General features: G+C 37.9%; 60 protein-coding genes and 1 pseudogene (2 of these 61 only partly in view). 9 read left to right on the top strand and 52 right to left on the bottom strand.

Features of this window, described 5'->3' with window-relative positions; translation table 11 throughout:
* The 5 genes from AC2TFD_RS02670 to AC2TFD_RS02650 form a co-directional block, all read right to left on the bottom strand.
* A protein-coding gene (locus AC2TFD_RS02670) for a phosphocarrier protein HPr (RefSeq protein WP_335512323.1) crosses the window boundary here: on the bottom strand, nt 1-105 show its start. The gene continues 162 nt to the left of window position 1, outside the view; the window shows 105 of its 267 coding nt (coding positions 1-105); its start codon is at nt 103-105; its stop codon lies off the left edge, out of view.
* A gap of 354 nt (nt 106-459) precedes the next feature.
* Entirely contained in the window at nt 460-2,523 is a 2,064-nt protein-coding gene (locus AC2TFD_RS02665) for a BglG family transcription antiterminator (protein WP_484674918.1), read from the bottom strand.
* 229 nt (nt 2,524-2,752) lie between these two features.
* Nucleotides 2,753-4,546 carry an ABC transporter substrate-binding protein gene (locus AC2TFD_RS02660; RefSeq protein WP_335512325.1) on the bottom strand — a complete coding sequence of 598 codons (1,794 nt, stop codon included), beginning with the start codon at nt 4,544-4,546 and terminating at the stop codon, nt 2,753-2,755.
* A gap of 55 nt (nt 4,547-4,601) precedes the next feature.
* Nucleotides 4,602-6,095 carry an ABC transporter permease gene (locus AC2TFD_RS02655; protein ID WP_484674917.1) on the bottom strand — a complete coding sequence of 498 codons (1,494 nt, stop codon included), beginning with the start codon at nt 6,093-6,095 and terminating at the stop codon, nt 4,602-4,604.
* 12 nt (nt 6,096-6,107) lie between these two features.
* Nucleotides 6,108-7,538 carry an ABC transporter permease gene (locus AC2TFD_RS02650; RefSeq protein WP_484674916.1) on the bottom strand — a complete coding sequence of 477 codons (1,431 nt, stop codon included), beginning with the start codon at nt 7,536-7,538 and terminating at the stop codon, nt 6,108-6,110.
* 155 nt (nt 7,539-7,693) lie between these two features.
* Here AC2TFD_RS02650 and AC2TFD_RS02645 point away from each other — a divergent pair, with 155 nt between their 5' ends.
* Nucleotides 7,694-9,415 carry an ABC transporter ATP-binding protein gene (locus AC2TFD_RS02645; protein ID WP_484674915.1) on the top strand — a complete coding sequence of 574 codons (1,722 nt, stop codon included), beginning with the start codon at nt 7,694-7,696 and terminating at the stop codon, nt 9,413-9,415.
* 418 nt (nt 9,416-9,833) lie between these two features.
* On the opposite strand, the gene AC2TFD_RS02640 is transcribed toward AC2TFD_RS02645, so the two are convergent.
* From AC2TFD_RS02640 to AC2TFD_RS02630, 3 genes are all read right to left on the bottom strand, one after another.
* A complete protein-coding gene (locus AC2TFD_RS02640) occupies nt 9,834-10,802 on the bottom strand; it encodes a tRNA dihydrouridine synthase (RefSeq protein WP_484674914.1) in 969 nt (322 codons plus the stop codon).
* A gap of 169 nt (nt 10,803-10,971) precedes the next feature.
* Entirely contained in the window at nt 10,972-11,958 is a 987-nt protein-coding gene (locus AC2TFD_RS02635) for a diaminopimelate dehydrogenase (RefSeq protein WP_484674913.1), read from the bottom strand.
* A gap of 299 nt (nt 11,959-12,257) precedes the next feature.
* Nucleotides 12,258-12,887 (bottom strand): acetate uptake transporter, encoded by a 630-nt coding sequence (locus tag AC2TFD_RS02630; RefSeq protein ID WP_484674912.1) that lies wholly within the window; start codon nt 12,885-12,887, stop codon nt 12,258-12,260.
* 432 nt (nt 12,888-13,319) lie between these two features.
* Here AC2TFD_RS02630 and AC2TFD_RS02625 point away from each other — a divergent pair, with 432 nt between their 5' ends.
* Nucleotides 13,320-14,873, top strand: a complete 1,554-nt coding sequence (locus AC2TFD_RS02625) for an ABC-F family ATP-binding cassette domain-containing protein (protein WP_484674911.1) — start codon at nt 13,320-13,322, stop codon at nt 14,871-14,873.
* Between the two features lie 462 nt (nt 14,874-15,335).
* Here the strand turns inward: AC2TFD_RS02625 and AC2TFD_RS02620 are convergent, their stop codons facing one another.
* Nucleotides 15,336-15,629 (bottom strand): ROK family protein, encoded by a 294-nt coding sequence (locus AC2TFD_RS02620; protein WP_484676261.1) that lies wholly within the window; start codon nt 15,627-15,629, stop codon nt 15,336-15,338.
* Between the two features lie 237 nt (nt 15,630-15,866).
* Between AC2TFD_RS02620 and AC2TFD_RS02615 the strand changes: the two genes are divergently transcribed.
* Entirely contained in the window at nt 15,867-16,025 is a 159-nt protein-coding gene (locus AC2TFD_RS02615) for a hypothetical protein (protein WP_484674910.1), read from the top strand.
* A gap of 233 nt (nt 16,026-16,258) precedes the next feature.
* Here the strand turns inward: AC2TFD_RS02615 and AC2TFD_RS02610 are convergent, their stop codons facing one another.
* Nucleotides 16,259-16,978 (bottom strand): MurR/RpiR family transcriptional regulator, encoded by a 720-nt coding sequence (locus tag AC2TFD_RS02610; RefSeq protein WP_335513812.1) that lies wholly within the window; start codon nt 16,976-16,978, stop codon nt 16,259-16,261.
* Nucleotides 16,979-17,168: 190 nt separating this feature from the next.
* Here AC2TFD_RS02610 and AC2TFD_RS02605 point away from each other — a divergent pair, with 190 nt between their 5' ends.
* Nucleotides 17,169-18,497, top strand: a complete 1,329-nt coding sequence (locus AC2TFD_RS02605; RefSeq protein ID WP_484674909.1) for a 6-phospho-beta-glucosidase — start codon at nt 17,169-17,171, stop codon at nt 18,495-18,497.
* Nucleotides 18,498-18,675: 178 nt separating this feature from the next.
* On the opposite strand, the gene AC2TFD_RS02600 is transcribed toward AC2TFD_RS02605, so the two are convergent.
* From AC2TFD_RS02600 to AC2TFD_RS02570, 7 genes are all read right to left on the bottom strand, one after another.
* A complete protein-coding gene (locus tag AC2TFD_RS02600) occupies nt 18,676-19,530 on the bottom strand; it encodes a malate synthase (protein WP_335513816.1) in 855 nt (284 codons plus the stop codon).
* 486 nt (nt 19,531-20,016) lie between these two features.
* Nucleotides 20,017-20,496, bottom strand: a complete 480-nt coding sequence (locus AC2TFD_RS02595) for a CBS domain-containing protein (RefSeq protein ID WP_484674908.1) — start codon at nt 20,494-20,496, stop codon at nt 20,017-20,019.
* Between the two features lie 189 nt (nt 20,497-20,685).
* The gene (locus tag AC2TFD_RS02590) at nt 20,686-21,762 is read right to left on the bottom strand and encodes an ABC transporter substrate-binding protein (RefSeq protein ID WP_335513820.1); all 1,077 of its coding nucleotides are present in this window, start codon (nt 21,760-21,762) and stop codon (nt 20,686-20,688) included.
* Complete coding sequence (locus AC2TFD_RS02585; RefSeq protein ID WP_335513822.1) at nt 21,759-22,559, bottom strand: ABC transporter permease; 801 nt, start codon at nt 22,557-22,559, stop codon at nt 21,759-21,761. Before AC2TFD_RS02585 ends, AC2TFD_RS02590 begins: the two co-directional genes overlap by 4 nt.
* Complete coding sequence (locus AC2TFD_RS02580; RefSeq protein WP_484674907.1) at nt 22,560-23,363, bottom strand: ABC transporter permease; 804 nt, start codon at nt 23,361-23,363, stop codon at nt 22,560-22,562.
* Complete coding sequence (locus AC2TFD_RS02575; protein WP_335513826.1) at nt 23,353-24,450, bottom strand: ABC transporter ATP-binding protein; 1,098 nt, start codon at nt 24,448-24,450, stop codon at nt 23,353-23,355. The genes AC2TFD_RS02580 and AC2TFD_RS02575 overlap by 11 nt, the downstream gene beginning before the upstream one ends.
* 387 nt (nt 24,451-24,837) lie before the next feature.
* The gene (locus AC2TFD_RS02570; RefSeq protein WP_484674906.1) at nt 24,838-26,109 is read right to left on the bottom strand and encodes a mechanosensitive ion channel family protein; all 1,272 of its coding nucleotides are present in this window, start codon (nt 26,107-26,109) and stop codon (nt 24,838-24,840) included.
* A gap of 286 nt (nt 26,110-26,395) precedes the next feature.
* Between AC2TFD_RS02570 and AC2TFD_RS02565 the strand changes: the two genes are divergently transcribed.
* Entirely contained in the window at nt 26,396-27,163 is a 768-nt protein-coding gene (locus AC2TFD_RS02565) for a SurA N-terminal domain-containing protein (protein WP_484674905.1), read from the top strand.
* 363 nt (nt 27,164-27,526) lie between these two features.
* Here AC2TFD_RS02565 and AC2TFD_RS02560 read toward each other — a convergent pair whose 3' ends face one another.
* From AC2TFD_RS02560 to AC2TFD_RS02445, 24 genes and pseudogenes are all read right to left on the bottom strand, one after another.
* Nucleotides 27,527-28,270 (bottom strand): amino acid ABC transporter ATP-binding protein, encoded by a 744-nt coding sequence (locus tag AC2TFD_RS02560; RefSeq protein WP_484674904.1) that lies wholly within the window; start codon nt 28,268-28,270, stop codon nt 27,527-27,529.
* A gap of 12 nt (nt 28,271-28,282) precedes the next feature.
* Nucleotides 28,283-28,948 carry an amino acid ABC transporter permease gene (locus tag AC2TFD_RS02555; RefSeq protein WP_484674903.1) on the bottom strand — a complete coding sequence of 222 codons (666 nt, stop codon included), beginning with the start codon at nt 28,946-28,948 and terminating at the stop codon, nt 28,283-28,285.
* A 35-nt stretch (nt 28,949-28,983) separates the two neighbouring features.
* Nucleotides 28,984-29,766, bottom strand: a complete 783-nt coding sequence (locus tag AC2TFD_RS02550; RefSeq protein ID WP_484674902.1) for a transporter substrate-binding domain-containing protein — start codon at nt 29,764-29,766, stop codon at nt 28,984-28,986.
* Between the two features lie 103 nt (nt 29,767-29,869).
* Nucleotides 29,870-30,028 carry a DUF1540 domain-containing protein gene (locus tag AC2TFD_RS02545; protein ID WP_484674901.1) on the bottom strand — a complete coding sequence of 53 codons (159 nt, stop codon included), beginning with the start codon at nt 30,026-30,028 and terminating at the stop codon, nt 29,870-29,872.
* Between the two features lie 530 nt (nt 30,029-30,558).
* Nucleotides 30,559-30,888, bottom strand: coding sequence for a hypothetical protein (locus AC2TFD_RS02540; RefSeq protein WP_484674900.1), 330 nt, complete (start codon nt 30,886-30,888; stop codon nt 30,559-30,561).
* A 796-nt stretch (nt 30,889-31,684) separates the two neighbouring features.
* The gene (gene gvpU / locus AC2TFD_RS02535; protein WP_335513841.1) at nt 31,685-32,083 is read right to left on the bottom strand and encodes a gas vesicle accessory protein GvpU; all 399 of its coding nucleotides are present in this window, start codon (nt 32,081-32,083) and stop codon (nt 31,685-31,687) included.
* Between the two features lie 2 nt (nt 32,084-32,085).
* A complete protein-coding gene (gvpT, locus tag AC2TFD_RS02530; RefSeq protein ID WP_484674899.1) occupies nt 32,086-33,390 on the bottom strand; it encodes a GvpT/GvpP family gas vesicle accessory protein in 1,305 nt (434 codons plus the stop codon).
* Between the two features lie 163 nt (nt 33,391-33,553).
* Entirely contained in the window at nt 33,554-33,871 is a 318-nt protein-coding gene (locus tag AC2TFD_RS02525) for a gas vesicle protein (RefSeq protein ID WP_335513845.1), read from the bottom strand.
* Nucleotides 33,872-33,894: 23 nt separating this feature from the next.
* Entirely contained in the window at nt 33,895-34,179 is a 285-nt protein-coding gene (locus AC2TFD_RS02520; protein WP_484674898.1) for a gas vesicle protein K, read from the bottom strand.
* Complete coding sequence (locus AC2TFD_RS02515) at nt 34,145-34,420, bottom strand: gas vesicle protein (protein WP_484674897.1); 276 nt, start codon at nt 34,418-34,420, stop codon at nt 34,145-34,147. Before AC2TFD_RS02515 ends, AC2TFD_RS02520 begins: the two co-directional genes overlap by 35 nt.
* A 14-nt stretch (nt 34,421-34,434) precedes the next feature.
* Complete coding sequence (locus AC2TFD_RS02510) at nt 34,435-35,241, bottom strand: GvpL/GvpF family gas vesicle protein (protein WP_484674896.1); 807 nt, start codon at nt 35,239-35,241, stop codon at nt 34,435-34,437.
* A gap of 1 nt (nt 35,242) precedes the next feature.
* Entirely contained in the window at nt 35,243-35,509 is a 267-nt protein-coding gene (locus tag AC2TFD_RS02505) for a gas vesicle protein GvpG (protein WP_484674895.1), read from the bottom strand.
* Nucleotides 35,509-36,273 carry a GvpL/GvpF family gas vesicle protein gene (locus AC2TFD_RS02500; protein WP_484674894.1) on the bottom strand — a complete coding sequence of 255 codons (765 nt, stop codon included), beginning with the start codon at nt 36,271-36,273 and terminating at the stop codon, nt 35,509-35,511. Before AC2TFD_RS02500 ends, AC2TFD_RS02505 begins: the two co-directional genes overlap by 1 nt.
* Before the next feature lie 18 nt (nt 36,274-36,291).
* Nucleotides 36,292-37,209, bottom strand: a complete 918-nt coding sequence (gene gvpN / locus AC2TFD_RS02495; protein ID WP_484674893.1) for a gas vesicle protein GvpN — start codon at nt 37,207-37,209, stop codon at nt 36,292-36,294.
* A 33-nt stretch (nt 37,210-37,242) separates the two neighbouring features.
* The gene (gvpO, locus tag AC2TFD_RS02490) at nt 37,243-37,500 is read right to left on the bottom strand and encodes a gas vesicle protein GvpO (RefSeq protein WP_484674892.1); all 258 of its coding nucleotides are present in this window, start codon (nt 37,498-37,500) and stop codon (nt 37,243-37,245) included.
* Nucleotides 37,501-37,568: 68 nt separating this feature from the next.
* Nucleotides 37,569-37,829, bottom strand: coding sequence for a gas vesicle protein GvpJ (gene gvpJ / locus AC2TFD_RS02485; RefSeq protein ID WP_335513859.1), 261 nt, complete (start codon nt 37,827-37,829; stop codon nt 37,569-37,571).
* 77 nt (nt 37,830-37,906) lie between these two features.
* A complete protein-coding gene (gvpQ, locus tag AC2TFD_RS02480; protein WP_484674891.1) occupies nt 37,907-38,353 on the bottom strand; it encodes a gas vesicle protein GvpQ in 447 nt (148 codons plus the stop codon).
* Nucleotides 38,354-38,389: 36 nt separating this feature from the next.
* On the bottom strand, nt 38,390-38,863 hold the full coding sequence (locus AC2TFD_RS02475) for a GvpT/GvpP family gas vesicle accessory protein (RefSeq protein ID WP_484674890.1): 474 nt from the start codon (nt 38,861-38,863) through the stop codon (nt 38,390-38,392).
* 341 nt (nt 38,864-39,204) lie between these two features.
* Nucleotides 39,205-39,399 (bottom strand): annotated as a pseudogene (locus tag AC2TFD_RS02470) (transposase); the annotation flags it as partial.
* A gap of 381 nt (nt 39,400-39,780) precedes the next feature.
* Nucleotides 39,781-41,460: a M4 family metallopeptidase gene (locus AC2TFD_RS02465; protein ID WP_484674889.1), complete on the bottom strand. Its 1,680-nt coding sequence runs from the start codon at nt 41,458-41,460 to the stop codon at nt 39,781-39,783.
* A gap of 525 nt (nt 41,461-41,985) precedes the next feature.
* The gene (locus AC2TFD_RS02460) at nt 41,986-42,105 is read right to left on the bottom strand and encodes a GNAT family N-acetyltransferase (protein ID WP_484674888.1); all 120 of its coding nucleotides are present in this window, start codon (nt 42,103-42,105) and stop codon (nt 41,986-41,988) included.
* A gap of 585 nt (nt 42,106-42,690) precedes the next feature.
* Nucleotides 42,691-43,482 carry a hypothetical protein gene (locus AC2TFD_RS02455; protein ID WP_484674887.1) on the bottom strand — a complete coding sequence of 264 codons (792 nt, stop codon included), beginning with the start codon at nt 43,480-43,482 and terminating at the stop codon, nt 42,691-42,693.
* Nucleotides 43,483-43,618: 136 nt separating this feature from the next.
* Complete coding sequence (locus AC2TFD_RS02450; RefSeq protein ID WP_484674886.1) at nt 43,619-43,882, bottom strand: hypothetical protein; 264 nt, start codon at nt 43,880-43,882, stop codon at nt 43,619-43,621.
* A gap of 25 nt (nt 43,883-43,907) precedes the next feature.
* A complete protein-coding gene (locus AC2TFD_RS02445) occupies nt 43,908-44,990 on the bottom strand; it encodes an endonuclease NucS domain-containing protein (RefSeq protein ID WP_484674885.1) in 1,083 nt (360 codons plus the stop codon).
* A 106-nt stretch (nt 44,991-45,096) separates the two neighbouring features.
* On the opposite strand from AC2TFD_RS02445, the gene AC2TFD_RS02440 reads away from it, so the two are divergent.
* Nucleotides 45,097-45,777, top strand: a complete 681-nt coding sequence (locus tag AC2TFD_RS02440; RefSeq protein ID WP_484674884.1) for an EcsC family protein — start codon at nt 45,097-45,099, stop codon at nt 45,775-45,777.
* An 80-nt stretch (nt 45,778-45,857) separates the two neighbouring features.
* Nucleotides 45,858-46,223 carry a hypothetical protein gene (locus AC2TFD_RS02435; protein WP_484674883.1) on the top strand — a complete coding sequence of 122 codons (366 nt, stop codon included), beginning with the start codon at nt 45,858-45,860 and terminating at the stop codon, nt 46,221-46,223.
* 101 nt (nt 46,224-46,324) lie between these two features.
* On the opposite strand, the gene rlmD is transcribed toward AC2TFD_RS02435, so the two are convergent.
* From rlmD to AC2TFD_RS02385, 10 genes are all read right to left on the bottom strand, one after another.
* A complete protein-coding gene (rlmD, locus tag AC2TFD_RS02430; protein WP_484674882.1) occupies nt 46,325-47,704 on the bottom strand; it encodes a 23S rRNA (uracil(1939)-C(5))-methyltransferase RlmD in 1,380 nt (459 codons plus the stop codon).
* A 263-nt stretch (nt 47,705-47,967) separates the two neighbouring features.
* Entirely contained in the window at nt 47,968-48,093 is a 126-nt protein-coding gene (locus AC2TFD_RS02425; protein WP_484674881.1) for a hypothetical protein, read from the bottom strand.
* 541 nt (nt 48,094-48,634) lie between these two features.
* Nucleotides 48,635-50,101 carry a nicotinate phosphoribosyltransferase gene (locus AC2TFD_RS02420; RefSeq protein ID WP_484674880.1) on the bottom strand — a complete coding sequence of 489 codons (1,467 nt, stop codon included), beginning with the start codon at nt 50,099-50,101 and terminating at the stop codon, nt 48,635-48,637.
* A 58-nt stretch (nt 50,102-50,159) separates the two neighbouring features.
* Nucleotides 50,160-50,711: a cysteine hydrolase family protein gene (locus AC2TFD_RS02415; RefSeq protein WP_335509436.1), complete on the bottom strand. Its 552-nt coding sequence runs from the start codon at nt 50,709-50,711 to the stop codon at nt 50,160-50,162.
* Nucleotides 50,712-51,098: 387 nt separating this feature from the next.
* Nucleotides 51,099-52,040: a diacylglycerol kinase gene (locus tag AC2TFD_RS02410; protein ID WP_335509438.1), complete on the bottom strand. Its 942-nt coding sequence runs from the start codon at nt 52,038-52,040 to the stop codon at nt 51,099-51,101.
* A gap of 179 nt (nt 52,041-52,219) precedes the next feature.
* Nucleotides 52,220-53,131: a LiaI-LiaF-like domain-containing protein gene (locus AC2TFD_RS02405; protein ID WP_484674879.1), complete on the bottom strand. Its 912-nt coding sequence runs from the start codon at nt 53,129-53,131 to the stop codon at nt 52,220-52,222.
* Nucleotides 53,128-53,220: an LPXTG cell wall anchor domain-containing protein gene (locus tag AC2TFD_RS02400; RefSeq protein WP_335509442.1), complete on the bottom strand. Its 93-nt coding sequence runs from the start codon at nt 53,218-53,220 to the stop codon at nt 53,128-53,130. Before AC2TFD_RS02400 ends, AC2TFD_RS02405 begins: the two co-directional genes overlap by 4 nt.
* Nucleotides 53,217-54,293, bottom strand: coding sequence for a hypothetical protein (locus AC2TFD_RS02395; protein ID WP_335567321.1), 1,077 nt, complete (start codon nt 54,291-54,293; stop codon nt 53,217-53,219). Before AC2TFD_RS02395 ends, AC2TFD_RS02400 begins: the two co-directional genes overlap by 4 nt.
* Nucleotides 54,290-54,772, bottom strand: a complete 483-nt coding sequence (locus tag AC2TFD_RS02390; protein WP_335567320.1) for an anti-sigma factor family protein — start codon at nt 54,770-54,772, stop codon at nt 54,290-54,292. The genes AC2TFD_RS02395 and AC2TFD_RS02390 overlap by 4 nt, the downstream gene beginning before the upstream one ends.
* Nucleotides 54,769-55,284 carry a sigma-70 family RNA polymerase sigma factor gene (locus AC2TFD_RS02385; RefSeq protein ID WP_335509447.1) on the bottom strand — a complete coding sequence of 172 codons (516 nt, stop codon included), beginning with the start codon at nt 55,282-55,284 and terminating at the stop codon, nt 54,769-54,771. Before AC2TFD_RS02385 ends, AC2TFD_RS02390 begins: the two co-directional genes overlap by 4 nt.
* Before the next feature lie 373 nt (nt 55,285-55,657).
* Between AC2TFD_RS02385 and plsY the strand changes: the two genes are divergently transcribed.
* Nucleotides 55,658-56,284: a glycerol-3-phosphate 1-O-acyltransferase PlsY gene (plsY, locus tag AC2TFD_RS02380; RefSeq protein WP_335509449.1), complete on the top strand. Its 627-nt coding sequence runs from the start codon at nt 55,658-55,660 to the stop codon at nt 56,282-56,284.
* Nucleotides 56,285-56,320: 36 nt separating this feature from the next.
* On the opposite strand, the gene AC2TFD_RS02375 is transcribed toward plsY, so the two are convergent.
* A complete protein-coding gene (locus AC2TFD_RS02375) occupies nt 56,321-56,872 on the bottom strand; it encodes a thioredoxin family protein (protein WP_335509451.1) in 552 nt (183 codons plus the stop codon).
* Nucleotides 56,873-57,093: 221 nt separating this feature from the next.
* On the opposite strand from AC2TFD_RS02375, the gene putP reads away from it, so the two are divergent.
* Nucleotides 57,094-57,671, top strand: the 5' portion of a protein-coding gene (gene putP, locus AC2TFD_RS02370) for a sodium/proline symporter PutP (RefSeq protein ID WP_335509453.1). The gene runs 901 nt beyond the window's last position; only the first 578 of its 1,479 coding nucleotides appear in the window; its start codon is at nt 57,094-57,096; its stop codon lies off the right edge, out of view.

Genomic DNA, 57,671 nt, shown 5'->3' with positions numbered 1-57,671 from the left:
TAACAGAATCTCAGCCTCAAATTTGCTTGCTGCTGATACTAGAAGTGTTGCTGGACGTGCATGAATACCTGTTTCATCTATAATTGTGAATGTTTTAGTTACCATAATTATTCTATCTCCTTTAGTTTTAAGTTATAAGCTCTGTTTTAACAGAATGTTGATTTCACAGGTTTGAAAAATAGGCGGATAAATTCCGGCTATTTTGGGAAATACCCATATTTCCTTAAAAATAAGGGGAGTTTTTCCGCTTATATGATTCAAATCTTTGGATTTTGTCTTATTTAAAGCAGTTAAGCGGAATATCTCCGCTTATAACTGCTTCTTAAGCTTCATCTATACACATTAGCCGGAAATTCTCCGCCTATCACTTCTCATACCTGCACGAAAATAAACATTTAGTAATAACAGAGCCAAATTATGAAATATTTTTACTTTAGCCTGCTTCCCAGGAATGACACTTCAGTCAATTGTGGGGGTTTGGCTAAAGAATGTATTAATTTCTTCAATCGACTCTAATTCTTTTAAAATTCCAAGGCTGTTTTCTTCATTGAGCAGTTCTGTCAAATGCGAAAGCGCCTTTAGATGGGTTGTATTATCCGTCGCTGCAATACAAAACAGCAATCGAACCGGAAAATCCTTGTTGTTTAAGAAGTAAACCGGTTGTTTAAGCTTTAAAAAGCTTATTCCTATCCGATTAACACCCTTTTCCGGACGGGCATGCGGGATTGCGACTTCCGGACCAATGACGACATATGGACCTAATGTCTCAATATTTTCAATCATCGCCTCTATATATGATGCTTCTATACTTCCGTTTATCAAAAGGGGATTTGCTGCTTGTTTTACAGCTTCTTTCCAATCAGAAGCTTCCTCCATTACCTGAATGGTTTCTGCTTGTAATAAATCTTCTAATAACGGTTGTTTTTCCTTATAAGCATTTTCTTTTTTATAAAATGTTAACTTGCCTATTTCCTTTTTTAATCCCTCTTCATCGTAAATAGCAGCAAACTTTCCAATGATTTGAATCAGTTCTTTCACAGAAACATCGTGATAGTGAGTACCAAACAGCAGTTGATATACTTCGTTGACTAAATTATGCTTTTCGTTTGGAGTCATAATTGGCTTTACGTAAAAACAAGGAAGTTTTGTCTCCAGCCTTACGGTCGAAAATATTAAATCATAATCGTCAAATGTACCCTCTTTAAATTCTCGTAATGATAATGTTTTTTCAACCAAAATCTCTGAGAAAAGTGATTCCAGCTGGTGTTTCACCATTAAGGAAGAACTTATGCCGCTTGGACAAACGACGATTGCTTTCTTCTTTTCCGGCATCTCCTGCTTTGGTCTTTCTAACAATGCCCCAAAGTGGATCGTAACAAAACCTATTTCCTCCTCCGGAATGGTGATATTCAACAATGTTCCAATCGGCTGCAGGATTTCCTTCACAATCATGTATAGATCTTTATGTTCACTCTTAATTTGATCTAAAAGTGGATTTTCGACAGGAATCCGATACTTCATACGAAAATACGCCGGTTTAAAATGCTGGTACAATGTATGAACAGCTTCATCTCTTTTTTCAAAAACAATGCAGGCCTTTGTCTCAAAATCAAAGACTAGCTGCTGGCAAAGTTTAAATAATAAATCCTGTTTACTGTTTGCAGCAGAACTTTTTTCAAAAGATAAACCAAGAAATTGTATCGTTAAGTAACATAACTCCGATTCCTCATTCTCTAGTTGGAGAAGCTGACTTAACATAATTGCTGCCTTATGCATCGGATCTTTTTTAAATAGAGCCATTTCATCTGAGTGAAATTGGACGAACTTTTTTTTCTGCTGCCTGTAATAATAAAAAACTAAAAAATTGGCTAATTGATTTAAACGTTCTTCAACAAAATTAAGGGAAAACTGCTTTTCAATTTGTTTAAGAATGGTTAAGGTTCCTCGATAATCAATTTTTCCAGCTTCTTCTTTTAAAAGATACTCCAACAGTTTTTCAAAGTAAGGGACCTGAATCAGACGGGATATGTAATGCATAATAAGAGCTCTTTTATCGAACTCGGTTCCAGTCAGATGGTAGCCATACTTTCGTGAATACTTAATTTCCACCAAGAAAGGGCGATTCATCTTATTTGCCTTTTTTATATCAGAAATAACGGTGTTTTTACTTACTTGTAAAAGCTGGGTTAGATGAAAGGACGAAATGGTATCATTCCGCATAAACAAGTATAGGCAGATGACTGCAAAGCGTTCTTCTTCGGAAAAAACAAAATCGCGTTCATGGCGATTGAACTCCTCATTGCCGAAATACTCCACAACAGCATCAGGTATTACTATAGAATGGCTCCCTTTAAATTGGATGGCGGGGAGTTCTCTCTCCTTTAACCATTGATTTACTTTATCCATGTCATAGGATATTTGACGTTTGGTTAAATGAGTGACCTCCATAATCTGATTCATGCTGGTACTCTTCACTTTTAAAAGATACTCCAATAAAAGCGAGGGACGTTTATCAATCATCATTGGTTTGTCCTCCTGTTACTATCATAATATCAACCGCTTTCATTTTGTTCACCAATTGGGAACAAATGATGTACGGATAAACTTACAAAATTGCGCTGAACTTTAAATAAGACAAGTCCTTATAATATAGTTAATTATAAAATTATATCAACTGTGTCTTAAAACAGAAATAAGGTGCCTGCCTCCCAGCCAAAGTAATCCAGGAGATAGGCACCTTATCTATTTCAAATTATTTATTGCTCAAATATTCATTTAAGAATTCTTTCGCTTTTTCACTGTCTGCAACTACTTCTAAACCAGTGTTAACTAAAGGACTTACAGTTGAAACAGCCTTCATTTTGTTTCCTTGGTAGAAGCTAATAAATTCTTCTTGGTTAACAGAGTACAGAATGGATTTACGTAATGCCGCGCTGTCAGAAACTTCGCGTCCATTCATGTTGAATGAAAGGTATGAAACCCCATTACTCTTGTTTTGTTGAAGCTTTAACTTTTCATCCCCGTTTACAAGATCATATTTGGTTTCAGGCACACCATTAAAGATATGAATTTCGCCGTTACGTAATGCAGATAAAGCACTGTCTGCATCTTGGATAAATTTCACAACAACTTCAGAAACTTTTGCTTCATTTTCAGTACCCGGCATGTAAGCAGGATTTTTCACAAAATGAGCTTCATAATCATTTTTGTAAGTTAAGATATATGGACCGCTTGCATAAAGGTGGTTGTTGTAGCTTGCACCTTCTGTAATGGTTCTTTGGTCACCATATGGAATATCTTTGTTAACATCAAAGCTTGCTACATCATAGGTATTGATGCTTTCCACTTGTTTTTGTGAAACAATACCAGCAGATTGGTGAGCTAGATAGTTCAATACTTGCGGGAATGGGTTCACAGTTGTTATTTTTACAACCTGGTACGCACCAGAATCATTATTTGCTTTTGTTTTATCTGTAACTAATTGATTAATTTCTCCATCGATACCTTTTTCTAATGCTTCACGGATGGTTTTACCATCTGCTGTTTTTCCATCAAGCTCACTTAAATCATTAACGATGGAGATGGATTCCATGTTTTCATGAAGACTGTAAGTACGATGATCCGGAACAGATTTTTGATCCTTCGCACGGTTTAGAGAAAAGACAACATCTTCTGCACCAACACGTTCACCAGTATCAACTGCTTTTTTGTCGCTAACAGCGGCAAAATGAATATCATCGCGTAGTAAGAAGTAGTAGTCTTTGCTTCCTTCAGCGATAACGTGATTTAAAGAAAGTGATCCATCAGATACTACCTTGTCATCGTCAGTTAGGTTTACTAAACGAACATACATGTTTGTGTTTAACGTGTTGATCGAACCATCATTCCCTTTTATCGGGTCTAAAGATGTTAAAGAACTAATGGACTGATGAACAATCAACGGCTGGGCAGCACGTTTGGATTGATCCACGAAATCGAATTTTTCCCAAACTTGCGCTCTTGATTTTGGAAGACGGACAGTGGATTCGTCCACTACTTGGTTGTTAACCGCTTGCGCTTTATACGAAGTGAAAAGCGGTACGATGTATGCATTGTCTAAAACCACGTGCTGTTCTAATTCTTTGTATGTTTTCTGGTATTCTTTAGGTAATTGTGTAGCAGCCTTTTCTACTAATTCATCAACCTTTTTATCAGCAAATAAGCTATTGTCACCATCAGAAGTAAATAACGAACGAACGGCATAATCAGGGTTACCTGTTACGGTTGTCCAACTATTCACTGCTAAATCGTAGTTACCAGCATCTTTTTGAGCTGTAAAGCTGCCGTAATCGGGTTGGATATTTAGTTTGACCTCAAATCCATTTTTAGTTAGTTGGTCTCGCAAAATGTTCATACTATCTTCGGTTGTAGACATTCCTAAAATTTCAATCGTTGGCGCTTTACCTTTTGGAGCGGATTTAGCGTCTTCTTTTACATCTGATTCAGTTTTAACACAGCCTGAAACAAACAAAATCAATGCTGCTAGTAGAAACCATAATTTCTTCATTTACATTCAACCTCCGTTTTATATTTTTTTAAGTGATCTATTGAAAGAAACAAATCTATGAATCTAACTTCGGATCCAATGCATCCCGTAAGCCATCCCCCAGAAAGTTAAAGGAAAGTACCAAAAGAATAATGGCTATACCAGGGAAAATGGCCAAATATGGATTGGTTTCAAGGTACATGCTGCCGATTTTTAATATGTTTCCCCATTCCGGAATATGCGGTTCCACACCCAAGCCTAAGAAACTTAAGGAGCTTGTAGCAATAATGGCACCGCCGATGGTTAGCGAAGCTTTAACAATCATCGGGGCCAAAGCATTCGGTACAATCTGTTTAAAAATAATTTTCCATTCGTTTTCTCCTAATGCTTTGGCTGCCTCAACAAATTCTAAATTGGAAACCATCAAGACATTCGCCCGCATGGTCCTCGCATAGGTAGGGATGGAGCCAACGCTTAACGCAATGATTAAGTTAAACGTACTTGAACCAAAAGCAGCAATGATTGCAATCGCCAGCAAAATGCCTGGCACGGCATACAACACATCAAGCAGACGCATGATGATGTTATCAATCGATTTTTGATAGTACCCCGAAATGGCTCCTAAAAACCCGCCAATTACAAGTGGGATAATGGTCGTCAACAAGCCAACAATCAAGGATATCCGTGCACCAAAAATGATTCGAGAAAAGACATCTCTACCGAAATTATCGGTACCAAAGGGATGAGCCAAGCTTGGATCTAATAGTAATGCATTATAGTCGTTTTCTGTAGCAAAGGAACTCACAAAGGTTCCGTAGCTTGATATCGAAAGAGCAAACATTAAAAATACGAATAAAAATCCGAGCATAGCCGTAAAATTTTTCGTCATACTCATCCAAAATTTATTCCACTTATCAATAGTGGAAGCATCACTTCTTATTGATTTCATCACCAAGCTATATCCTATGATCAAACCAAAGAAGTTCCCGGTTAAACCAATCAGAAATAAGACAACTCCCAGCCATTTCAATAATGGCTTCTCGCCCCGTTCTACATCTGTTTTCGCAAGGATGATTATTGAAATTAATTCAATGACCATCGACAAGATTAGAAGTACCATTGCGGGCATGAATAGATTTGACACATATGGCTTAAATAAATTAAACACCGAAAGGAAAAACACTAGAAATTGCGTCAAAAACATATAGCAGACAAGGGCATACTCAATCGAATTCTTCTTTATTAACATTCGAAAGGCAAATGCTGCGGTAAAAACATTACCGGCAAATAAACTTAGCAGTTGAACTGCACTCAAAAGTCTTGTGCGCTTCTGAATTGCCCCAAAGGTTAATAAATCTTTTTTTAGAAGGATGGCAATGGACCCTTGTAAGATGGATGTAAGGAAGTAAGCAGCCGTTACAATCCCCCAGCCTGTACTCCAGGTCCCTTGTGCAAAATCATAAGCATTAAAGAAAAAGATCAACGTTAATGCGAATGAAAGACACACGGAAAAATTTGCATGCTTATATTCTTGTGATTGTTTTAGGGCAAACTCCTGTTGCGTTGTCATTTCATTCACCTCTTAAGAACTTTTCATCTGAGAACGAATTCTCGGATTCAATAATGCGTAGATAATATCAACCACAAGGTTTACAAGAGAAATGGTTATCGCGATATAGACAACGCCGCCTAAAATCGATGGAATGTCTGGAACAAATTGTTTATCAACAATATAGCTTCCAAGACCGCTTATATTAAAGACCTTCTCCGTAACAGCTGCCCCGCCGAGCATGCCGCCAAACTGTAAGCCAATTACAGTAATAATCGGGATCATTGCATTCCTTAAGGCATGCTGAATTAGAATTTTTCTAGGTTTAAGCCCCTTCGCCTTCGCTGTCACGATGTAATCTTCATTAATTACTTCCAGAATGGATGAACGTGTCATCCGGGCAATGGATGCTGTCAATCCTGTTCCTAGAACAATAACCGGCATAATGATGGATAGCCAATCATCCGGTGAATAGGTTGCCGGTAACAAATGCCATTTTATCGAGAAGTTCAGAATGAAAACTAATCCCTGCCAGAAATTCGGAATGGACAAACCGATTAAAGCGATAAACATAAAACTGTAGTCCCAGAAGCTATTCCGTTTCGCAGCGGAGATAATTCCAATTGGAATCGCTAACACGATGGCCATTAATAAGGAAAATACAGCGATTATTAATGTAATCGGAAATTTATTTGCGATGCTTGCCGCAATGTTTTCATTCCCTGTGTAGGAAAATCCTAAATCAAAAGTAACAATTCCTTTTATCGCGTCCACAAGCTGCACCAGATACGGTTGATCTAATCCGTATTGACGATTAAATTCTTCTCGCTGTTCCAACGTAGCGGCCTCACCTAATATGTTGGCTGCCGGGTCCGATGGTGAAAAATATAAAATAGTAAAGACGAAGATTGCTACCGATATGATGACGAATACCGTCAACACTAGCCGTTCGAAAATATATCGAAGAATTTGTCTGGAATAAATCCATAAGAACAAATACATCAGGATACCAGGTATAAAACTAACCCTTACAAAGGTTGATTTGTTTAAACATTCTCCAAAAAATTGCAGATAGTTGACTTCTTTGATATTTCTCTCTGACAAACTAGCTTTAGCCATTTCTTCAGCTTGTTCATCTGCTAGTTTTCTTGCTTCATTGCGCATCTCTTGTTCATCTATCGGTCTATTAAAATAATGCATTTTACTCTTATATTGATCTTCATAACGCCTTATCCAATGACCGTATGTAGGAGACTGCCGAACATCTTCCTTCTCTTTTTGGAGTAAATGCTTATAGGATGAATTTTTATATTTAAATTGATAAAAGAGCCAAGTTAACAAATGAACAGGAAGTCCAAGTATAATAAATAAATACTTTAATAAAGGCTGTGTAATAATTCCACGATAATGTTTTCCAAAACGAAATCCTGTTTGTTCATTTGTTACATCCTTTTCCGAAAGCAAATACTCACCCCCTTAGGAAATTTTTATTGTTGATAATTCCGAGTAGTTTAGTGTATATTAAAACCTGTAACAGTAATAAAGTATAGTTATAAAATAACTAGATGTCAACTCAAAAAATATCGATATACTAATACTAGAAATAGAGGCTATTTAATATGGAAAAATTATTAACAGTCAACAATTTGCATATCTCTTTCCTTTCTAATAATGAAGTGTTTGAGGCTGTCAGGGGAGTTACGTTTGATGTCCGAAAAGGGGAAACACTCGGTATCGTGGGAGAATCCGGTTCTGGGAAAAGTGTCACTGCAAGGTCAATTATGCAGCTGCTTCCTTCTCCTCCGGCATTAATGACAGAAGGCTCAATTGATTTTGACGGCAAACCGATCTCTACATTTACTGATAGTGAAATGGAAAAGATCCGCGGAAAAGAAATTAGCATGATTTTTCAAGATCCAATGTCGTCATTAAACCCTACAATTAAAGTGGGGAAGCAAATCGATGAAGTCTTAATCAAACATCAAGGGCTTTCCGCAAAAGGTGCTAGACATGAGTCTATTGAAATGCTAAAGCTAGTCGGCATAAAAAATCCGGAAGAACGCTACGATCAATACCCGCATGAGTTTTCCGGAGGTATGAGGCAGCGGGCAATGATTGCCATGGCTCTCGCTTGCCGGCCAAAGCTATTGATCGCCGATGAGCCGACCACCGCCCTCGATGTAACGATTCAGGCGCAGATTTTACGTTTAATGAAAAAAATGCAAAAGTCATTCGGTACATCCATCATCTTAATTACCCATGATTTAGGGGTCGTTGCCGGGATGTGTGACCGGGTTGTTGTCATGAAAAAAGGCGAAATCGTCGAAAGTAATACAACGGAGCAGATTTTCTCCTCACCGAAGCATCCTTATACAAAAAAGCTTTTGAACGCCCTGCCTCGGTTAGATGCAAAGAAACATCCAAAGGGAGCTATTGATCTGCCGGAAGATATCAATCCAGACACTCCGTTAATTGAGGTACGGAAATTAAAGCAAGTTTATCCGCTTGGCGGTGGAAGAACGTTAAAAGCGGTAGACAGTATTAGTTTTTCTATACAGCCTGGTGAAACGCTGGGGCTTGTTGGTGAATCCGGCTCTGGTAAGTCTACAACCGGAAGACTGTTATTGCGTTTGCAAGACGCAACTGAAGGAGAAATCCTCTATAAGGGTATGGCAATCAATCGATTAAACAAGAAAGAAATGAAGCAGCTGCGAAAGGAAATTCAAATTATTTTCCAAGATCCTTACGCTTCGCTCAATCCGCGCATGAAGGTACTGGATATTATCGGACATTCCTTGGATATTCATAAATTGGTCAAAAACAAAGCAGAACGGAAGGCTCGTGTTCAAGAGTTATTAGAACTTGTCGGTTTAGAAAGAGCACATGCAGATCGATTCCCACATGAATTTTCAGGCGGTCAGCGGCAGCGGATTGGAATTGCTCGGGCGCTTGCGGTTAATCCGAAGTTCATTGTATGTGATGAACCTTTATCTGCATTGGACGTATCCTTGCAGGCTCAAATCGTGGATTTATTAAAAGACTTGCAGAAAAAGTTAGGACTAACCTACTTATTTATCGCCCATGATCTTTCGATGGTCAAACACATCAGCGACCGGGTGGCGGTTATGAATGCCGGAAAGATCATTGAACTTGCCGAAAGTGAAGAACTTTACAGCAATCCGCTCCATCCTTACACGAAATCACTGATAGCTGCTGTGCCAGTTCCGGACCCTGCAGTTGAAACGAATAAACTAAAGCAGGAAATGCCGGAATTGCCCCGTTTTGAATTCAGTCAAAATGCTTTGCAAGAAGTGAAACCTGGGCATTTTGTATTGGCGTAAATTTTTGGGCCTGTTCCTCTTGTACATGTAAATAATACAAGAGGAACAGGCCCTTCCATTTAATACAACGATTAAACAAGATATCTCTCCAATAACAGCAATAACGGTCAACTATGTGCCTTAATCAAGCAGTCCTGGAGAATGTTTTTTACTATTGGGGAGTTTAAAATAGAACATAAACAATGTTAGCGCTTACTAGTAAACTAGCTTTATCCCATCCAATTCGCAAATGCTGAGAGTCTTTTATTCACGAAGGAGAGTCTTTCCCGTATGGATGGAAAAGGTCCCAAGTGAAGATCACTTGGGACTTTTTGCAGTTCGAATCGTGCCTCCTGAAATGTCAGCTTGAACATGTCTTTAATATATCTAATTTAGGAACCGAGTCTGAATCTAAAATGATTATTTTACTGACAAAGGTTTACTTTTGGGTTTTTGACACAAAATGATCAAGCGCCGCACGCACTTCATTTGTTGACTTTGTGTTCATTAATTGATTTCTTAATTCACTTGCCCCAGGGAAACCTTTAACATATATTTTGAAGAAGCGATGCAGTCCTGTGATGGAACGCGGCACTTCTTCTGAGTATTTATCTTGAAGATCAAGCTGCAGTCTTAGAAGATCAAGGTATTCCTTCGTGCTATGCTCTCTTGGCTCTTTTTCAAAGGCAAACGGATTTTTAAAAATACCCCGCCCGATCATAACGCCATCAATACCATATTGTTCAGCAAGCTGCATCCCAGTTTGACGGTCTGGAATATCTCCATTGATTGTCAATAGCGTATCTGGTGCCACCTCGTCACGAAGCTTTTTAATCTCAGGGATCAGCTCCCAATGAGCATCTACTTTGCTCATTTCCTCCCTTGTACGCAGATGAATGGACAGATTCACAATGTCTTGTTTCAATATATGTGTCAGCCAGTCGTGCCATTCGTCTACGTTTGTGAAACCAAGCCTTGTCTTTACACTTACGGGCAATCCTCCTGCCTTTGCAGCTTGTATTAACTCTGCTGCAACTTCCGGACGACGGATAAGACCGCATCCCTTCCCATTTTGTGTCACATTCGGAACAGGACAGCCCATATTGATATCAATACCCCGAAAGCCTAGCTCCGCCATACCAATACTCATTTGCCGAAAATATTCAGGCTTATCTCCCCATATATGAGCTACAATTGGTTGTTCATCTTCTGTAAAAGTCAAACGGCCACGCACACTCTGCATTCCCTCTGGGTGACAATAACTATCCGAGTTTGTAAACTCTGTAAAAAACACATCCGGTCTACCTGCTTTACTCACTACATGGCGAAAAACAACATCCGTCACATCTTCCATTGGTGCCAGTATAAAAAATGGCCGTGGTAATTCACGCCAAAAGTTATCTTTCATATTTAAATCCAAATCCTCTCATTATGGGATATCCAAGCCTACCCCTTATCCCAAAAATAAAAAGCAATGCTTCTGCTTCTTTTATACTTATACCATGTCATGCAAATAAAATCCAAAGTTCAAAAAATAAACAGAAACCATTTGAGGTTTCTGCTTATTTTAACACTATTTACAATAGGTCTCTTCTTAAATCTTCCGCGGATCTTGGAGACAGATAACCAGGTGCCACATCGAATACCGTTTTTGCACCAGCTTGTCCTTCTTTATTTAAACGATAAGCGGCTCTTGCATATGCCACTAGTACGCTAGCTGTAAATTCCGGATTACTGTCTAAGTTAAGCGAGAATTCGATAATTTGATTATTGTCGCTTCCTGATTTTCCACTTCGAATAACAAATCCACCATGCGGCAATTTTGAGTGGTTTTCTTTTAATTCTTCTGCTGTAATAAAGTTTACCTCTGTATCATAATCAGCAAAATAGTTAGGCATTGTTTTAATATCGTGTTCGATTTTTGCGCGGTCATATCCTTCTTCTGCTACCACATAACAAACACGTTTGTGTTTTTCACCTGTAGATAATTCAGGATTTACTCCACTTTTGACCTTCTCTATCGCTTCATCAATCGGTACTGTATACTGCACACCGCCTGCTACACCTTCTACCCTGCGAATAGCGTCTGAATGTCCTTGGCTCAGTCCTTTTCCCCAGAAGGTGTAAGTTTCACCCTTCGGTAAAATTGCTTCTGCCATTAAACGATTCAGAGAGAATAAACCAGGATCCCAGCCAACAGAAATAATACTAGTCTTTCCACTTTCTTTAGCTGCTTGATCAACTACACTAAAATATTCAGGTATCTTTGCATGTGTATCATAACTATCAATTGTATTAAACATTCTAGCAAAATAAGGGCCTTGATCTGGAAGATCTGTTGCGGAACCTCCACATAAAATCATCACATCAATTTTGTCCTTATATTCCTCTGCACTTGAAATATGCAAAACCTCTACATTTGGTTCATTTATTGAAAGATTTTCAGGTGCTCTTCTTGTAAAAATGCCCACAAGCTCCATATCTGAACATTGCTTGATTGCCTCAATCGTTCCTCTGCCAAGGTTACCATAGCCTATAATTCCTACTTTAATTTGATTACTCATTGCGCACTTCCCCACTTCTATTATTTTCGTATTTTCATTATAGATCCACTACCTATTTACTTTAATCATACTATATACCTTTTCAATAATACTATCCCGTATCATCCATGACAAGACTCTGTAATTCACCCGAGCCTTACAAGATAATTTTTTACTTTTTTCCAAATGAAATAGACAAAATGACAAGAGTTTGAAATTAAAAAGACCCCAAAATCGCAAAAGTTTTTTTACGAGATTAGGGTCGGTTTGCAAAAGTATATTATGACTAAATGATTATGTTTTAATAGTTAAATAAAAAACTAGCTGGCTTTTCTAAATTTAGGATCATCTACTAAACGCTCTTGAATTTTACTTTCACCAATTGGTAGTATGATTTTGCCATATACTTCATTTAGCACTTGTGCCATAGCCGCATAGATTGCTGTAAAACCGCAAAGAATCCCTTCATATCCAGCTATAGTTAAAACCAAGCTAGATCCTGTGAAATTTCCAATCGCCAATAAGAAAAATAAAATCGTAAGTGTTCCAAAAACAACTTGAAGGGCCTTATTAATACGCAAAGTTCCAACAAACATGAATAACGTGAAAAGTCCCCACATTAATAAATAAGCGGCCATTGATAAAGAACTAGCTGCTTCACCGTATCCCATTAATGGAATCATATTTAATGCAACCAATGATAACCAAAAAAATCCATAGGACGTAAATGCTGTTGTTCCAAATGTATTGTTTTTCTTGAATTCCATGATGCCCGCAATTACTTGTGCTAAGCCACCATAAAATATTCCCATTCCTAAAATCATTGCATCCAATGCAAAAAATCCTGCATTATGTATGTTCAACAAGATTGTTGTCATACCAAATCCCATTAAACCAAGTGGAGCAGGGTTAGCTGTTATCTCTTTAATGCTTGTTACTGTTTTCTCCATTAATGTCACTCCAAACTGATCTACTGCTATTAACACACCAGCATGTATTATAGGCACGGAGATGTTATTATGTCAACTAAACTTTTCTACAATATATTCTAAGCTGTTTCACCTCGCCCCTGCCTATGGAATGTACATCCTAAAATTTTCGTTTATAACCCAACCAATTATTTCATTTTTTGTACAGTTATTTCCACATAGGAATAACTCATATCTTGCCTCTAGGTTCGATTGTATAATAGACTTTTACCCAGTTAGTTGTATTACGCCCCAAGTTAATTAATTCAAGAATCTCATTTAATTAAGAAGCGGCAGATTTCAATTCAGCCCAAAAATCAAATTACATTTTTCACAAAAATAACTTCAAGATAGAAAAAGCAGCCAAAATCTAGTAAGATATCCACATGTGACATTAAATAAGGAGTTAAAAAAATGAGCGTATTAAATGTAAAAAATTTAAGCCACGGTTTCGGTGATCGTGCGATTTTTAATAATGTGTCTTTTCGACTTTTAAAAGGAGAGCACGTTGGACTAGTTGGGGCAAATGGTGAGGGTAAGTCTACTTTCATGAATATTGTTACTGGGAAGCTGCAACCCGACGAGGGGAAAGTTGAGTGGTCACGAAAAGTTCGTGTTGGTTATTTAGATCAGCACGCTGTACTTCAAAAAGGTACTACGATGCGTGAAGCTTTGAGTACTGCTTTTCAATATCTTTTTGATGCTGAATCAGAGATCAATGAACTTTACGCAAAAATGGGTGATGAAGGCGCTGATATCGATGCATTACTTGCAGAAGTTGGAGAGCTACAAGAAACGTTAGACAGTAATGATTTCTATCAAATTAATTCAAAAGTGGAAGAAGTTGCTCGTGGTCTAGGATTAGACGATGTTGGACTCGATCGAGATGTAGATGATCTTAGCGGCGGGCAGCGGACGAAGGTTTTGCTAGCAAAGCTTTTGCTAGAAAAGCCTGAAATCCTATTACTTGACGAGCCTACGAACTATTTGGATGAACATCATATCGAATGGTTGAAGCGCTATTTACAGGAATATGAGAATGCATTTATCTTGATTTCACATGATATCCCATTCTTGAACAATGTTGTTAACTTGATCTATCACATGGAAAACCAAGAGTTGAATCGCTATGTTGGTGACTATGATAACTTCTTAAATATATATGAAATGAAGAAGCAACAGTTAGAGTCTGCTTACAAGCGTCAACAACAAGAAATTGCTGATTTGAAAGATTTCGTTGCTCGTAACAAGGCAAGTGTTGCAACTCGTAATATGGCGATGTCTCGTCAAAAGAAGCTCGACAAAATGGAAGTTATTGAATTGGGGAGAGAGAAGCCAAAACCAGAGTTTAATTTCAAAGAGGCCCGTGCAGCCAGCCGCTGGATTTTCACGACTGAAGATCTTGTTATTGGTTACAATGAACCACTATCCCGCCCTCTGAATTTAAAAATGGAACGCGGACAAAAAATTGCATTCGTGGGTGCAAACGGTATTGGTAAATCTACTCTCTTAAAAAGTATTCTTGGGTTGATTGATCCGCTGGAGGGTAAAGTGGAACGTGGTGAGTATCAACACATCGGTTACTTCGAGCAGGAAGTTAAACAGTCAAACTACAATACTTGTATTGAAGAGATTTGGAGCACTTTCCCAAGTATGAATCAGGCTGAAGTCCGTGCTGCTCTTGCAAAATGTGGATTAACGACGAAACATATTGAAAGTAAAGTCGAAGTCCTTTCAGGTGGCGAAAAGGCAAAGGTTCGCTTGTGTAAAATCTTAAACACAGAAACGAATTTACTAATTCTAGATGAACCTACCAATCACTTGGATGTAGATGCAAAGGAAGAACTAAAGCGTGCTTTAAAAGCATATCGCGGAAGTATCTTGATGGTATCCCACGAACCTGATTTCTATCGTGAAATTGCGACTGATATTTGGAATTGTGAGGATTGGACTACGAAAGTGTTTTAATATAAAGAGTAAGGGGTACCCGGTGATTAACATTCTACTTGGGTACCCCTTTTTATAAACCATTCAAAAATGACAAAGGAATGAAGAATGGGGAAATGAAAAATTTCCACGGGCTGGATCTTGCTAGGGGGTACGGTCTAAAAGGCATGTCCACGGAAGCAAAATTAACGGCACTAGCCGTAAATTTAAAGAGGATAGCAAGTAAGCTATCCTCTTAATTCCCCCTTTAACTTCACGCATTTACCATATTATTATAAAAAACAGCGGCTTTTCGAAAGAAATGGCTCAGTGGCGATTAAGCGTCTGAAAAAAAGGTGACTATTTCAGTGGCTTCGAACTGTCCCTTTGGCTTAGGAAATGATAAAGTGCCCCGTATAGGTTGGCATCGTTTTGAAATTTGCATGTTACCACTTTTGGATTAGCCCTATGCTGCGGGTTAGCCTTTTTAATTTCGGCAATCGCTCATTTAATTCGTTCGAGTAAAATCGGCTGTGCACTGATTCCGCCGCCAATCGCAAAAACTTTCGGGTCTAAAATATATTGTATATTCAAGATTTGGGAAGCTAAGTAAAGACAATATTCATTAAAAATCACATTAGCTTTTTCATCGCCTTGGTTAATGTATTCAAATACCTTTTCTCCATCTGTCGGATCGTCAAGATTTTTGAGTTCAGCAATACGGCGAACCATTTTCACAGCAGACCCGTCTGAACCAAAAAATTTTGCCTCTTTTGTTTTAATGTCCATTTGCTCCATCACAAAGCTTACTTCCCCAGCAGAAAGATTAACTCCTCGGTACAGTTTATCTTCAATGATAAGAAAAAAAATAAAGTCGCTTTACTGGTTAGCAATGAATCGTTAACCGCAATCGATTGGTTTTAATGTATATTTCGCAAATGTTCCTCCTATATCGATTACTAAATACATAATTCTTCTCCTAAGCTGTAGTAAATCAAACTCAGAGAATCATAGAAGGATTCGGAGGCTGTTTTAATGAACTTGGCTTTACAGCCATTGCAAAACTTGCCAGAAGAGGCTAGAGATAAAGTTTTTGATGAATTATTTGACCCTAGTAAGGATTTAAAGTTTAGTATTTGTAGGGTTCCCATTGGTGCGAGTGATTACGCTTTAGAGTTTCAAAAAAACAATTAAAATAAGGAAAGGTAGAATCATCGCCAAAAGCATCAAAACCATTAACTTATAGCGAATACTACTCTTAAACTTCAGCAAAACAGTCTCTTTAACAAACAACCTTACTGCATGAAAAATCCTCTTAACTCTCAACATAACTCACTTTCCCTCCGATGCCCCTTTGATGTGGCTGTTCCATTTTCAGCAATGGGTGACAGGCACCGATTTTCTGAAAACAGTACTACAACCTATTCTTAGAGTTTATTTACTTCCCGTGCGGTTTCTTCGAGTATATAAACTACGGGTATTTGGGTGGTGATGTTTGAGTTTTTGTACCATTCTTCGGTGACGTAATAAGATATGTTGATGTCCGAGATTTTTGCGATGGTACTGTGTTTGTTATTAGTGATACTAATAATTTTGCTGCCTTTTTCTTTAAGCTGATTTAAGTGGGCAATCGTAAAACTATTTTCCCCACTTACTGATAAAGCAATGGTTGTACTATTATGAAGATAATTTGCATGGATTGGAATATATGGATCCTTCACATACATAGAAAACTTTCCTAAACTTGAAAAATACCTTGCACCATATTCCGCTAATATTCCTGAACTTCCAGAACCAATAAAAATAAGGTTATCTGATTTTACGATCAGTGTCGCTGCTTCTTTTATTGCCTTATCAAGGTTACCCTTTAAGGTCCTTTCCACAAATTCCGAAAGGGTGTACTGGGTACTTTTAATATTCCTCTCTTCATTTTCTTCTAAATAAAGCTTTAATTTCACTTTAAATTCCGTAAATCCTTCACACTTTAATTTTCGGCAAAAGCGTAGAATGGTAGATGTAGAGACATGAGTTACATCTGCTAAATCACGAATTCGCATGTAAATGACTTTCTCGCTATTTTTACATATGTAGTCGTATAAAGAAGTTTCTAGCTCATTAAATGTAGCAATGATTTCGCTTGAGAACATGGTTTAGGCCCTCCTAAATCTCTTTGGAAGTATCATACCACAATTTATTGGAACAACGTGTTACTCATTTGTAACACGTTCCTTTCAAAGGCACTCCTGCCTAAACCCTTCAAGGTCATTTACTCCATCCCCTTCGACAAATAGAATGAATACAAGAAAAGAAAAACTAAATTACTGGAGGTTTTCCTAAATGTCAAAAGGCGTTAAAATTGTAACAATTGGCGGAGGATCTAGTTATACACCTGAATTAGTAGAAGGTTTTATTAAACGTTATGATGAGCTTCCGGTGAGAGAGCTCTGGTTAGTAGACATTGAAGCAGGAAAAGAAAAGTTGGAGATTGTTGGCAGCCTTGCTAAGCGTATGGTGGCAAAAGCAGGTCTTCCCATTGAAGTCCATTTAACATTAGACCGAAGAGAAGCATTAAAGGATGCGGACTTTGTTACCACCCAATTTCGTGTTGGTCTTTTAGAAGCGCGTGCAAAAGATGAGAGAATCCCATTAAAATACAATGTGATTGGTCAGGAAACAAATGGACCAGGCGGTTTATTCAAAGGCCTTCGTACCATTCCTGTCATTCTTGAAATCTGTAAAGATATCGAAGAGCTTTGCCCGGAAGCATGGTTAGTCAACTTCACCAACCCTGCAGGAATGGTAACAGAAGCGATTTTACGCTACAGTACCATTAAAAAGGTAGTCGGTTTATGTAACGTGCCAATTGGAATGCGCATGGGAATTGCGAAATCATTGAATGTAGAGCCAGAGCGTGTTCAGGTCAACTTTGCTGGTCTAAACCATATGGTATACGGCCTTGATACATTCGTAGATGGAGTAAGCGTACAAGACCAAGTGATTGAAGCGATGGCAAATCCAGATAATGCATTAACGATGAAAAACATTTCTGGTCTTTCATGGGAGCCTGACTTTATTCGTGGATTAGGGGTAATCCCATGTGGATACCATCGTTACTACTATAAAACAGATGAAATGCTGCAAGAGGAATTAGAAAAAGCAGAAACGGAAGGGACTCGCGCAGAAGTCGTTCAACGATTAGAAAAAGAATTGTTTGAACTCTATAAAGATGAGACGCTTGATATTAAGCCTCCTCAATTAGAAAAACGCGGTGGAGCTTACTATAGTGATGCAGCTTGCAGTTTGATTAATTCTATTTATAATGACAAAAGAGACATTCAACCAGTCAACACCCGCAATAACGGTGCCATTGCCAGTATTCCAAGCGACTCAGCAGTAGAAGTTAACTGTGTGATCACAAAAGATGGCCCTAAACCAATCTCCGTCGACGACCTGCCAGTTGCTGTAAGAGGATTAGTACAACAAATCAAATCCTTCGAGCGAGTAGCAGCCGAAGCAGCCGTAACTGGTGATTACAACACTGCATTACTAGCAATGACCATCAACCCGCTCGTCCCATCTGATAAAATAGCAAAACAAATCCTAGATGAAATGCTAGAAGAACACAAAGAACACCTGCCACAATTCTTTACAAAAATAGAAGCATAAGTATAATCCATGGACGGTTCAAGACCGATGAAAAGGGTGATACATGTATTTGTATCACCCTTTATTTTCTCTTTAGTTTTGAAGAATTAGAAACAACAGCCTTGAAGGCACAGTTTGCCTATAATGATGGGTGAATAATGTGTCACTTCCTGTTTTTCTATTATCTTTTGGCTAACGATTAAATACGCAATAATGCGCCATTAGGCTTTGCTAGCTCTTGATCATTTATCTGATTCATTTTGCAATAATGTTCAAAAAATTGTTGTGCCAGCTCTTGTTCCTTTGGGTCACTTTTCAACGAAACGATATCAAATAAAATTTGAGCCATCCATGAATTATTAAAATAACGGTATTTACCTGTATTCCAAGTCATTTTATGGGGGAATTTTTCATTTACGTAATATTTCCAGAAAAGCATCTGATCCGATTCTTGTTCTGTAAGTTGGATTCTGTATTGAGAATGGGCAGGGATATATCCATCTTCACAAAGCTTGCCGATAAAATCTTCATTCACCATATAGACACCTAAGATACGCCTGTCTTTTTCAGGCATCCCAGAATCTATTGCTGTTAACAGGACAGCGCTATTTTGGTGCAGACGGATGGGTTTGTTAGGCTTTCCCTGATTATTACCACTTTTTATTACGCCTGAAAAAACCTTCCACTCAGAAAAAGAACTATTCTGTTCTTCTGTGTCACACCAAAAGACCATTTGCGATTCGGGATGAAGCTTATGATTTTTCATAAGTTTTTCATGTTCCAAGCGAAGTTCCTGGTTTTTTAGTTGCAGTTTTTTTTCCTCTTCCTTCTTCCGTTCTTCCTGCTTACGTTCAGCTTCCCTTTTTTGTATAATTTCACCAAGTGAATTAGCAACAATCTTATCATGCAGTTTTAAGTGCTTTCCAAATACATCGGGAAAAACAAACTTTTTATTTTCCGAAGCGAAATGTATTTCAATAACAGAATCATTATGTTTAACTATACTACCCATGCCAAAAAGCTCGTGCGTAACTTTCTTATTGATTAGATTCATTCTTCTAGTCCTCCTTGCAGAATAAAAACTCGGTTACAATTAGATCGTTAATTGTTAATTTCTTTCAACTAACTTCCTTAAAAGCTCACACTACTGTTTGATTTTTTCATCGGTTTAAAAAGGATATTAAAAAAACGTATCCATAATTCAATCTGCAAATTAATACAGCGGAATTTTGGAATACGATAAAAAAAGTTATGTTAAGACTATTATAACATTTTTTTTGAAAATCGCAAATTTCTTATTGACAATATATTTTATCGCGAGGTAAAATGAAGTTTTATTCTCTTCATACCTATGATTTTTTACACAAAAAAAGCTGCTAAATAAGGAGACTGCTGAAAAAGTCTCGAATTAATTCCTTATGTTTTCTTTAAAACACAGCTAGGCTCAATTCTAATTAGAATGAGCCTAAATTATCTAGTATTTATTTTAATATGAGCGGCGCTACTCACTCCACATGTGTGGGGCTGGTGATTGCTTAGTCTATTGTTCCCGGACTGTTTCTTCATTATATATTGATTTTGATAAATTATGGATAATATCCCCTCGGCTGATAATCCCTACCACTCTGCCTGCTCCATTCACGACAGGAATCTTTTTAAAATGGTGTTTAGAAATTAATCTTATGGCACTTTCAAAGTCATCCTCAGGTGCTAACGTTTTAATATTTTTCTTTACCATAATTTTCTCAACCGGCGCATTCATTCTTTCTCTTAATACATCTTCTATTTTTTGGGATTCTTCTATATAGGTAACATAGTAAGCCAAATACAATTTTTCTTTATGTGGGGAAAGATAGCGTACAATATCCCCGTCTGAAACGATGCCCACTAAATTGCCCTTGTCATCAACCACTGGTACACCGCCAATTCGATTTGTTTCTAAAATAGAAATTAATTCTTTAATCGTTGTTGAATGCTTCGCTGTAATTACTTTTCTAATCATAAAATCGCGTACTTGCATCTAGTACTTGCTCCTTTCTTGGAACTTTATCCAACTTCTATACGGGAAAATTTATTCTACTTTAATTATACTCTTCGAATGCAAACCAGTCCTCATGTTACTTCCTGTCCCTCTTTTCTGATATGTAAAAAAGCCCAGTCATTATAACTGGACCATATAATTATTCTATTACTTTTTTAAGATAAGCTTTTACTTAAGTGACATCTTAAATTCTAAAAAGTATTCGTTATATTTTCCCAGCAGCTCAAGACCGAGGTTTTCATATACCTCTAAGTTTTTGCGACTTTCTTCGGGTGGGTAAAAACGTTCATCGTTTACCACTTCATCATCTAATAGTTCCCACGCTGCTTTATTTGGAATCGCATACCCTACATAATCAGTATTTTGTGCAGCAACTTCTGCATCCAGCATAAAATTTATGAATTGATGGGCGGCTTTCACATTCTTTGAAGTTTTAGGAATAACCATGTTATCGAACCATAAGTTTGAGCCTTCTTGTGGTACGGCGTAATTCAACTCTTCATTTTCGAACATCATGTCTGCTGCTTGACCAGAAAATGTTACGGCTACTGTAGCTTCATTATTAATCATTAGTGGTGTAATTTCATCACCAATAACCGCTTTGACATTTCCGTTTAGCTGTTTTAATTTTTCTAATGCTACACGTAATTCGTCTTCGTCACGTGAATTTAACGAATACCCTAAACTGTTTAGGCCCATACCGATGACTTCACGTGCACCATCTACTAAAAATACTTTATTTTTTAGTGCTGGGTCCCATAAATCGCCCCAAGAATCAAAAGTGATATGTTTTGGGACTTCATTAGGATTGTAAACTACACCAACCGTTCCCCAAAAGTATGGAATGGAATATTTGTTTTTCGGATCGAATGGTAAATCTAAAAAGTAAGGATCGATATTCTTCAAATTTGGAAGTTTCGAATGATCGATTTCTATTAACAGGTCTTCTTTAATCATTGTTTCAATCGTATACTCTGATGGGACAACAACATCATAGGATGTGCCACCCTGTCTAATTTTCGTTAACATCGCTTCATTTGAATCGTACGTTTCATAAATAACTGAAATGCCTGTTTCTTCTTCAAACTGGTCGATCAGCTCAGGGTCAATGTATTCTCCCCAATTGTATACGACTAAAGTGTCCTTACCACCAGTTGAGCCTGCTGCTTCTAACTTTGAAGCAATAAAGGAAAGCAGACCGCATGCTATCACGATTGCTAATATTATTTGAATTAAAGATTTCATAGAGCAGAGCCCTCCGTTTTTTTCGACCGCTTCGTAATGAAATAATACATAACGACAATACCGACTGTCACGATAAATACTAGCCCCGAGATTGCATTAACGGTTAGGGTAATACCTGCACGTGCCATGGAATAGATTTCCACAGACAATGTACTAAATCCGTTACCTGTAACAAAAAATGTAACAGCGAAGTCATCCAATGAATAGGTTAAGGCCATAAAGAAACCAGCTAAAATCCCAGGTTTAATATACGGAACAATAACACGTGTTAATACATCACGGCGAGTTGCTCCTAAATCAAGTGCTGCATCAATTAAGTTCGTATTCATTTCCAATATTTTAGGCAAAACCATTAATACAACGATGGGAATACTAAATGCAATATGTGAAATTAATACAGATGAAAAGCCAAGCTTAATTCCAATCATTGTGAATAAGATTAAGAAGCTTGCCCCAATCACAACATCTGGGCTGACAATTAAAATATTATTTAATGATAAGAAGATGTTACGTATTTTGTAATTTCTTAATGAAACAATACCAACTGCTCCAAGTGTTCCAATTATGGTAGCTATTAACGCAGATAGTAATGCAACAATTACGGTATTGATTAAGATAACGAGTAAACGATTATCATCAAATACGGCTTGATAATGTTCAAGTGTAAAGCCTTCAAATGTCCCCATTGAACCGCCGCTATTAAATGAATAAAAAATTAAGTAGAAGATCGGTGCATATAAAATAACAAACACGATGGCTAAATATACTTTAGCTAGAGGTGTTAAAGTTGATCGCATTTATGCTCGACCTCCTTTTTTCTTTGTGCGTGTAAACACCATAATTGCAAACATAATTAAGATTAAAAACACGGCAATGGTTGAACCCATTCCCCAATTTTGCGCTACTAAAAATTGCTGTTCTATCGCTGTACCAAGCGTAATTACTTTGTTCCCAGCAATTAGGCGCGTAATCATGAAGAGTGAGAGAGCAGGGATGAACGTTACTTGAATCCCTGATTTTACACCTTCAATGGTTAAAGGAATAATGACGCGTCGGAACGTTGTAAGCGGTGAAGCACCTAAGTCACGAGATGCGTAAATTAATGACGGATTCATTTTGTCTATCGCGTTGAAAATTGGGATAATCATAAACGGTATAAAAATGTACACCGCAACGAACACGAAACTAAAGTCGGTAAATAAAATTTGCGTCGGGTCGAAGCCCAACAATTCTACTATTGTATTGACCGGCCCGTATAAACCGAATATCCCGATAAATGCATACGTTTTTAATAATAAATTAATCCATGAAGGAATAATAATGAGCATTAGCCATAAATGCTTATTCTTTGTTTTTGTTAATAGGTACGCAGTTGGATAAGATATTATTAGCGTAAAAAAAGTAATGATGAATGCATACCAAAAGCTCGTTAACGTCATCGTTAAGTATGCTGATGTAAAGAAGTTTCTATAGTTTACTAGCGAAAATTCTCCGTTTAAATTGAGCAATGAATAATACAAAATGAGCCCAATCGGTGCAATAACGAAGAGTGCAATCCATAGTATATATGGGACGAACGCTGGTCTTGACTTAACCTTCATTTGTATATGCCTCTATGCGTGCGTCAAATTCTTCTTCTGTTTCATTTAGACGCATAATATGAATTGCTTCTGGGTCGAAATCAAGACCTACTTGTGCACCTACTTCAGCCTTTTTCAGCGAGTGTACAAGCCACTCATTTCCATCTTTGTCATATGTTGATAACTCGTAATGTACACCGCGAAATAATTGCGTATCGACGGTAACCCCAATTTTACCTGCTTCTGGCGATGTGATTTGTAGATCTTCTGGACGAATGACAACATCGATTTTTTCGTTGTGTTTCATCCCACCGTCGACACAGTCAAAAACTTTTCCCGCAAATTGGACTTTATAGTCTTCAAGCATAACGCCCTCTACGATGTTTGACTCCCCGATGAAGTCTGCAACGAAGCGGTTAATTGGCTCATCGTATATATCAACTGGCGTACCAGATTGCTGAATAATCCCTTCGTTTAAAACGAAAATCTCATCACTCATCGCTAAAGCTTCCTCTTGGTCGTGCGTAACGAAAATAAATGTTTTACCAAGACGCTGCTGTAACTCTCGCAGCTCGTATTGCATTTCTGTGCGCAGCTTTAAATCAAGTGCTGATAATGGTTCATCGAGTAAAATCACTTCTGGGTCATTAATGATAGCTCGTGCGATTGCAACCCGTTGACGCTGACCGCCTGACATTTCTGTAATTTCACGGTTTTCATAACCTGCTAAGTTTACGAACTTTAACGCTTCTGCTACGCGCACTTTAATTTCTGATTCTTTTACTTTTTTAATTCGTAAACCAAATGCCACATTTTCAAATACGTTTAAGTGCGGGAATAGGGCGTAGTCTTGGAATACAGTGTTTACTTGTCGCTCATTTGCTGGTATGTCGTTTACAAGCTTGCCGTTCATGTATACATTCCCTGTAGTCGGTTTTTCAAATCCTGCAATGATACGTAAAATCGTCGTTTTTCCACAACCTGAAGGACCTAGTAATGTGTAAAATTTTCCACGTTCAAGTTCAAAGCTCACATCTTGTAAAACTTTCGTGTGACTGTCGTAAAATTTTGTTACGTTATCAAAACGGATAATTATATCGTTTGCCATGGAAGCCTCCTATGAATAAGATTATTTATTATTATGTAATTATCTTTATATAAAATAGAAATAGTTGGTACGAAAAAATTAAATGATTATTGAGGTATCGAATTGAGTTTAGTCATAGACAGGCTGAAAATCAATCATTTTCACTTGACTAGAAGTTGTGGTGCTACAGGGAGTATTCTTTCAAATTATGTCTTACATGCTTTTAAAAAAAGTTATCCACTCATTCCATTGTTCGCTATTAAATAAACTCATTCCCTTTTCAACCGCATCTCATTCATTTTCGCAAGAAAAAAACCCGTTTATTTATACGGGTTTTTTCACATTTTGAGTGTATGTGCCAACACATTTGTTATTTTAAACAGTTGGTTTTATTGGTGATTGATTATTTTAATAGCTTTTTTCGCCAATCAAGGCTTTTTTGTTGCTCGATTCTTCTGCCATGTTTCTTAAATCAGCCCCAGATGGATTCTGGAATACTCTTAGTCCAAACTCTGGTGCAACGGCAAATAGATGGTCAAAGATATCAGATTGAACGGTTTCATACACTGCCCACTGTACGGAATTTGTAAATGCATAAATTTCTATAGGCAGCCCGTGTTCATTATGTGCCAGTTGTCTTACCATTAAGGTCATATTCTGATTGATGCCATCGAGATTTTTGAGGTAATTGCTGATATACGCCCTAAAAACACCGATATTGGTAAGGGCCCTCCCATTCACAGGATTGTTTCGATCGATTTGATTTTTAGCATTATACTCGGTAATTTCCCTTTCCTTTTGGATAATGAAGTCCGAAAGGTAATCAACTTTTACAAATTTCTCAATCATTTCCCTAGTGCAAAATGCGATACTGCTTGTATCGATATACAGAGAACGCTTGATTCGTCGGCCGCCTGAGCTTTGCATCCCTCTCCAATTGATAAAAGAATCGGAAATAAGGGCATAACTTGGAATCATCGTAATCGTTTTATCAAAGTTTTGAACCATTACCGTATTTAAAGAAATATCAATAACGTCCCCATCTGCTCCGTACTTTGGCATTTCAATCCAGTCACCAACCCGAACCATATCATTGGACGTTAGCTGAATTCCGGCAACTAATCCTAATAACGAATCTTTAAATACTAACATCAAAACGGCTGAGAGCGCACCAATCCCACTTAATAGAATGAGAGGGCTCTTTCCGATTAAGTTCGAAATCACTAAAATGATCCCTACAGTCATAATAATAATGTTAATTACCTGAATATATCCTTTAATCGGCTTAACCTTGGATATATCAAAGGTTTGATATATATCATTACATACATTTAGTAAACTTTGAATAAACACTAAACCGACAATAATGATATAGGCAATCGCCAATTTTTCAATAGTTGATTGATAGGTTGGAAAGGTTGAAGAAAACGAATAAATAATGATCGCAGGAACAATATGGGATAACTTTCGAAAAACCTGTCTATCCAAAATGATTTTGCCCCACTTGACTTTGGAGTTTGTAACGACACGAGTAATGATCCTGATCACGATTTTCTTTGAAATAAAATTTGCTGCGATACAGATAAGCCCTATTAGCAAAATCTTGATGATAATCGAAAGATCCTCTACTAATCTAGGATCTATTTCCATATCGAGAAGTAGATTATTAATGAATTGCATTTGTTTTCCTCCATTTTCATTTGCATCATAAGCAACTTTACGGTTAAAGCAACCAAACTGTCAATTCCTACTTTATCAATAACGAAAAAATGGTACCTTAGCCCCTGAGTTGTAACGCTTCAGTTTACTGGGGTCAGTTAAAGTCATTATCAAATGTTTCAATCCTGTTATAAATATTAAAAAAGAGCGCAACTGTTTCTTTTTCTTACGTTTAACTTTATAATGCGCACTAGATGATTTTTTTTAGGGGAAAATTATACTTCTAGCTTAAGGAAGGAGATCGATTATGAAAAAAATAATATTTACATTAATAACCGGTCTAATGGCCGTTGTTTTAGCAGCATGCGGAGGAAATGAAGAAAGTAAAGAAGCTAAAAATGATGATAAAGCAAAAACAGCGGAAACCGATCAGCAGAAGGAACTGCAAAAGCAAATGGAAGAAATGCAAAAGAAATTAGAAGCACAGCAAATAGATGAAAAGAAAACTGTTGCCGTAGTGAATGATAAAGAAATTTTAGGAAGCGACTATAATAGCGCTTTAGCATCTGCACAAGGACAAATGCAGCAAATGGGACAAGATCCAACATCCAAAGAAGCTGCAGAGCAGGTAAAAAAACAAACAATTGATAGCTTAGTCGGACAAACTCTTCTTCTTCAAGAGGCAGATAAAAAAAGCTATAAAGTTTCAGAGGCAGATATTAATAAACAGCTGGAAGAAATAAAAAAACAGTTTAAAACAGAAAAAGAATTTGAAGCCGCTCTTAAAAAATCCGGCATGGATATGAAAACACTTGAAACTCAAATAGCTGACGATATTAAACTTAAACAGTACATTGAGAAAGAAGTGCCAGCTGGTGAAATAACTGATGAAGAAATTCAAAAAACGTATGATCAATTTGCAGAACAAGGAAAGAGCACTGGACAAGAAGTTCCAAAGCTTGAAGAAGTGAAACCGCAAATCGAGCAATCTCTTCAACAGCAAAAACAGCAGGAAAAACTAATTCAGCAGGTTGAAGAGTTAAAGAAAAATGCGAAGATTGATATTAAGATTTAAGATGCTTCACACAAAAATGAACAGCTCAAGGGGCTGTTCACAAATGCCCCTTCAAATGAAAAAGAAGATGAATCTCTACAGAATGTAGGGATCATCTTCTTTTTTATTCACCATATTCTTTGTCTGTATATGAGGCTTTATAGGTTGATCAACAGCCTAATCTTTTTTAAAAATAGATACCTCTTTATACTTTAATGATAAAGCACCCCTAACACCAGCACGTTTGTTTTTAATTCCTTAAAACTATTTGTGCTACGCACTCAACGTGTATGGAGTGTAATTGGCAACACACGAGATGCTGGCAGGTTTATCCATTCTCCACTGTAAGTTCAACAGTAAATGGTTTTAATTCCATATTTCAAATTATTTTAACATGGTTGCCTGGAGGAATTCTTTTGTACGTTGCTCTTTTGGATGATCAAAGAATTCATTTGGCCGATTTCTTTCGATAATTCTACCATCGTCCATGAAGACAATCCAATCAGCAACCTCACGAGCGAAGCCCATTTCATGTGTAACCACTACCATGGTCATTCCTTCATCAGCTAACTCCTTCATGGTTGCCAATACCTCACCAACAAGCTGCGGATCAAGGGCAGATGTCGGTTCATCAAAAAGCATGATATCCGGCTTCATTGCCAGCGCCCTGGCAATTGCCACACGTTGCTTTTGACCGCCTGACAATTTGCTAGGATAAACATTCGCCTTATCAAGAAGACCCACCTTTTGGAGCAGTTCCTTTGCTTCGGCAATGGCCTGGTCTTTTGGGATTTTCTTTACCATCGTTGGTGCTTCAATGACATTTTCTATGACGGTTTTATGCGGGAATAGATTAAAGTGTTGGAAAACCATCCCCACCGTTTGGCGGACATTGTTAAGATTGTGGGTTTCCGGGTTAATTTCTTCCCCGCGGATTGAAATTAGTCCACCTTGCCTTTTTTCTAAAAAGTTAAGGCATCGCAGCAGAGTACTTTTACCAGAGCCAGATGCGCCGACCAAGCAGACAACTTCACTTTCATACACGGACATATTTATATCTTTTAATACATGTAGACTGCCATAAGATTTATGTAAGTTTTCTATTTTTATCATTTCTCGTTCAATCACTTTATCGTCCTCCTATCGATCACTAACTGCCAATCTCTTTTCGAACAAGCTCACCAGCATTGTTAATACTGCAACAAGTACTAGATAATAAACGGCTACTATTAACAAGTAGGTCATTTCATCGAAATTATTGGAACCCAGTGTTGTCGAAACATTGAACAGTTCATTCATGGAAATAAAGGCTGCCAGAGATGAATCCTTAAGTCCAATAATAAATTGGTTTCCGAGGGGAGGCAGCGCCCTCTTTAAGGCCTGAGGAAGAATGATACGGCGCATTGCTAGTATTCTAGTCATGCCGAGAGAGCGTGCCGCTTCCATTTGACCTTTATCAATGGACTGAATCGTCCCCCGGAAAATTTCTGCAATATAGGCACCATTATGGAAGGCGAGCGCAAGAGCCGCTGCCCAAAAGTCAGGAATCAGGAAAATTCCGCTGAAGCCAAAATACAGAATGAAAATCTGGACAATGAGTGGAGTTCCCCTTACAAGGAATACATACGCATTTGAAATATACTCCAATACTTTAATCCTTGAAATTTTTAAAAGAGCAAAAAATAATCCGAATAAAATCCCAATTAAAATGGAGACAACCGTTAGCTTTAATGTCAACAGCGCCGCATCTATAAAAAGATTTTTGCTACTGATAAACGTATGTAAAAAGTGCGAAAAACTAGGCAAAATAACGACATCCTTTCTTTCTAATGATCAATCTATTATTCTGGTTTTTTTGTAATATCCTCACCAAAATACTCTTGGCTGATTCGGGATAGTGTTCCATCGTTACGAAGTCTTTGAAGTGCGTCATTAATCCGCTTGAGCAAGACCGGATTATCCTTCGGAATAACAATAGCCTGCTCGCTTCGCTCGATTAACTGCTGCTCCTTGATTTTGAATCCTTCCTTTTTTGCACTTTTACCAGTGACAAAATCGGTAATAACGGCGTCATGCCGGCCAATACTTAGCGCTTTTAATGCCGTAATATCACTGTCGTACATTTTAATATTGCTGGTATACTTTTTGGCTGTATCCGCATAGGTGGAGCCCTTTGCTACGGCAACTTCTTTTCCATTTAAGTCATCTACTGTTTTAATCTCGCTATCAGGTCTTGTGAAGATCTGTGGACCTGAGTAATAGTAGGGTGTGGAAAAATCAACTTGTTTGGCACGTTGGGGGTTAATGGTGTGGCTGGCAACGGCTGCGTCTGCCCGTCCCGTTTTAATGCCCTCGATGAGTCCTTTGAATTTCATCCTCTTCTGGACTGGTTCAAGACCCAGTTCTTTTCCGACTGCGTTCCCTACCGCAATATCGAAGCCAGTCATCGATAAATCATCATTGCTAACATAGCTAAAGGGCTTAAATTCACCTGAAGCTGCAAAAATAAATTTTTGCTTATCTATCAGCTTTGTTCCATCTGCCAGCTGGTCCTTTTGGATACAGCCAGTCAGCATCCCCATCAGAAACAAACACGATAGAATAATTATGTATCGTTTTTCCATGCTTGATTTTCTCCTCTCTCGTTCAAGCTATACCGTTACTATCCCGGCATTTTTGAAAAGGACTGCTCTTCTGCTTCAGAAGCAGAAGAGCAGTCCCCATGTTTCATTCACGAAGCTCAAAGGTTTTGCAAGCTGTCTCTTCCACAGTGTCAGCCATTCTGCTGCCGTTGGGGCCTATGACGAAGATAGAGTCTGCTACACATTGGTCTCCCTCTGCCCAATACTTGCAGTTTTTAACATTACATTTTACATCCAATTTCATTTGTGCCACCCCCTCTAAAAGGTTTTCTTTTTTAATACCCCTTTCAAAGTTGGTTGAAACAAGATTTTTCCACCAATTCTTTGCCACTGCCAAAGCAGCCTCATCATCCAGACATAAATAAAAAAGACTCCCATCATATTATGAGAGCCGGACTTGGTATCTTGATTTACTATTCTTGAAGATTGCTAACCGCTTTCCCTTCTAAGCCTTCATATACACGGCCCCAGCCTGTGATTATAAAGTAACCTTATCTTTTATTTTTGTATTTTTAACCATGACTGTTGATTGAGGCTCCATGGCCTTCGATTTCATTCAAAAACCGAAATATGCTATCACTCTTTTCCTATAGAAAAAACTTATTCTTTTTAATATTGATCTTTGAAAAAGGAAGTTTTTTATGGAGAATTTAATCATGGTTTATTAGGAGATTATGGGCAATTCATGAGGTTGAATGAAAATAGAAGAAAAAGAAAGTAGTCATCGGGATAAACCTTGAAGCGGTAATATTCCGTGCAGCGTCTTACAACTCATTAACCAAAATACACATTTACACTGTTTTCTTTTTGTGCTGTTGCTAAGCAGTTAAGTATAAACTTCAGGATTTGTTTTTGATCCATCGCTAATAGATCAATTTCTGATATCGAGTCACCAGTACGAAAAAATTCCTTGTAAGCTTTCAAAGCCTTTTCAATTTGTTTTGTTGTGAAGGTTGTGCTCCTGCCTGACCCACTAACTCCTGCGTAAAATTCATTTGCATCAAGTAACCTGTACAGTATGGTCGCATTGTAATTCCCCATGCTAAAACGGGCATAAGCAATTTCTTCTCCAGCTTTATTGTACCCTGATATATCGTGTCCCATTTTAATAATCCTCCTTCAAATTTTTGTACATAAAACAATATCGGTGCCTTCCGCAGGTACATTAAATAGTACGACTCCTTTTTTAACTTGGATTTACCGGCAGCCTTCCCAATGAATAAATTATTAAATTTGCTTCAGCATTTTAATTGGAAGTTATTATTAGACTAGTAGTGGATTTAAAATGATGAGAAATGAAAGGGAAAATCGCGGATTTAGTAGAAAGGAATCTCTTATATATATCACTTGGTACTTTTTACCTCCCTTCCGGTAAAATTATATCACACTATATTTTCATATTAATTTTTCTTTTGTAAGTGTTTTCTATAATTATGTGAACACACCGTGATATGTTAAACATTCTGCTAGCTGGAGCTGAATGGTATTTTTTTAAAAAAAACAGATGATATAGATTTTTTCTATATCATCTGCATTTCTATTAGACCAACGCCAACCATGGGGACAGCTTCAACGTGGCTTGAATGGTGATGGCAGATAGTTATAGATGCAGTAGTGTTTACCCTAACAGAGATAGTCTCGTGATTTAATACATCCACCTAGTGTTGTTTTATTTGATTAATTAATCAATATATAACAGCTACACATATTTCTTTTATTATGTCCTTTTATCCCACGAACCTGATTTCTATCGTGAAATCGCGACGGATATTTGGAATTGTGAGGATTGGGCTACGAAAGTGTTTTAAACAAAGATTAAGGGGTACCCAATGAGTAAAATTCTACTTGGGTACCCCTTTTTAAAAACAAAAATATTTCCTTGTAAAGTTATATTCTACAACTATTTATTACTACTATCATATATTTTCCCTAAAAAGAAACCATCTACTTCACTAAGTTTTCCTCGCCAGAGAATTTCCCCTTTGGAGGGTGTAGGTTTACTGTCGCCACAATATACTTTGGTTTCTTTCATATGGATGAAATTTGCTTCCGAACCGCCTTCTGATTGGGCTGATTCTCCCGCCCTGCTAAGTTGTTCACTTAACATTTGTGCAACCTCATTGCCATCTTCAATTATTTCACTTAGAGTATCGAAATATTCCTTAGCTGACACCAGTGTTCCGGTAATAACAGCGCCTTTTACATTTAAAGTAATATCTAAGGAAAAATCATGTATATTGGATGCCATTACAAGAAATTCAAGAATATTGTCTTTCATTGTTCCGGAACTACTATTCATATTTAGCTCTCCCTTCTCATTCCATCTAGAAGGAGATAAGTTTCCTCGTCCTCTTTTAGAACTGTGTAACCTTCCTTGTCCTCTTCGTCTGACTGATTGAATTTTAATTCTTTATTACCTGGGTTCGCGTTATTATTTTTACTAGATTTATCATTTTTGTTAGTCTTCTTGTTATTTTCTTGTTCTTTTTCCCCATTACTTGCATCTAGTTTTTTTTTGTTTATTTTATCATCTTTATCATCCTCTGCAGTGTCAGCCTCTTCTCTATTATCTTGGTCTGTGGCTGCACTGCTCTTGTTTTCGTTATCAGTTAGACCTTTTTTTTTTCCTCCTTGTGTAACCTCTTCGTTTTCTGCCTGGTCTTTTTTTTGGCCATGCTGAGATTTTTCTTCATTTTCTTCCCTATTAGTATTTGGTTGGCTAGGTGCCCGTAATTTTCCTTCGTTTTCTGATTCGTCATTATGATGATGTTTTTCGCCTTGGTCCTTTTTTTCCTGAATCATTTTTGTTAACATTTCTTCTATTTTGCCTAATCGATCCTGCAATTGCTGATTTTCCTTTTTCACAGCCTCATAGTCCTTGTTATTTAAATCATTATTTCCATCGGTTTCAGCTTGATCTTCCTGCTGGAGATTTGTTCCACCCGAGTCATCTTGACCCTTTAATTGAGACTGTGATTCTTCACTATTATTTGGGTCTTTGAATTGACCTTTCGAGGGTCTTTGTAAATATGACTCTGACTCCTTGCTGCTGCTATCCTCTTGTTCTTGTGAGCCTTCCTGCTCTTCGCTCACCCCATTTGATAATGAGGTTTCATTCGTTAATTTATCATCATGCTGACTCTTTTTTTGGCCTTGACCCTGTCCCTTTTCATCTGATGTTAGCTTAGCCAACAGTTCTTCTATATGAGTAAGACGGTCATTAATACTGCTGCCTTCCTGTTTTGATTGCTGATCTCCTGAAGGGCTGGTTTCTGTTTTTTCACCTTGAGAATCATTATCTTGTTTAGTGAAAAGTTTAGAAGCTGAGTTTTTTATAGAACCAACGGCATTCTTGGACTTTTCCTTTACTGCTTGCCCTAAGTCTGATCCCGTGCTTTTTAAATTATCCGCAGACACCGTCTCCATTAGCTTTTTTCTATTCTCAGGAGTCGCCAGATATCCGACTGCCGCTCCAATCACTCCGCCTGCTAGGGAACGTTTAATTTGACTGCTATTTGAACTGCTTGTGTTTTTTCCTTCCTCTGTTTCATTCTGTTTGTTCTTTGTTTCCTCTGTTTGGTTTTCCATCGTTTTAGTTTCTTTCATTATAAACAAGCCTCCCATTTTAGATTTTTATATAAAGTAAAAACAAGGGTCCCCACTATTGGTCAGCAAGCCCTGTATCTAGTAAACTGCTGTTTTATGACCTTGTTTTTCTTTAACCAGTTTTGCAAGTATCTCTTCAAACCTGATGCCTGAGATTTCACTATCACTCGGTTGAAATTATACGGTTTGCGGAGAGACTTTCTTCTAGAGATTCAAGCCGCTCCAGCAGCCTCTTATTTTCTTCTTCGAGTGCTTTTGTAGAATGCTCCGAGGCTTTTGAGGTTAAATAAGGGTCTGTTTCCCACCAGTCCATGCCAATTTCCTTTGCCTTATCAACAGAAGCAACAATCAGCCGGATTTTGATGGTCAATAGTTCGATATCCGCAATTCCAACTGTGATATCCCCTGCTATCACGACACCTTTGTCTAATATTTTTTCTAATACGTCTACAATGGTACTGGATTGCATGGAATGTTCCATTAGAAGTCCTCCTTGGTGATGTATTAAAGCAAACTTCCTAAAGGACCCAAATCAATATTCAAGTCATCATCTTCTAAACCAAAAATTTCTTTCAATTCATCCATTTTTTCTTCTAGGTTCATTAACGCTTCGCCTAAATTTTCAATTTGTTCGTCTGTAAGCGTCCCGCCCTCCACCCTTCTGATTGCATGCCTTTCGACGATTTGGCGTAAAAGCTCTATGACGGTTAACACTAATTGAGCTAATCCATGCTCTGCATTATCTGGATCTAGGTTAATTTTTCCACTTGTTTGGCTGGCCGGTTGCATCTATCAGCTCCCCCCTCTGTTTATCAAATTCTTCTGAAGATATGGTTTTGCCATTTCCCTGCTGTGCTTGAACAAGCGATTCAACGGAAGCAATTAATAATCTTAAATCTAAGTAAACGAGATCTACTCCTGCTATGGAGATCACTAAATCCGCCTTTATGGCAACACCCTTATCAAGAATCACATCCAAAATGTCAATTAAAGCAATCTTCTTGTTTTCCATCGAATCTTTTAGTGCCATTTTCTCGTCCCCATTTAGGAAAAGCTGGAAAAGTGGTAGGCTGGCCATGGCCCAGTTGCTTTAAACCACCATCCTGTTTCCCTCATATCCTTTTCATATTGTTGGATTTTTTCCAAAAAAGGTTCTACTTTTGATTTGGAAACAAGGTAAACACCATTCCATGCCATCTGCTCTTGTTTTCCAGTCACCTGATGACTCAAGTTTTCTTTGACGTTTGCTTTAAGGGCAAACTCTGATAAGAATGAGTGGATTTGCTCACTGATTTTGTTTTTCTCTTTTTCCAGTTGAGCTTCTACCAATTTGTCTAACTTTTTCTTTTCGAAAAATTGTCTCCCCTTTGGCAGCTGGCTTATTTCTGCTCTTTTCGCCTCGATCACTAGATTGGATTGACTTACTCGGTTTTTTAAGATGTCATCCTCACAGTAAATTTTCAAATTCCATTCTTCATTCCCATAGATTAAAAGGAACGTATCCATTATTTTGGATTGATTCAATCGAACAGCCGTTTTCAGGCTGGCTATATTTTTGTATAATGTACAAAATTTTAATGGTAAAACAGTAAACATTTTTGATAGTTTCATTACGGTTTCATGATGGTGGAAGGCCTTTTCTTGAAGCCACTCCATATCATTATTAATCCGGTCTTTCACCCTTTCTTCTGAGTAGATGTTGGAATCCAGATTACAAACGATTGCTGTTATTTTTCCGATTGTAAAAGTGTATATATTACTAGCACCATCAAAGCCTGTTAAGGATGGAAACGATTGATTGGCTGCTTCTTTTGTCGGAATTAATCCATATAAATAAATGAAATCGTCCATTTTACGGCCCACCTTCTTTCCTCTTTGTCATCTGTTCCCATTGTTCCATTTCCATTCGTTTGGCAACTTCATATCTTAAGAGCAGCTCTTCTTCCATCGCTTTATAAGCTTCTTCAGGAATGTCACCAAGCTCATGCATCATTTGCAGTTGAATCAGCTTTTGTTGAATGGTAGGAAGGTCATACAGCTCTTTTTCCACCTCTTCTTTTACCTTTTCTCCTATTTTTATCACGAGGTTAATTGGTGCTGAAACCAACTTGTGCAGCATCAGACATCGACGGTTAATCTGATATTCACAAAGTTATAGGCCGGCCAAGGGCCGCTATAGCTGAATTCAACCTTATCTTTCCATTTGTCATGTGCCTCATTAACTTTTTGGTCAAACTCGGCTTCTTTGTCCCGTTCAACCAGAAAGGATGCATTTAAAAGCATTTTTTCACTTGTCGGCTCATTTGATTTGGAAGCAACAGCCAGCTCCCTTAAGGGCTCCATTACATTTTGTTTTACTTCGTGACTTAAAGAGGAAACCATTTTTTGTGCTGCACCGCCTAATTGTATCCGGTCATAATAGCTTGCCGCTTCTGTTTTCCCATGGATTGCTTTCGCCATCTTCTCCATTTTTGCGTTTCCATTCACCTGTGACTGGAGCCATTCTTTTCTTCCAATCACTTTCAATCCCAATTCAACTTTCCCTTTTATTTCAGGAAAAAGTTTTTCAAATTGCGGATAAAGATTCTCGAGCAGTACACCTACATCTTCTTTGGAGTGAAACACATTACCAAAGCTTACTGGTATGACGGTGTCGTTCTTCTTCATTACTTGCGAAACCGCATTTTGGTGCATCATCAAATTGTCTTTTTTCGGATGATAAATTTTCATTGGTACTTCAGCAGCAACCATTGCGGCATCTTTATACCGAATCGTAAATAGTTCTCTTTTTTCACCTTCCACTTCGATGATTCCAAAGTTCTCATCCGACTTTATCTGTATTCCGCAAAAGATATAAATACCCATTTGTTCTTCTTGGCCCATGGTAAAAACACTCCTTTACTACTCTTTAACCTTGATATTTCGACACGCATTTTTAATCGCTTTTTCTGCTTCTTTAATTGGATCTCCAGTTTCGATACACCGGCTGATTTGGTGGCCCAATATATCCATAAGGAGACGATGAAAAGCAGGGTCTTCCCCATCTATTGGTATTTGCTGCTGGACTGCCAATTGGGCAATCATTAAAGATGCCCTTAGACTCGGCCCGCTATCACCCTTGTATTTCTTGCGTAATTCAGCTACTAGTGTTGTAATCGCGATGGCATCATTCTTATCGATATTCACTTTTTCTGACACGATGGCTGCCTCGCGGTCACGGTCTTTATGATCGATATAGATGGTAATCAGCCGATCAAGCAACGCATCCTGAGTTTGATAGACTCCTGCATATTCCTCTGGATTGCTGGTAAAGATTACCGCAAAGTCCGGATGAACCCGTATAAAGGGTTCCGTCATTTTTGTCCCGTATAATGGAAGGATTCCTTCTTCTAGAATGGATAAAAAGATATTGTTGGTCGCGGGCTTTGAACGAGTAAATTCATCATAGATCAGTGTGTATCCATTCTTGACTGCCTCAAGCAGCCGACCGTCCCTCCATGTTTCTGTCATACTCTCGTCTCTTTTGTAAACAGAACGAACATAGTTATCGACCACTTTTTTACTCGTATATCCAGTAAAATCACCAATTAAATCTTTATTGTTCAATTCGTGGTTCCCGTGGATGAGCATGGTCGGTTTCTTTCTTCTTTTGGCAAGGGCGAGGGCAAGTGAAGTTTTCCCAGCTCCCGAAGGACCTGTAAAATGAATAGGGTAGCCGGCTTTCATGTATTGTAATGAGCGGGAAAGTAAGTTTTCCATATTTTCGTCTTTCACCATTGTTCTAGCATTCTTGTTGATCTTCTTTTTTAAGACCGTCACACTTTTTCCTCCTACTCCAACGTCCTTCACCTTTTAATTAATGGAGCTTCTGTAACGGATATCCCGTCTTGTATAGGATGTTATTTCTTTATTCGGGTTTACATGAACCTCGTAGACACCAATCATTTCGTCTTTTGCATACTTTTTCATATATTCTTTTTCTTCAATGACTTCGACCGTAAGCTTCCAGCCATTGTTTTCACCTTCCTCTATTGAGGTTATCTTATGTACTGGGGCGACGAATTCATTGAAGAAGCCTGTAACATTGGCAATGATTTTTTTGATTTCCATTTGGTGGCCTCCCGCATAAGGATGGCAGCCAAGGCTCTTCTGAACCCTGGCATTGCCCTATTTCCTTACTAAATACTAAAGCGTGCATTTCTTTCATTTGATTGTGATGGAAGACCGTTTTCTTCCACTTCATCTGAAAGTAAACCGACCGCCTCGGCATAACGAAGCCATGTATCAACACTAGCAATAACAACCCTTGCTTCTACTGTTAAAATTTCAATACCCACAACCGAAACCCTTACGAATGCATCGATTACAATTCCTTTATCCAAAATGCGGTCAATTACCTCAGCCAGACTAGAACTATCCGTACTCTTTTGAACTGCCATTCTTTGCATCTCCTTTCAGGTGACAGGCACCATTTTCTGAAAATCGGTGCCTGTCACCAATTAAAAAAGCTGTCTTATTAGTGTTGGGATTTGATTTTTTCATAGCTTTTGATTCTAGTAGCACCCTTTATATCCTTGGATGTTTTGATATTACTGACGCCTTTAATATGGTTTGCACCCTTAACTTTTCTTTTATGGTCATGTTTATGGGATGATGAAACCTTTTCTTGAAGTCCTCTCCCAGCTTCCGCCACTTTCCCAAGCTTCTCCCGGGCATTCAGTAATACATCCTGAGTTTTTTCTTTTGCTTCAATCGCTTGATCGTGGACTTTGTCAGCAAATTTCTCTTGGCCGTTCTCCAGCTTTTCTGTAAATCTATTAGCTTTATCCTGAACATGCTCGACTACCATCTCTTTTCCCTTGTCGACAACGAAATCTTTTACCTTTTCTTTTATTGGCTTCGGAGTATGTTCAATTGCCTCTTTGATAATCTTCTGAGCTGCCTTTTTAGCACGCTTACCCATCAGTCACCTCCTTCGAATCATCGAAAAGGCTTCACATTACTTTACTTCCATGAGGTCATTTAACATTTTTTCTATTCTCTCAAGACGCTCATTTAGATTCCTGTTTTCTTCCTTGATTTTTTCATAGTTTACCGCATGGCCATTCTCTTCTTTTGAATCATTTATTTCGCTGCTGCTTTCCTTTTTAGGAGAGAGCAATCCAGATTCAATCGTATTGATGCAGCCCTCCGCTAATTGCCTGATACTGTTTTGCACCTGGCCGGTTAGAAGCTTATGGGCTGTTTTTTTAAATTCATGGCTTGCCACTTTTACTAATTCAGACTCTCCTAAAGTCTCCATAACCTTCTTGGTCGTTTTAGAATTAACTAGCAGACCCATCCCTGCTCCCAGAAAGCCTCCTATAATCGCCCGGTTGATCGAACAATTCGGGCTATTCTTTTTTTCCTCTGTTTGCATATTTTCATCACATATTTTGTTTTCTTCCGCTTGTACATTATGTTTGTTTTCCATCTTTTCTTTATTAATCTCCTCTCTTCTGTTTTTCCATTGTAGAGGTTACTTGGACATTTTTATCTTGTAGGTTTGGTCTGTATATTCCTTTTGAACACGAAACCAAACTGGTATTAATAACCAAAACGTTCTCTTACTATGCGGTTTAGCAATCCTTTAATACTCATGTAATACTAAAAGACCTTACCTGTTGGGTTTACGAAAACTTTCTATCTTTTTTTACATTCTTGTTACTAACTTTAAAAATAAAAAAAGAGCAAAGAATTCTTTGCTTCAGATTGTTGAAAAACTATTTCGTCGATGAAATCCCTGCGAACTTTCACACGAATTTATTGATTGTTTTAAATTGATTCACTTATAATTTTATATGTGAGGTGTAGGCCAATTTTCTGTAATGAGCGGAGTTTGGCACACTTTTTCAAGTTTTGTATGATGGCGGTCATCAAAACTTGCGTCTTTACTTTTTGGACTCCACGGTAACGCGCGTAGCGTAATCGGTGGAGTTCTTTACTATGCGCGAAACATAATTCGACCGTTGCTGGTCAAGATAAAACTTCCGATTCTGTTCAACTTGTTGAGGAGTATAAGTAAAAAGCATAAAAAAACCTCCTCTTTTAATTCACTTCGAGGAGATTTTATAAAATTTTCCATATTTTTTCTATTAAAAAAAGACTTTTTCAACAGAGTGAAGGCTCAATCCTAATAAGATTGAGCCTAATTTATCTGGTTCTTATTTTAATGCCAATTGCGCAACGCACTCAACGTGTCCAGAGTGTATGTGGCAACACATGGGATGCTGGCGAGAGCATAACATAGACTCCCCCAAACTCTTAGTCTGGGGGAACATAAAACGCACTTCAATATTCTTCTAAAATCCGCTAAAAATATTGATCCCTGCGGGCAGACCAATTATATACTTAGTAAATTCCCACCGAATCAAATCCAGCAGCAGCTGCAGCCTCTTCCTCGCTGCCTTCACCATAAATATCAATTGCAGACTGAACAATAGCCTTACGAGCGTCACTAAAATCGGAATTTGGCGTTAAATAAACGCTAATTGCACGATAGTAGATTTGTCCTAACTTGTGCCTTCCAATTTCTTGACCAATCAAGTATGCAGCGTGGTTTGTAATCGAGGAGTTAACATGGACGCCACCGCCATCAACAGATGTTGGCATATTATAAAATTCATCCATATGAGCCGGATAGACTCCGCCATTTGTACTATAAGCCCTTCTATCCACGTTGCTGACGACAACACTGTTTGGATTACTTAAGCTGCGCAATCTTGTAACACCGTCAGCTTTAGCAGCTGGTGCCATAATTTCCTCGCCCATTTCCCAATCATCATCATCAACGAGTGCACCAAAGACGTCTGCAAATGATTCGTTTAGTGCTCCAGATTGATTGCGGTAAACTAAATTTGCTGTATGAGTGATGACGCCATGAGTCATTTCGTGGGCAGCAACGTCAAGACCGGCTGATAGTGAAATAAAGAACTCACCGTCACCATCCCCATAGGTCATCCAACGTCCATTCCAGGAGGCATTGTTGTAATTATTGCCATAGTGGACCTTAGAAATGATGGCCATGCCTTCACCGTCAAGGGAATTTCGGCCATGCTCATTAAGGTAATAATCATATACCTTTTCCGAATTATAGTGTGCATCGACAAGAGCCCGATCATAATCGCCGATAAATGCAGCAGAATTCCCCACATATAGAGTATCATTACTGGAACTATTATCATTTTTAGCATCATACGTAAGTATTCCATCAAGACCATTATGAGAGTAATCAGCTAACGCAAACTGAGTTCCAGATTTAGGCTCCTTCACTTGGGTAATATGTATTTCCCTGTGAGCACCATGTACCCCTTTTCCAGCACCTTTTTGTGTTTTCATTTCATCAGCATGCATTAAACCATTATACTTATCGATGATTTCTCCTGTGTTTGCATCCACAAAGACAAACCAGTTTCCAGGCTCATCCCCCATGAAGTTAACATTCACTTTATAAGCTGTATGATTATCCCCTTCAAAAGGATAGACAACAAGTTCAGAAGTTGGCTCATATGTCAGCTCTTCGGGAGCATTAACAGAGGATAATGCCGCCTTTAGTGCAGCATCACTACTTAAAGAGGCAGTCGTGTCCACTGCATCATCGGCAATCGTCTGATTGATTCTTCCGTTGACGGATACTACTTCATTATTCTTATTAAAATGAACAATAATTTCGGATCCCTCTACGTCAACTCCATTAATTGACTGATTGAAGCGGACATGAGTCATACCCAGTTTATCTATTTGTGTATCTTTCACTTTTAGTTTTTTGTCCGGATTTTCAATTCCGGTTTTACCTTCGTTTTTCTTCAAATAATTCAGTGCATTGGAAGGATTGCTAGAAGAGAATTTCTCTGCCATTCGTTCCTTCACAAATACAGGAACGCTTGCCTTCTCATTCCATTTCTTAGATGCTTGTACACTATTAGCCACCTTCGAATCAATCGGGTTCGCAAATACAATACTAGCTGGGATAGAACCTACCAACAACGCCGACGACAGAACTACAGGAACAATAAACTTCTTCTTCAACATTTGATACCCCCTATTATTATCAGTCGGTTTTATTATAGATTAATAAATATTAATTTGCATAAATAATTTGAATTGTTTAAATCTTTAAAAACTAACCATTAAAGCCCAGATGCTGTTTTATGGTAGTTACAATTGACCACTTAACATGGCGATAAAATTAATAATACTTCTAAATTTATTGGATTTTCTATACTTTTGTTGTAGTTAATTTAAACTAATTATAAAAGGTAGGATCCTAGCTAGTTAATTTGGAATATGCATTATAATAGGTAGAATGATAGTCTGCGGGCTTGATGCACGGCCATGCCGCCAGGTTTTAGGAGAGTTATCGACATTGGGGTCAGTCCCAAGAAAAAAAGTGCCAGGCACCTTCCAAATTAGTTGATTTTCTTCAAATTAATAGAGTATTCGAAATGAAAATCGAATACTCTTATTTTTTCCAATGGAGAATAAGTAATAATCGCCCCCACTTCTTAATTTCGCATGTTAATTATTGATCATTTTCATTAATAATTCCGTAATATACTAAATCCCATATTTACTGCCTTTTATGACATGTTCATTTAAAATTCCCTCTTTTTTCATACCAATCTTCTCCATAACCTTCCTTGAAGCAAGGTTCGATGGAAAATTTCGTGCAAACACTTTGTGCAGTTTCTTTTCTTCAAAAGCAAATCGTCACAACCGCTGCCGCACCGGGTGTTTGAAATAATCTAAGGACGAGCCTTTCTGTCGTGACCAGTAATTTGTCACTGACATATCCCATTCAATCGAATTCCTTTACCTACAAAATGCAAATCCTGCCCTTTTCTTAACGAAGGCAACTTGTTTTACTTTGATTATAGATAAGTATTCTATTTTTCAAAAACCTTGTTAGGCTATCATTTTTCTTAATGGAACAGTTAAATGCGGTGTCTGCCGCGTCCCGAAGTTCCGCGGAATATGGCAAATTAAAAACTAATAAATTTCTCCTTTTTCAAATTCAAACAGCCCAGTCCTAAGACTGGGCATTATTATTACATTATTTTAAAATCAGTTGCGAAACACATTCAACGTGTGTGGACTGTAATTGACAACACAAAGGGATGTTGGTGGGTTTACCAACTTTGATGACTATTTTTCCTTTACCAAATTCAATCATTAAATTGAGTTTTAGATCAGATAAGCTCCTTCTTTAAGAGGACTGTCATTAAGAATAAAGAAACAATGTAGCAATAAATGGAATGAATTTTATTTTTCAGTTTCTTTTTTTTCACCAAGAACGGCTTCTCTAGTTTTTTCTACTCTTATAGTTGATTCTTGAACGGACTTTTCAAAAACAATATCTTTTACATATTTTTTTAACTCTGGTTTGTCGAATAATGTTTCTTTAAGAGAATCATTTGTTAATTTATAACCTTCAAGAACTTTGCTTTTATCATCAAGGATAGCTTGGGTGCCTTGATTTATTGCATCTTCATAAATCAACTTTCGGTAGCTCTCAGTGTATTCCTTTCTAAATAATCCTACAAAACTATCAAAATAACTCTTGTCAAACATAGGAATATAAGCTAATTCTAATGCTGGTACTTTAATGTGTAAAATCTTGGATCTTTCATCAAAATAAAAATCTTCTTTTTTGATATTTTTCAAATCATAACCAAGCATAAAGTAACCATACAAATGAATGTTGTATTCTTTTCCGAAAAGATACTTTCCGAATTTTTTGCCTGTTGTTTCAAGCCAAATATCATCCTCTTGATTTTTTAAAAATTCATAAGTGTCATCTTCGGTGTAATCGAAGTCTTGGATATCCTCATATCCGAAATGTTTGCTGATTTCTCGCACCTTATCATATGCGATATTTTCTACGGTGACCTCACCTTCTATTGCTGTTGTTGCTTTTACTACTTTTTCTTCTCCACCTTTCAAAAGCATATATGTTCCTGCTGATCCAACGGAGGCACAAAGCAAGGCAAAAACAATGGTAATAACAATTCTTTTCCTCGATGATTGCTTCTTATTAACTCTAAATTCTGGCATAATTTTTTCTCCCCATTATTTTTATATACTTATATATCAGATTTAGATTTGGTCAAACTCATCCTTCTCGTATTCATCAGAGTTTGGTTTTCATAAATACCACTTAAAGTAATCTGTATTATCCTCTTACCTAGTTTTAGACTACATCGTATCCAGTTTTCTTCTTAACAGCTTCTTTATCGGTTGTAAAATAATAAGTAGCTCCATCTTTAGAATACGATTCACCGTACCAAATCCCCTTATTAATAGCAGACCAATTGAAACGTTTAGAATTTGTTTCTTTTTTGAAAAATCTTGCCGCCTCCTGAATACTTTGACATTCAGCGATTAATTCTTCTCCTTTGAAAATGTTTACGGGGATTTCTACTTTGTTTTGAATTATAGGTCTTTTTCTCTCCATATTTGCACCTGCCTATTCACTATTTTTATTCATCTGTATTTATTTCGAAAAACTCTAAAACTTTATCAATAGTATATTGACTTCTCAATTTATAGGCACTATTCTGATTAGCTCTTAAGCCCTTCACCCAATAAGCTCCGTCCTTAGATACATTGGCTAACCATTTTACTTTAACAACATACTCACACTTATCAAGATCTTCTACATCGTGAAACATATTGGTTGCTTCGAGGTTTAGATCTGACATTTTAACCTCTGTTTGATTAACCTTAAATGTAACATCTTTAATAGGTTTAACAGTATCTATTACTGTACCAATACCGACATATCCACTTTTAGGTATCATACAAAATACTCTAGCACCAACAAATAATTGGTTTAATGTCCTACTATACCAATGTCCTCCACCTGCTGAAATAAATCCATATTTTACTGCATCTTCCCATTTTCTAGATGCCTTATCTTCAAAATTCACTACAAAGTCTTGTTTATTCCATTTTTCCTTTTTATTCTCTACTTTCGTATTACTTGATTTCTCATCTATTACATTAGGATCTAAAAGCCAACTTCTAGTTAAAAAATGTTGTTCCCCCTCTTCGAAATAACGGAAGAAAACAGCATTGATTGGAACGTCATAATTATTTGATAAGTAATTAATTATTCTCTCTGTCTCACTATCAAGTTGTGACGAAACAATTGTAATTTGGTGTGAGTCATTTAGCTTGTCTGGTAAACTATCATCAAATTTTTCAGCAAATGCTTCTTCTAAGGGACCGTTATTTTTATCTTCATATATTCTTAATACTTGATCATATGAAAGATTTTGTACCCAGGAAGCATAGTCTAATGCTTGAGCTACTACTTCTCTAGGTGCTCTATTTTTCTTTAATTCAATAATATGAAGGTTTCCCTCTCCATCTATTGCGAGCATATCTATATATTTTCCATACTCTGTTTGAACTTGTCTACCAATCAATAAAAGCTCATCAGATAGAATAGACAAATCTTCCGACAATATATCTTCTAACTTTTTTTCTGATTCAATTACAGAGAAATCCACCTTTTTGATACCGCCATTTACCTTCCATATCCCAACTTCTATAGGCATATACTCACACCTCTATGTAATGTTATTTAAAAGAAAAATAGTAATTTCCGCACTTAGTTTTATAGTATAATATTACCATAATCTCCTAGATGAAAGGTGAGTAAAATTGTCTAAAACAAAATCTTTAACACACGACGCAATAATGAAGGCATTAGATTGGTCTTATGATAAAGCAATTAATGGTGGTGTACCTGGAATGGACACGGCCATAGAATTAGCTGATAGTTACTTACAAAAAAGTGGGACCTTAGATGAACAAGTTAAAAGTTTAATACTATGGCAAAACACCAAAAGTGCTACTAGTGGATTTTTAACAGGTTTGGGAGGAATTATTACATTACCTGTTGCTGTACCCGCCAATATAACTAGCGTTATTTTAGTTCAAATGAGAATGGTCGCAGCTATTGCACATATGGGTGGTTATGATGTAAAAGATGACCAGGTTAAATCTTTTGTTTATGCCTGTTTAGCTGGAAATGGAGCTAAAGATATTCTTAAAAATGCAGGCGTACAGATAGGAAAAAAACTTGCAGTAACCGGTATTAAAAAAATCCCTTTTGAAGTAATAAAAAAAATCAACCAAACTGTAGGCTTTCGTTTACTAACAAAGTTTGGAGGAAAAGGAGTCATAAATTTAGGTAAGATGGTGCCTTTAGCGGGAGGAGTTATTGGCGGTACCGTAGATGCAGTTGCTACAAATACTATAGGGAATGTTGCTTACAAGCTGTTTATTCAAGAGCAAAACTCTAAAAGAAATGATGAACTTGAAATTATTGATATGTTATAGCATTAGAAGGTCTGGTTTAAAAAATTAAATAAGTTAGAGGATCTATATTACAAAATTAATTTAAGCTGAGGGTGACTTCTATGAAAATAACCAAAGAAATAATTGGTCGTTGTTACTATTATGCAAAAAAAGTCTATCAAAAACAGATTGATAGAACTACTGCTACAAACAATTTATTTAGTGAGTTAGGAATGAACCAAGGTAGTGCTGGAGATTATATTGAGGCATTTGGATCAATGATGAATGGAGACAGATATACTAGAACCATTAATACTGAAGCTACTCGTTATTATTTAGAAAATATTAAAAATGATTATGGTCTCGAAAAACTTAAAATTGCTTTAAAAGCAGTAGATCTTCATACAAAATACTATGGGAATTTAGGTCGAGGACATTTAAGAAGTATTGAAAAGGTTGTAGATGAATATAAGGAAAACATTTCTTAAAATAATTGGCAGGTATGAGTCCGGTACAATACCGTGTCCATACCAGCCAATTAGCTGCATAATATAAAACTCTAACTTTCTGGGGTCACCTCATATTTAGGTTAGTTGCCTTTCTTTAAAATGAGTTGCGATACGCACTCAACGTGCGTCGTCTGCGGAAACATATCCACCGGCTGAACTTCAACAGTTTTATATCCGCCATCTTCTAAAATCCGTAAATCTCGTGCGAGTGTGGCTGGATTACAGGATACATAGACAACTCTTTTCGGTTTCATATCGATAATGGTTTGTAAAAATGTTTCGTCGCAGCCTTTACGCGGCGGGTCTACAACCAGCACATCTGCCGAATTGCCTTCTTTATACCATTTCGGGATAACAACCTCTGCTTCTCCTGCTTCGAAGTCAACATTTGTGAAACCATTTAGTGCTGCGTTCCGTTTCGCATCTTCAATCGCTTCGGGTACGACTTCTACACCGAAAACCTTCTTTGCTTTTTGGGCTAAAAATAAGGATATCGTTCCGATACCACAATAAGCGTCAATGACCGATTCTTCACCACTAAGATCTGCATATTCGAGAGCCTTGTCATAGAGAACTTTTGTTTGAACCGGATTCACTTGGTAAAAGGACAGAGCTGATATAGCAAACTTAACGTCACCAATCATGTCGTATATTACCTCATTGCCCCAAAGAACATTCGTTTTCTCACCAAGGATTACATTCGTCCGCTTTGAATTCACATTGTGTACAATCGATTTTACCCTCGGAAGCCGGGTGATAATTTCCTCTACCAATTTGTTTCTGTTAGGAATATCTGCGGTTCTAGTGATGATCACAACCATCAGCTCGCCAGTTTGCTGACCGTATCTTGCCATAATGTGGCGCAGGACACCCTTATGAGTCTCTTCCTGGTAAGCAGCTATCCCTAACTCATTGCAGATTTCCTTCACAGCCTGGATAGCTTCATTAATTTCCGGCAGCTGAATAAGACTTTCAGCGGTATCAACAATTTCATGGCTTCTTGGTTTAAAAAAGCCAGCAATCAGCTTTCCATCTTTCTCACCAACAGGAACCTGTGCCTTATTTCGATAATGCCATGGGTTTTCCATCCCTAAAATCGGGTGAACCTTCACATCCTCTAGTTTACCAATCCTGGTCAACACCTGACGCACTTGATTCTCTTTAAATTTTAACTGTCCCTCATAACTTATGTGTTCAAGCTGGCAGCCACCATATTTATGTGCCTCACTGCTGTCGATTTCCAAACGATATGGACTTTTTTCATAAAGTTCAATTAATCTTCCGAATCCGTAACCCTTATTTACTTTAATGACCTTAACCTGCGCTTTTTCTCCAGGGAGACCGTTCGGAACAAACAACGGATAGCCATCTACTTTTGCTACCCCAGCACCATCATGGGTTAAATCCTCAAACACTACATCTATATAATCATTTTTACTTACCGGAATTGTTCTTGTCATTGTCTACTTCCTTTTCACCGTTTTGACTAGGAAGATTGTAACATAAACCCAGTCTGATTGCGAAAAACGCCATATTATAAAGGTATATTATTTACTTTCGCATAAATTGTCGGAGTATTTTAATTTAACAATCTAACGAAAGTGTTTATAATGAAAACATTCCCACACGAAGGAGGTGATTACGATAAAGAAGGTTTATTTTCTTCCGATCGCATTGCTACTTGCCTTCATATGCTTTTCCGTCTTTCATACTTCCAAGATTTCTATTCAATTACATCATTCCCATAAAGTTGTGCTGATGGATAATTGGAATATGAATGCACAAACGGACGATGAAGAGAAACATTTATTTCATTTTGATTTTGTCGGTGTACTTGCTCTATTTTCATTAGTCGTAGTCACCCTTCACAGAATTTTTTCAGCTACCCACATCAGAAACTTCATCTTTCTGATCCCAGTTTTTCATCAATCAAACTATGTAATCTCCTCCCCTGCATTGATAAGTTAACAACTTACAATAAGGGAGGAAAAAATATGTGGATTCGATTTGTAATGATTGGCTTTTTTTCATTGACTGCTGCAGGAATGCTTACCTTTCAAGGCATAGAAATGTACCATGCATTTATGGATTTTTGGAAAAATAAATAAGAAAACCATGAACAAAAACAGATGACCATTACTATTTATTTTGGTCATCTGTTTTTTTGCTTTTTCATGATGACCGTTCCCCATAAAAAAGCGATATATGGGTAACTATAGAGCTTTTATGGTGACCGGTTTCTGTCAAAAAACGATTTTGCGGTAACCATAGAGCGTTTATGACGACCGTTTTCCTTAAAAAGCCGATTTTACAGTAACCATGGCACCCTGATCCTGCCAACTACTTTAAAAACTGCAAAAAGACACCCATCAAGGGTGCCTTCCTCATACTTATTCTGCCTTCATTTCGGCAACTTTCTCTTTTACTTCTTCAATATTTCTCATTTTGTTATCCCAGCATTTTTGGCTAAGGTCAACAGGGTATTCCTCAGGATTCAGTGTTCGCTTATACTCATCCCAGAGGGCGTTAAGGTTTTGCTTCAAATATTCACGAGACTCCTCTAAACACGGGACTTCATAAACAAGTTCCCCTTTAGAATAAATCACTTCATGAAGCTCTTTTGCAGTAAAGTTTGTCACGACCTTATTCAGATATGTATGCGTTGGGTGGAACATTCTTAGCTTTTTCTCTGGCAGTTTTTCGTCCGCGAGTGAAATGTAGTCCCCCTCAGCATGATTATTCTTATTATTGATGATTCGATAAATTTTCTTGATACCAGGTGTCGTAACTTTTACCGGATTGGAAGAGATTTTAATCGTATCTTCCATTTCGCCATTCTCGCCTTCAATGGAAACAATTTTATAAACCGCCCCAAGAGCAGCCTGATCGTAAGCAGTAATCAGCTTCGTCCCAATACCCCAGCTGTCTATTTTCGCGCCCTGTGCTTTTAAGTTTAGTATCGTATATTCATCTAAATCGCTGGAGGCAACAATTTTCGCATCCGTAAACCCTGCCTCATCCAGCAATTTCCGCGCTTCCTTTGAAAGATAGGCAAGGTCACCGCTGTCTAAACGGATTCCGATGAAATTAATAGAATCGCCCATCTCCTTAGCTACCTTAATGGCATTCGGAACACCCAAACGAAGGGTATCATATGTATCAACCAAAAAGACACAATCTTTATGCGTCTCAGCATATTTTTTGAATGCAGTATATTCATCCTTATAGGCCTGCACCATAGAATGAGCATGTGTACCGGAAACAGGAATTTGAAACAATTTACCCGCTCTCACATTACTTGTACCTTCAAAACCAGCAAGGTAAGATGCTCTGGCTCCCCAAATGGCCGCGTCCATTTCCTGCGCCCGGCGAGTACCGAATTCCATTGCAATTTCATTTCCAAGAACCTGCTTAATACGAGAGGCCTTTGTAGCAATTAATGTTTGATAATTAACGATGTTTAATAGTGCTGTTTCAACCAATTGGGCTTCGCAAAGCGGGGCATCCACACTTAAAATCGGCTCATTTCCAAATACAAGCTCGCCTTCTTTCATGCAGCGAATGGTACCCGTAAAGCGCAAATCCCTTAAATAGTCCAAAAAGTCATCCTGGTAGCCTACTTCATTTTTCAAATACTCCAGATCATCGTCTGTAAAGCGGAATCCCTGGATAAACTGAATGACTTTTTCCAAGCCAGCGAATACTGCATATCCATTCCCAAAAGGGAGCTTTCGGAAAAACAATTCGAACACGGCACGTTTTTTATATCTGCCATCTCTCCAATACGTTTCTACCATATTGATCTGATATAGATCCGTATGCAGAGTCAAGCTATCATCCTGATAAATGTTTTTCATCATAACCCTCCGAACAACTACTTTTTCAACATATTAAATAATTTTACCATTATAAAAACTATTTAACCAGCGCCCCAAGGGATTGTTCAAAATGCCCCAATGCCCATTCATGACCTTGTTGATTAAAAGAAGCTACCGCCTCCTTATGTACAACGATGGTAAATCCTTTATTGTAGGCGTCAACGGCCGTGTGGAGAACACAAATATCTGTGCAAACACCAACTAGATGAAGCTCTGCAATTCCCCGTTCTCGCAGTTTGATTTCAAGATCGGTTCCAGCGAATGCGGAGTACCGGGTTTTATCAATGTAATACACATTCTCTCGCTCTTTACTCTCGTCATAAACAGTTTGAAGCTCTCCGAACAAATCTCTGCCTGCAGTCCCCCGAATATTATGCGGAGGAAACAATTTTGTTTCAGGATGATGTTCATCCCCTTCGTCATGGACATCAATGGCAAAAACGACGTAATCACCGCGGTCAATAAATTCTTGTGTTAATTGGACGATTTTACTTTCAATGTTCTGACCTGGCACTCCACAGGTTAACGCACCCGCATCCGCAACAAAATCTACCGTATAATCGATATTAATTAAAGCCCTTTTTACCATTCCAATTACCCCCTTATCATCCATTACTATTTCTGTACAGAAATCATTATTCCTTTGGCTGTTATAGGTTATCGTTTATTTTATTAATTATAAGAATCTAAATAGGCAGAGAAATCTCGCTTAATTAGTATTTACTAATAAAATTAGCATATATAGACGGAGAGATTCCGCCTATCGATCCGAAATAGGCGAAAATAGAGGATTTTGCTGTGCATAACCGGAAAACCTTCCCTTATTCCCCCCGAAACAGGCTCCATTCTGCATTTAACCGGAAAGTCTCCGCTTATTTTTACTTTCGCTGGTTACTGTATCGCAAATCAACAGCCTTTTTGAGCACAGCCATTCCTTTAAACTAAAAAGCCCGCTCCGCAATGGAACGCGCCTTTCTCAGCTATATCTTTGACCCGGAATCCAGTCGCTTGGTTTATCAAGTGGACGAATGTCCTCGATAGGGACGAACACTTCCAAATGCCGGTACAAATTTGCAAACTCAGCGGGCAGCAATCCGCCAAATTCACCATCAAGATTTACTTGTACCTTTTCTGTTGAATGTACTTTAATTCGGCTAGCCTTCGCATAAATCACATTCGGATCATTGACATGCTCACCACGGATAGCTAACGTTGCCACTCGGACAAACTCCGCTAAATTGATCTTTTTCAAAATGAGCAATGAAAATAGACCATCGTTTATCGATGAATCGGGAGCAATCTTTTCAAAACCGCCAATTGAATTCGTCAGCCCCACAAGAAATAACATCGCTTCCCCTTCAAACAGCTTTCCATCATACTCAATAGTAAGGTCTGTTGCTTTAATCGAAGGAAGCATTTCCATCCCTTTTAAATAGTAAGCAAGCTGTCCAAGCATGGTTTTTAATTTACTGGGAACTTCGTAAGTAAGCTCTGTAATCCTGCCGCCGCCAGCAATATTAATAAAATATCGATCATTGATTCGACCAATATCCACCGGGATGAGATCACCCTTCGTGATAATATCTACCGCCGCACCAATATCTCTTGGGATATGAAGGGCTCGGGCAAAATCATTCGTGGTGCCGGCCGGAATAATTCCTAACTTCGGGCGGTACTCCTGCTCAGCAAGTCCGTTTACCACCTCATTTATGGTACCATCCCCGCCGGCTGCGATAACAACATCATACTGCCTTTCAACCGCAATCCTAGCAGCAGCCGTTGCATCACCAGCACCAGTCGTCGCATGACAAGACGCCTCATACCCGGCAATCTCAAGTTTCTCCAGAATTTCCGCAAGATGGCGCTTAAGAATCTCTCGCCCTGATGTAGGATTATATATCAATCGTGCTCGTTTCATCATTCATCATCCTATTTTATGAAATCTATAAATGGTATATGATGGTTCTCTTCTATATTCTACCAATTTGTACCTTGGCTTACAATTATTAACCCCGGCAACAAATATTATTCTACCCATATTATTGCCGTCTACTATCATACCCTTTTTTTATTAATTTGCAAAAAATAAAACGTGATTTAATTTGTATTTACACTAACATAGTGGGTATTCGTGATAGTGATATTGTACTTACCCTCACCAGACTGGAAAACAGCATTCCTTTTTATTCCTTCATTCGGAACATCCGTTTCGGTTAACTGCCATGCTCCATCCCTGCCATTCACATCACCAACACCATCCGCTGTTATATTTAAATGGCTGTCTTCAGCAACCTTAACATTTATAGACGAGGCACCATCTAAACTCCAGTTATTTTCAAGTGACCGTGGATTTAACGTAATATCATTCCCATTTCCAATTACCTCAAGCTGTACACCTTTAGGAATAAGTATAGTGGAGGCAATTTCTTGTTGACTATAAAAAGGTCCCATCTCATTTGGCAAGGTCTTTACATTTACGTAAAGAGTATCTCCCTTTTTGTTGGCATACACGTATTCATCCGCACTTTTTAAGAGCCCATCCTTGTTCGCTGTCTGGATTCGGTACGTTCCAAACATCGACACTTCTTTTTCATCTGTTGCTTCAATTGTTGTTTGGTAGCCTGTAGTTCGTAACACTACACGTTTGATACTATCATCCAACTGATAGGAGAAATTAGGAAGCTCAAACGAGCGCTCTTCCCTTGCAACAGCCTCCTCTACTTTCCCCATAATCCCAGTAGCACTAAGCGTCGCGAACATGATTCCAACCATTCCAAGCACTCCAACAAACAGGATACTAACAAAATCATATTTTAATATTGGTTTCTCCTGCCTTGATAGAAATAAATAGAGGAGAATTTCAATTCCAAGGACAATTAACAGCACTGGCCACCAAGACGTCATCACATGAACAAGATCAAACCCCATAAAACGTGAGAGGAAAAGGAAGATGCCAAGAAAGACGAGCGAGGCTCCCATCGAAAATGTACCAACACGCCATGTTCTCATTCCTGTTCCTCCTTTCTTTTTCTAAAAAGGAATCCAATTCCAGCTCCGATTAAGAGCACCCCTGTAATCGTGTTTTGCCACTTTTTCATGATTTTCCTTCCTCCTTTTTGTGCTTGCTGCCGGCTAATAACTTAATACCACCGCCAATTAACAGCACACAGACAACTCCCGTTTGAAAATATCTTTGAACCCAATAATTTAAATCTATATTGATCAAATTTGACAGCATTGGTGCAAAGACTGGAATGACCACATTCATGAATAGGTAATAAAGCCCCAATACAACTAAACCAATTCCAACCCATTTCTGATGATTAATTAAGTAAGAAATAATCGGAACATCCTCGATTTCTTCCTCACCATATTTGGATACCTTCTGCATAGCGTCAAAAAAGCTATAAAACCATATAATCGGAATCAGGAACAAGAAGATTCCAAGTCGTAAAATATCTAAGATGTAGATGGAAAACAGGAAAGCCGCCATTAATTGAATCCCACGCTTTTGTAAGCCTAGATAGAGGTGGCCTGCACCAGGGAAAATAGAAAGGAAGGTGGCAATCGATTTGCTCTTCTTTCCATCTTCTCTTCGTGTTTCCAAGTCTTCAAAGATCGTTCGATCGATTAGCTCCTCACCACGCTGCTTTTTATTCACCTGCTGCACCGCGTCAAAAAATCCGTACACCCAAATAATTGGCAATCCTAGCAAGAACACCATAAACTCACCACGGCCGCTAAGTGCCGTTACAAAGATGACCATTACAGCCAGCCCTAAGAACGCTGCTAACAATGTTACACCACGATTCATTAACCCAAGTTGAAAATGGCCCAAACCCGGGACAAACGATAACGCAATGGTATAAAACCTTTCTGACTCCTGTGTTACTTGTGTTGGGAGAATATCTGGATTTGCAGCTTTTAACGCTTTCTTCTGCTTGGAAATTTGCACACCCATGTCAATAAAGCTAACTAAGTAGATAAAAATTCCAGCCATAAAAGAAAGGATTGCAATTTCCTCATTGCCAGAAAATAAACCAAAAATGGTGATAAATGCACAGCCAACAACGGCTAGTAAGTAAAGCACCCCCCGAAACATATTGCCGAAATAAATATGACCGAGGCCTGGAAATAACGATAACGTTAACGCCTTCGTTGAATTTTTCATTTTTTATTTGCCTCCTTTTCTTCCAGTGAATCCATCCATGCAAATGTTTTATCAATAACGCCCTCTGTGACTGTTGGCTTTTTCTCCTTGATATGCTGTGGTGCCTCTACTGCACTTGCATACGTTGCAAGTGATTGAAACACTCCTGAAAAGGTAAGCAATAGTGTTGCAGCCGCTGCAATCAAATAGTGGAAAGATGCCTGTTGGTAGAATGGCTTTTTCGTTTTTACCGGCTGCTTCATGACTGACGGTTTTTCAATATACTCATTTTGTTTCGAAACCTCTGCCATCACTAGGTCTGTAAAACTAGTCTCATTTAGAAGAACTGGAAGTGATGATTCATGTTCTGAGACAGCTTGTAGATAATGCTCCAGACATTCATCGCATGTATATAGATGACTTTCAAGTTCCTCTCGTGTCTGACCGCTTACTTCGTCCTTAACATAGCTCAACCACTCATCATAATGATAATGCTTCATGAAAAATCGTCCTCCTTCCAATTCTTTTTCATCCAAACCCGTGCTCTGTAAAGCTTTGTTTCAATGGTTTTCACCTGTACCTTTTGTTCTTCAGCCAATTGCTGATAACTTTTTTCCGCTATATAGAAACCATAAATGACATCCCGATAATTCTCTGGGAGCTCATCAAGTCGATTTCTAACAAGCTTTCGTCTTTCATTTTCAAGCAATTCTTTCTCCACACTATCCTTTGGAGTACCGAATGCCTGCTGTTCTAAAGCTTCAACCACTTCTTCTTTTCTTCTCGCAAGCTTGCGTTTTACATCTATGGCATGATTTACCGCTATCCGGGTCATCCAAGTCTTAAAGCCTTGATTTTCATATTGGGAGAGAGAGGTATATATTTTCACAAATACTTCTTGAGCAGCATCCTCTGCTTCCTTTTGGTCACGAAGAACAGCAAAGACGGTCCGGAACACATCATTGCGGTACTTCTCAACCAAAAGGCGAAAGGCATGATCACTGCCGTCCATCACTTTTTGTAGTAAAGCTGAATCACTAATCGCACTCTCCCCCTCTCTCTCTGACCTTCACCTTAATAGACGGAATACTTATTACAAACCCCTACACTTTTTATTTAATAAATTTTTTAAAAAAATAATAGCATAAGAAAACGTGCGGTATGTTCGCACGTTTTGGGCGTTTCAAATTTATTAGGCATCTATTAGTCTGACGGGAATATCTTCTCATGAACAAGCATAACTATTAGCAACTTGTCCAAAATCTATAGGTCTCAAGTTCGTCGCGCCTAAAATTTACCTAGAATTGGAACTAAAAAAATTGTACCATTGAACTATGATAGTTTGCTATTTATAATCTAGATACTCTAACAAAGGAATGATCATTATGCTCTGGTTATTGCTCATTGCTTCTTACTTAATTGGGAGTATTCCTACTGCGCTGATTGTGGGCAAGCTAATCTTCGGGGTTGATATTCGTGACCATGGCAGTAAAAATCCTGGAGCTACGAACACCTTAAGGGTTCTTGGAAAAGGGTCTGCCATAATCGTGGTACTTGTTGATATTGGTAAAGGTGCACTCGCTGCGTCCCTTCCTCTATACTTCAACCTTGATGTCGAACCGCTTTACTTTGGTCTGCTGGCGGTTATCGGACATTGCTTTCCTATCTTTGCCGGTTTTCGCGGGGGGAAAGCCATTGCTACCACTGCCGGAACCTTAGCAGTAGCAAATTTACCGTTGGGTTTGATTGCTTTTGGGTCCTTCTTTTTAGTGATTTTTCTATCAAAATATGTATTTTTGGGCTCTATCTCTGTGGGTCTTAGTCTGATGATTTATTCTTTTATTTCAACCAATGTTAACTTTGAACTTATTTTCTTATTTTTTACCTTATTTTTAATTTATCTTCACCGCTCAAATATTCGTAACCTCATCTTAGGAATTGAACCCAAAATAAACGATAAAAATTTAATCAATGACCGTATTCCACCGAAAAATAACAATCTTAAAATGTAAAAGGAATCCCTGACTAATGCCAGGGATTCCTTTTTATTATAGAAGCTTCTGTATAATACTGTTTGCGACCGTTTGCCAAGTAGAAGGATTTTGTTGATAGGTAGTGCCCAAGCTTTTATAAAAAGCCAGTTGCTTTTCTTGAAAATCCGGTGCTTCTTTATCCGGCAGTTCCGCACGGCCTTTTTCTACAAGAGCTTGGATTTCAGGTGCACGTGGTCCCCAAACTCCAACTTCATTTCCTTCTTGATCAATGAAAATAAAAATAGGAATCGCTCTCGAGGTGCCGTTCGTTAAATATTGATCCATTAGCTCAAGGTTCTGGTCCCTTAGTACAAACCGAACTTCCATGCCGGCTGCTTCTGCTATTCTTAGTAACACTGGGTTGTTAAGCAGGGCGTCCCCGCACCAATCCTCTGTAAGAACAATCGCACGCAAATTCTTTGACTGGATTGCTTCGAGTTTGTTTTTATCCTCTGCCTTTAACTCAAAACGTTCATAAATGGAAACCATCTCTTCTTTATTCCGTGTCATTTGCCCTATGTATTCATCTTTCGTTAATCCTTTTTGAAACCATGAATTTAACTCCACTATAAACACTCCCTTCATCTTATTATTATCATAATCCTTTTATATCCTTCTTACAAATGTAAGGAATTCTACCTTCTATTCAAATATCCCAAGAGCATTTTATCCTATTTTAAAAAAGTAATATTTTAGTAGTAGCTATAATATTATTAAGTTGATAGAATATTTCATATATAAAAAATATTATTTTAAACGATTTCTAACATAATAAAGGAGGAAAATACATGTCCAATGAAACACTTCAGCTTGTATCCATTGGAATTTACCTTGCGATGATGCTTTTTATCGGTTGGTATTCCTATCGTAAAACAAGCAATCTGACAGACTACATGCTGGGAGGAAGATCTTTAGGTCCTGCTGTAACAGCATTAAGTGCTGGTGCTGCTGATATGAGCGGCTGGTTATTAATGGGCTTACCTGGTGGAATCTATTTAACCGGTTTAGCAGATGCCTGGATTGCCATTGGTTTAACAATTGGCGCTTATCTCAACTGGTTATTGGTAGCACCTCGCCTGCGTTCCTATACACAGGTAGCCAACGATTCTATCACGATTCCAAGCTACCTTGAAAATCGTTTTAAAGATAATACGAAACTTCTCCGAATTGTATCTGGTATAGTCATACTAATATTCTTTACTTTTTATGTTTCTTCGGGGATGGTTTCCGGTGCTGTCTTTTTTGAAAGCTCCTTCGGCACAAGCTACCATACAGGTCTTTATATCGTTGGCGGCGTTGTCGTTGCCTATACTTTATTTGGCGGCTTTTTAGCAGTAAGTTATACGGACTTTATCCAAGGATTAAT

This window comes from Neobacillus sp. plas4 (genome assembly GCF_057221695.1).
Note: the sequence above shows the minus strand (reverse complement) of the source record. Positions and strands in the feature narration are given on the sequence as shown.

What these genes read in the sequence shown, in the direction of transcription:
- AC2TFD_RS02665 (WP_484674918.1), bottom strand. Translation starts at nt 2,523, where the DNA reads ATGATGATTGATAAACGTCCCTCGCTTTTATTGGAGTATCTTTTAAAA.
- AC2TFD_RS02660 (WP_335512325.1), bottom strand. Translation starts at nt 4,546, where the DNA reads ATGAAGAAATTATGGTTTCTACTAGCAGCATTGATTTTGTTTGTTTCA.
- AC2TFD_RS02655 (WP_484674917.1), bottom strand. Translation starts at nt 6,095, where the DNA reads ATGACAACGCAACAGGAGTTTGCCCTAAAACAATCACAAGAATATAAG.
- AC2TFD_RS02645 (WP_484674915.1), top strand. Translation starts at nt 7,694, where the DNA reads ATGGAAAAATTATTAACAGTCAACAATTTGCATATCTCTTTCCTTTCT.
- AC2TFD_RS02640 (WP_484674914.1), bottom strand. Translation starts at nt 10,802, where the DNA reads ATGAAAGATAACTTTTGGCGTGAATTACCACGGCCATTTTTTATACTG.
- AC2TFD_RS02635 (WP_484674913.1), bottom strand. Translation starts at nt 11,958, where the DNA reads ATGAGTAATCAAATTAAAGTAGGAATTATAGGCTATGGTAACCTTGGC.
- AC2TFD_RS02630 (WP_484674912.1), bottom strand. Translation starts at nt 12,887, where the DNA reads ATGGAGAAAACAGTAACAAGCATTAAAGAGATAACAGCTAACCCTGCT.
- AC2TFD_RS02625 (WP_484674911.1), top strand. Translation starts at nt 13,320, where the DNA reads ATGAGCGTATTAAATGTAAAAAATTTAAGCCACGGTTTCGGTGATCGT.
- AC2TFD_RS02620 (WP_484676261.1), bottom strand. Translation starts at nt 15,629, where the DNA reads ATGGAGCAAATGGACATTAAAACAAAAGAGGCAAAATTTTTTGGTTCA.
- AC2TFD_RS02615 (WP_484674910.1), top strand. Translation starts at nt 15,867, where the DNA reads ATGAACTTGGCTTTACAGCCATTGCAAAACTTGCCAGAAGAGGCTAGA.
- AC2TFD_RS02610 (WP_335513812.1), bottom strand. Translation starts at nt 16,978, where the DNA reads ATGTTCTCAAGCGAAATCATTGCTACATTTAATGAGCTAGAAACTTCT.
- AC2TFD_RS02605 (WP_484674909.1), top strand. Translation starts at nt 17,169, where the DNA reads ATGTCAAAAGGCGTTAAAATTGTAACAATTGGCGGAGGATCTAGTTAT.
- AC2TFD_RS02600 (WP_335513816.1), bottom strand. Translation starts at nt 19,530, where the DNA reads ATGAATCTAATCAATAAGAAAGTTACGCACGAGCTTTTTGGCATGGGT.
- AC2TFD_RS02595 (WP_484674908.1), bottom strand. Translation starts at nt 20,496, where the DNA reads ATGCAAGTACGCGATTTTATGATTAGAAAAGTAATTACAGCGAAGCAT.
- AC2TFD_RS02590 (WP_335513820.1), bottom strand. Translation starts at nt 21,762, where the DNA reads ATGAAATCTTTAATTCAAATAATATTAGCAATCGTGATAGCATGCGGT.
- AC2TFD_RS02585 (WP_335513822.1), bottom strand. Translation starts at nt 22,559, where the DNA reads ATGCGATCAACTTTAACACCTCTAGCTAAAGTATATTTAGCCATCGTG.
- AC2TFD_RS02580 (WP_484674907.1), bottom strand. Translation starts at nt 23,363, where the DNA reads ATGAAGGTTAAGTCAAGACCAGCGTTCGTCCCATATATACTATGGATT.
- AC2TFD_RS02575 (WP_335513826.1), bottom strand. Translation starts at nt 24,450, where the DNA reads ATGGCAAACGATATAATTATCCGTTTTGATAACGTAACAAAATTTTAC.
- AC2TFD_RS02570 (WP_484674906.1), bottom strand. Translation starts at nt 26,109, where the DNA reads ATGCAATTCATTAATAATCTACTTCTCGATATGGAAATAGATCCTAGA.
- AC2TFD_RS02565 (WP_484674905.1), top strand. Translation starts at nt 26,396, where the DNA reads ATGAAAAAAATAATATTTACATTAATAACCGGTCTAATGGCCGTTGTT.
- AC2TFD_RS02550 (WP_484674902.1), bottom strand. Translation starts at nt 29,766, where the DNA reads ATGGAAAAACGATACATAATTATTCTATCGTGTTTGTTTCTGATGGGG.
- AC2TFD_RS02545 (WP_484674901.1), bottom strand. Translation starts at nt 30,028, where the DNA reads ATGAAATTGGATGTAAAATGTAATGTTAAAAACTGCAAGTATTGGGCA.
- AC2TFD_RS02540 (WP_484674900.1), bottom strand. Translation starts at nt 30,888, where the DNA reads ATGGGACACGATATATCAGGGTACAATAAAGCTGGAGAAGAAATTGCT.
- gvpU (WP_335513841.1), bottom strand. Translation starts at nt 32,083, where the DNA reads ATGAATAGTAGTTCCGGAACAATGAAAGACAATATTCTTGAATTTCTT.
- gvpT (WP_484674899.1), bottom strand. Translation starts at nt 33,390, where the DNA reads ATGAAAGAAACTAAAACGATGGAAAACCAAACAGAGGAAACAAAGAAC.
- AC2TFD_RS02525 (WP_335513845.1), bottom strand. Translation starts at nt 33,871, where the DNA reads ATGGAACATTCCATGCAATCCAGTACCATTGTAGACGTATTAGAAAAA.
- AC2TFD_RS02520 (WP_484674898.1), bottom strand. Translation starts at nt 34,179, where the DNA reads ATGCAACCGGCCAGCCAAACAAGTGGAAAAATTAACCTAGATCCAGAT.
- AC2TFD_RS02515 (WP_484674897.1), bottom strand. Translation starts at nt 34,420, where the DNA reads ATGGCACTAAAAGATTCGATGGAAAACAAGAAGATTGCTTTAATTGAC.
- AC2TFD_RS02510 (WP_484674896.1), bottom strand. Translation starts at nt 35,241, where the DNA reads ATGGACGATTTCATTTATTTATATGGATTAATTCCGACAAAAGAAGCA.
- AC2TFD_RS02505 (WP_484674895.1), bottom strand. Translation starts at nt 35,509, where the DNA reads ATGCTGCACAAGTTGGTTTCAGCACCAATTAACCTCGTGATAAAAATA.
- AC2TFD_RS02500 (WP_484674894.1), bottom strand. Translation starts at nt 36,273, where the DNA reads ATGGGCCAAGAAGAACAAATGGGTATTTATATCTTTTGCGGAATACAG.
- gvpO (WP_484674892.1), bottom strand. Translation starts at nt 37,500, where the DNA reads ATGGAAATCAAAAAAATCATTGCCAATGTTACAGGCTTCTTCAATGAA.
- gvpJ (WP_335513859.1), bottom strand. Translation starts at nt 37,829, where the DNA reads ATGGCAGTTCAAAAGAGTACGGATAGTTCTAGTCTGGCTGAGGTAATT.
- gvpQ (WP_484674891.1), bottom strand. Translation starts at nt 38,353, where the DNA reads ATGGGTAAGCGTGCTAAAAAGGCAGCTCAGAAGATTATCAAAGAGGCA.
- AC2TFD_RS02475 (WP_484674890.1), bottom strand. Translation starts at nt 38,863, where the DNA reads ATGGAAAACAAACATAATGTACAAGCGGAAGAAAACAAAATATGTGAT.
- AC2TFD_RS02465 (WP_484674889.1), bottom strand. Translation starts at nt 41,460, where the DNA reads ATGTTGAAGAAGAAGTTTATTGTTCCTGTAGTTCTGTCGTCGGCGTTG.
- AC2TFD_RS02455 (WP_484674887.1), bottom strand. Translation starts at nt 43,482, where the DNA reads ATGCCAGAATTTAGAGTTAATAAGAAGCAATCATCGAGGAAAAGAATT.
- AC2TFD_RS02450 (WP_484674886.1), bottom strand. Translation starts at nt 43,882, where the DNA reads ATGGAGAGAAAAAGACCTATAATTCAAAACAAAGTAGAAATCCCCGTA.
- AC2TFD_RS02445 (WP_484674885.1), bottom strand. Translation starts at nt 44,990, where the DNA reads ATGCCTATAGAAGTTGGGATATGGAAGGTAAATGGCGGTATCAAAAAG.
- AC2TFD_RS02435 (WP_484674883.1), top strand. Translation starts at nt 45,858, where the DNA reads ATGAAAATAACCAAAGAAATAATTGGTCGTTGTTACTATTATGCAAAA.
- rlmD (WP_484674882.1), bottom strand. Translation starts at nt 47,704, where the DNA reads ATGACAAGAACAATTCCGGTAAGTAAAAATGATTATATAGATGTAGTG.
- AC2TFD_RS02425 (WP_484674881.1), bottom strand. Translation starts at nt 48,093, where the DNA reads ATGAAAATAGAGCAAGTACACCGACAAAATCAAAATGAAATAAATGTT.
- AC2TFD_RS02420 (WP_484674880.1), bottom strand. Translation starts at nt 50,101, where the DNA reads ATGAAAAACATTTATCAGGATGATAGCTTGACTCTGCATACGGATCTA.
- AC2TFD_RS02415 (WP_335509436.1), bottom strand. Translation starts at nt 50,711, where the DNA reads ATGGTAAAAAGGGCTTTAATTAATATCGATTATACGGTAGATTTTGTT.
- AC2TFD_RS02410 (WP_335509438.1), bottom strand. Translation starts at nt 52,040, where the DNA reads ATGAAACGAGCACGATTGATATATAATCCTACATCAGGGCGAGAGATT.
- AC2TFD_RS02405 (WP_484674879.1), bottom strand. Translation starts at nt 53,131, where the DNA reads ATGAGAACATGGCGTGTTGGTACATTTTCGATGGGAGCCTCGCTCGTC.
- AC2TFD_RS02400 (WP_335509442.1), bottom strand. Translation starts at nt 53,220, where the DNA reads ATGAAAAAGTGGCAAAACACGATTACAGGGGTGCTCTTAATCGGAGCT.
- AC2TFD_RS02395 (WP_335567321.1), bottom strand. Translation starts at nt 54,293, where the DNA reads ATGAAAAATTCAACGAAGGCGTTAACGTTATCGTTATTTCCAGGCCTC.
- AC2TFD_RS02390 (WP_335567320.1), bottom strand. Translation starts at nt 54,772, where the DNA reads ATGAAGCATTATCATTATGATGAGTGGTTGAGCTATGTTAAGGACGAA.
- AC2TFD_RS02385 (WP_335509447.1), bottom strand. Translation starts at nt 55,284, where the DNA reads ATGGACGGCAGTGATCATGCCTTTCGCCTTTTGGTTGAGAAGTACCGC.
- plsY (WP_335509449.1), top strand. Translation starts at nt 55,658, where the DNA reads ATGCTCTGGTTATTGCTCATTGCTTCTTACTTAATTGGGAGTATTCCT.